Annotated in this window: 53 protein-coding genes, 1 tRNA gene and 1 pseudogene; 28 read left to right on the forward strand and 27 right to left on the reverse strand. The window is 67.5% G+C overall.

Annotated features, from left to right (window positions below):
- On the forward strand, positions 1-911 hold a 911-nt coding region (locus AC1DHX_RS10175; RefSeq protein WP_476900001.1), incomplete at its 5' end, for an SLC13 family permease.
- A 337-nt stretch (positions 912-1,248) separates the two neighbouring features.
- Here the strand turns inward: AC1DHX_RS10175 and AC1DHX_RS10180 are convergent.
- Both AC1DHX_RS10180 and AC1DHX_RS10185 read right to left on the reverse strand, forming a co-directional pair.
- Positions 1,249-1,968 (reverse strand): response regulator, encoded by a 720-nt coding sequence (locus AC1DHX_RS10180; RefSeq protein WP_223916554.1) that lies wholly within the window; start codon positions 1,966-1,968, stop codon positions 1,249-1,251.
- A complete protein-coding gene (locus tag AC1DHX_RS10185) occupies positions 1,965-3,689 on the reverse strand; it encodes a sensor histidine kinase (protein WP_476900002.1) in 1,725 nt (574 codons plus the stop codon). The genes AC1DHX_RS10180 and AC1DHX_RS10185 overlap by 4 nt, the downstream gene beginning before the upstream one ends.
- A 137-nt stretch (positions 3,690-3,826) precedes the next feature.
- On the opposite strand from AC1DHX_RS10185, the gene AC1DHX_RS10190 reads away from it, so the two are divergent.
- Positions 3,827-5,194, forward strand: coding sequence for a cation:dicarboxylate symporter family transporter (locus AC1DHX_RS10190; RefSeq protein WP_476850387.1), 1,368 nt, complete (start codon positions 3,827-3,829; stop codon positions 5,192-5,194).
- A gap of 137 nt (positions 5,195-5,331) precedes the next feature.
- On the opposite strand, the gene AC1DHX_RS10195 is transcribed toward AC1DHX_RS10190, so the two are convergent.
- The 3 genes from AC1DHX_RS10195 to AC1DHX_RS10205 form a co-directional block, all read right to left on the reverse strand.
- A complete protein-coding gene (locus AC1DHX_RS10195) occupies positions 5,332-6,081 on the reverse strand; it encodes an ABC transporter ATP-binding protein (protein ID WP_476859874.1) in 750 nt (249 codons plus the stop codon).
- The gene (locus AC1DHX_RS10200; protein ID WP_476859873.1) at positions 6,074-7,039 is read right to left on the reverse strand and encodes a FecCD family ABC transporter permease; all 966 of its coding nucleotides are present in this window, start codon (positions 7,037-7,039) and stop codon (positions 6,074-6,076) included. The genes AC1DHX_RS10195 and AC1DHX_RS10200 overlap by 8 nt, the downstream gene beginning before the upstream one ends.
- 97 nt (positions 7,040-7,136) lie before the next feature.
- A complete protein-coding gene (locus tag AC1DHX_RS10205) occupies positions 7,137-8,324 on the reverse strand; it encodes an ABC transporter substrate-binding protein (RefSeq protein ID WP_476859872.1) in 1,188 nt (395 codons plus the stop codon).
- A 195-nt stretch (positions 8,325-8,519) separates the two neighbouring features.
- Here AC1DHX_RS10205 and AC1DHX_RS10210 point away from each other — a divergent pair, with 195 nt between their 5' ends.
- Positions 8,520-9,290 (forward strand): DUF6390 family protein, encoded by a 771-nt coding sequence (locus AC1DHX_RS10210; RefSeq protein ID WP_476859871.1) that lies wholly within the window; start codon positions 8,520-8,522, stop codon positions 9,288-9,290.
- A gap of 35 nt (positions 9,291-9,325) precedes the next feature.
- Here AC1DHX_RS10210 and AC1DHX_RS10215 read toward each other — a convergent pair whose 3' ends face one another.
- The 11 genes from AC1DHX_RS10215 to AC1DHX_RS10265 are packed head-to-tail and all read right to left on the reverse strand — an operon-like array spanning position 9,326 to position 18,428.
- Positions 9,326-9,583, reverse strand: a complete 258-nt coding sequence (locus AC1DHX_RS10215) for a HypC/HybG/HupF family hydrogenase formation chaperone (protein ID WP_230008283.1) — start codon at positions 9,581-9,583, stop codon at positions 9,326-9,328.
- 13 nt (positions 9,584-9,596) lie between these two features.
- The gene (locus AC1DHX_RS10220; protein WP_476859870.1) at positions 9,597-10,169 is read right to left on the reverse strand and encodes a hydrogenase maturation protease; all 573 of its coding nucleotides are present in this window, start codon (positions 10,167-10,169) and stop codon (positions 9,597-9,599) included.
- An 8-nt stretch (positions 10,170-10,177) separates the two neighbouring features.
- The gene (locus AC1DHX_RS10225) at positions 10,178-10,297 is read right to left on the reverse strand and encodes a DUF6893 family small protein (protein ID WP_018772298.1); all 120 of its coding nucleotides are present in this window, start codon (positions 10,295-10,297) and stop codon (positions 10,178-10,180) included.
- The gene (locus tag AC1DHX_RS10230) at positions 10,294-11,823 is read right to left on the reverse strand and encodes a hypothetical protein (protein WP_476859869.1); all 1,530 of its coding nucleotides are present in this window, start codon (positions 11,821-11,823) and stop codon (positions 10,294-10,296) included. Before AC1DHX_RS10230 ends, AC1DHX_RS10225 begins: the two co-directional genes overlap by 4 nt.
- The gene (locus AC1DHX_RS10235) at positions 11,820-12,461 is read right to left on the reverse strand and encodes a DUF6084 family protein (RefSeq protein WP_476850394.1); all 642 of its coding nucleotides are present in this window, start codon (positions 12,459-12,461) and stop codon (positions 11,820-11,822) included. Before AC1DHX_RS10235 ends, AC1DHX_RS10230 begins: the two co-directional genes overlap by 4 nt.
- Complete coding sequence (locus AC1DHX_RS10240; protein WP_476859868.1) at positions 12,454-13,206, reverse strand: DUF5947 family protein; 753 nt, start codon at positions 13,204-13,206, stop codon at positions 12,454-12,456. The genes AC1DHX_RS10235 and AC1DHX_RS10240 overlap by 8 nt, the downstream gene beginning before the upstream one ends.
- A 43-nt stretch (positions 13,207-13,249) precedes the next feature.
- Positions 13,250-14,224, reverse strand: coding sequence for a NifU family protein (locus AC1DHX_RS10245; RefSeq protein WP_476859867.1), 975 nt, complete (start codon positions 14,222-14,224; stop codon positions 13,250-13,252).
- Positions 14,225-14,230: 6 nt separating this feature from the next.
- Positions 14,231-16,024 (reverse strand): nickel-dependent hydrogenase large subunit, encoded by a 1,794-nt coding sequence (locus AC1DHX_RS10250; protein ID WP_223916576.1) that lies wholly within the window; start codon positions 16,022-16,024, stop codon positions 14,231-14,233.
- A gap of 25 nt (positions 16,025-16,049) precedes the next feature.
- Positions 16,050-17,108 carry an NADH-quinone oxidoreductase subunit B family protein gene (locus tag AC1DHX_RS10255; RefSeq protein WP_476859866.1) on the reverse strand — a complete coding sequence of 353 codons (1,059 nt, stop codon included), beginning with the start codon at positions 17,106-17,108 and terminating at the stop codon, positions 16,050-16,052.
- 55 nt (positions 17,109-17,163) lie between these two features.
- A complete protein-coding gene (gene hypB, locus AC1DHX_RS10260) occupies positions 17,164-18,096 on the reverse strand; it encodes a hydrogenase nickel incorporation protein HypB (protein WP_476859865.1) in 933 nt (310 codons plus the stop codon).
- 2 nt (positions 18,097-18,098) lie between these two features.
- Complete coding sequence (locus AC1DHX_RS10265; protein WP_476900003.1) at positions 18,099-18,428, reverse strand: hydrogenase maturation nickel metallochaperone HypA/HybF; 330 nt, start codon at positions 18,426-18,428, stop codon at positions 18,099-18,101.
- A gap of 356 nt (positions 18,429-18,784) precedes the next feature.
- Here AC1DHX_RS10265 and AC1DHX_RS10270 point away from each other — a divergent pair, with 356 nt between their 5' ends.
- From AC1DHX_RS10270 to AC1DHX_RS10310, 9 genes are all read left to right on the forward strand, one after another.
- Positions 18,785-19,684, forward strand: a complete 900-nt coding sequence (locus AC1DHX_RS10270) for a ParA family protein (RefSeq protein ID WP_018772307.1) — start codon at positions 18,785-18,787, stop codon at positions 19,682-19,684.
- A 44-nt stretch (positions 19,685-19,728) separates the two neighbouring features.
- Positions 19,729-20,607 carry a segregation and condensation protein A gene (locus tag AC1DHX_RS10275; protein WP_476859864.1) on the forward strand — a complete coding sequence of 293 codons (879 nt, stop codon included), beginning with the start codon at positions 19,729-19,731 and terminating at the stop codon, positions 20,605-20,607.
- An 8-nt stretch (positions 20,608-20,615) separates the two neighbouring features.
- A complete protein-coding gene (scpB, locus tag AC1DHX_RS10280) occupies positions 20,616-21,278 on the forward strand; it encodes an SMC-Scp complex subunit ScpB (RefSeq protein ID WP_476900008.1) in 663 nt (220 codons plus the stop codon).
- Between the two features lie 110 nt (positions 21,279-21,388).
- The gene (locus AC1DHX_RS10285; protein WP_476859863.1) at positions 21,389-22,672 is read left to right on the forward strand and encodes a pseudouridine synthase; all 1,284 of its coding nucleotides are present in this window, start codon (positions 21,389-21,391) and stop codon (positions 22,670-22,672) included.
- A 2-nt stretch (positions 22,673-22,674) separates the two neighbouring features.
- On the forward strand, positions 22,675-23,784 hold the full coding sequence (locus AC1DHX_RS10290) for a prephenate dehydrogenase (RefSeq protein ID WP_476859862.1): 1,110 nt from the start codon (positions 22,675-22,677) through the stop codon (positions 23,782-23,784).
- Positions 23,784-24,527 carry a (d)CMP kinase gene (gene cmk / locus AC1DHX_RS10295; protein WP_028275911.1) on the forward strand — a complete coding sequence of 248 codons (744 nt, stop codon included), beginning with the start codon at positions 23,784-23,786 and terminating at the stop codon, positions 24,525-24,527. Before AC1DHX_RS10290 ends, cmk begins: the two co-directional genes overlap by 1 nt.
- Before the next feature lie 73 nt (positions 24,528-24,600).
- Positions 24,601-25,281: a lysophospholipid acyltransferase family protein gene (locus AC1DHX_RS10300; RefSeq protein WP_476859884.1), complete on the forward strand. Its 681-nt coding sequence runs from the start codon at positions 24,601-24,603 to the stop codon at positions 25,279-25,281.
- Positions 25,278-26,828 carry a ribosome biogenesis GTPase Der gene (gene der / locus AC1DHX_RS10305; protein ID WP_028275909.1) on the forward strand — a complete coding sequence of 517 codons (1,551 nt, stop codon included), beginning with the start codon at positions 25,278-25,280 and terminating at the stop codon, positions 26,826-26,828. The genes AC1DHX_RS10300 and der overlap by 4 nt, the downstream gene beginning before the upstream one ends.
- 148 nt (positions 26,829-26,976) lie before the next feature.
- Positions 26,977-27,053: transfer RNA gene (locus tag AC1DHX_RS10310), tRNA-Pro, on the forward strand.
- A gap of 101 nt (positions 27,054-27,154) precedes the next feature.
- Here the strand turns inward: AC1DHX_RS10310 and AC1DHX_RS10315 are convergent.
- Complete coding sequence (locus AC1DHX_RS10315) at positions 27,155-28,024, reverse strand: Fpg/Nei family DNA glycosylase (protein WP_476859861.1); 870 nt, start codon at positions 28,022-28,024, stop codon at positions 27,155-27,157.
- Positions 28,025-28,219: 195 nt separating this feature from the next.
- Between AC1DHX_RS10315 and gcvH the strand changes: the two genes are divergently transcribed.
- From gcvH to AC1DHX_RS10340, 5 genes are all read left to right on the forward strand, one after another.
- Positions 28,220-28,606 (forward strand): glycine cleavage system protein GcvH, encoded by a 387-nt coding sequence (gcvH, locus tag AC1DHX_RS10320; RefSeq protein WP_079553886.1) that lies wholly within the window; start codon positions 28,220-28,222, stop codon positions 28,604-28,606.
- 160 nt (positions 28,607-28,766) lie between these two features.
- Positions 28,767-29,243, forward strand: a complete 477-nt coding sequence (locus AC1DHX_RS10325; RefSeq protein ID WP_028275906.1) for an FHA domain-containing protein — start codon at positions 28,767-28,769, stop codon at positions 29,241-29,243.
- Positions 29,244-29,260: 17 nt separating this feature from the next.
- Positions 29,261-29,983, forward strand: coding sequence for a transcriptional regulator FtsR (ftsR, locus tag AC1DHX_RS10330; protein ID WP_026266235.1), 723 nt, complete (start codon positions 29,261-29,263; stop codon positions 29,981-29,983).
- Positions 29,983-30,486, forward strand: a complete 504-nt coding sequence (locus tag AC1DHX_RS10335; RefSeq protein ID WP_230009361.1) for a bifunctional nuclease family protein — start codon at positions 29,983-29,985, stop codon at positions 30,484-30,486. The genes ftsR and AC1DHX_RS10335 overlap by 1 nt, the downstream gene beginning before the upstream one ends.
- A gap of 351 nt (positions 30,487-30,837) precedes the next feature.
- Positions 30,838-31,434: a MerR family transcriptional regulator gene (locus AC1DHX_RS10340; protein ID WP_028275903.1), complete on the forward strand. Its 597-nt coding sequence runs from the start codon at positions 30,838-30,840 to the stop codon at positions 31,432-31,434.
- Between the two features lie 130 nt (positions 31,435-31,564).
- Here the strand turns inward: AC1DHX_RS10340 and AC1DHX_RS10345 are convergent, their stop codons facing one another.
- Positions 31,565-32,446: a ParA family protein gene (locus AC1DHX_RS10345; RefSeq protein ID WP_476857893.1), complete on the reverse strand. Its 882-nt coding sequence runs from the start codon at positions 32,444-32,446 to the stop codon at positions 31,565-31,567.
- Positions 32,447-32,763: 317 nt separating this feature from the next.
- Here AC1DHX_RS10345 and AC1DHX_RS10350 point away from each other — a divergent pair, with 317 nt between their 5' ends.
- Positions 32,764-36,159, forward strand: a complete 3,396-nt coding sequence (locus tag AC1DHX_RS10350; RefSeq protein ID WP_476900004.1) for a pyruvate carboxylase — start codon at positions 32,764-32,766, stop codon at positions 36,157-36,159.
- A gap of 208 nt (positions 36,160-36,367) precedes the next feature.
- Here the strand turns inward: AC1DHX_RS10350 and AC1DHX_RS10355 are convergent, their stop codons facing one another.
- Positions 36,368-38,188, reverse strand: a complete 1,821-nt coding sequence (locus AC1DHX_RS10355; protein WP_476859860.1) for an AMP-dependent synthetase/ligase — start codon at positions 38,186-38,188, stop codon at positions 36,368-36,370.
- Between the two features lie 223 nt (positions 38,189-38,411).
- Between AC1DHX_RS10355 and AC1DHX_RS10360 the strand changes: the two genes are divergently transcribed.
- Positions 38,412-39,506, forward strand: coding sequence for an ROK family glucokinase (locus tag AC1DHX_RS10360; protein ID WP_223916600.1), 1,095 nt, complete (start codon positions 38,412-38,414; stop codon positions 39,504-39,506).
- A gap of 54 nt (positions 39,507-39,560) precedes the next feature.
- On the opposite strand, the gene AC1DHX_RS10365 is transcribed toward AC1DHX_RS10360, so the two are convergent.
- The 4 genes from AC1DHX_RS10365 to AC1DHX_RS10380 form a co-directional block, all read right to left on the reverse strand.
- Positions 39,561-40,553, reverse strand: a complete 993-nt coding sequence (locus AC1DHX_RS10365) for an IS481 family transposase (RefSeq protein ID WP_476859859.1) — start codon at positions 40,551-40,553, stop codon at positions 39,561-39,563.
- 128 nt (positions 40,554-40,681) lie between these two features.
- On the reverse strand, positions 40,682-41,401 hold the full coding sequence (locus AC1DHX_RS10370; protein WP_476859858.1) for a hypothetical protein: 720 nt from the start codon (positions 41,399-41,401) through the stop codon (positions 40,682-40,684).
- Entirely contained in the window at positions 41,394-42,197 is an 804-nt protein-coding gene (locus tag AC1DHX_RS10375; protein ID WP_476900005.1) for an alpha/beta hydrolase, read from the reverse strand. The genes AC1DHX_RS10370 and AC1DHX_RS10375 overlap by 8 nt, the downstream gene beginning before the upstream one ends.
- Entirely contained in the window at positions 42,194-42,994 is an 801-nt protein-coding gene (locus AC1DHX_RS10380; protein WP_476857720.1) for an alpha/beta hydrolase, read from the reverse strand. The genes AC1DHX_RS10375 and AC1DHX_RS10380 overlap by 4 nt, the downstream gene beginning before the upstream one ends.
- A 112-nt stretch (positions 42,995-43,106) precedes the next feature.
- Here AC1DHX_RS10380 and AC1DHX_RS10385 point away from each other — a divergent pair, with 112 nt between their 5' ends.
- Together AC1DHX_RS10385 and AC1DHX_RS10390 are read left to right on the forward strand one after the other, a co-directional pair.
- The gene (locus tag AC1DHX_RS10385) at positions 43,107-43,949 is read left to right on the forward strand and encodes a lysophospholipid acyltransferase family protein (RefSeq protein ID WP_223916608.1); all 843 of its coding nucleotides are present in this window, start codon (positions 43,107-43,109) and stop codon (positions 43,947-43,949) included.
- Between the two features lie 84 nt (positions 43,950-44,033).
- A complete protein-coding gene (locus tag AC1DHX_RS10390) occupies positions 44,034-45,428 on the forward strand; it encodes a class II 3-deoxy-7-phosphoheptulonate synthase (RefSeq protein ID WP_476900009.1) in 1,395 nt (464 codons plus the stop codon).
- A 145-nt stretch (positions 45,429-45,573) separates the two neighbouring features.
- On the opposite strand, the gene AC1DHX_RS10395 is transcribed toward AC1DHX_RS10390, so the two are convergent.
- The gene (locus AC1DHX_RS10395; protein WP_476900006.1) at positions 45,574-47,730 is read right to left on the reverse strand and encodes a Stk1 family PASTA domain-containing Ser/Thr kinase; all 2,157 of its coding nucleotides are present in this window, start codon (positions 47,728-47,730) and stop codon (positions 45,574-45,576) included.
- Positions 47,731-47,851: 121 nt separating this feature from the next.
- On the reverse strand, positions 47,852-49,246 hold the full coding sequence (locus AC1DHX_RS10400) for a LysM peptidoglycan-binding domain-containing protein (RefSeq protein ID WP_476857722.1): 1,395 nt from the start codon (positions 49,244-49,246) through the stop codon (positions 47,852-47,854).
- 308 nt (positions 49,247-49,554) lie between these two features.
- Here AC1DHX_RS10400 and AC1DHX_RS10405 point away from each other — a divergent pair, with 308 nt between their 5' ends.
- The gene (locus tag AC1DHX_RS10405; protein WP_026266238.1) at positions 49,555-49,908 is read left to right on the forward strand and encodes an Rv2175c family DNA-binding protein; all 354 of its coding nucleotides are present in this window, start codon (positions 49,555-49,557) and stop codon (positions 49,906-49,908) included.
- Positions 49,909-50,044: 136 nt separating this feature from the next.
- Here AC1DHX_RS10405 and AC1DHX_RS10410 read toward each other — a convergent pair whose 3' ends face one another.
- On the reverse strand, positions 50,045-51,139 hold the full coding sequence (locus AC1DHX_RS10410; protein WP_476857723.1) for a polyprenyl synthetase family protein: 1,095 nt from the start codon (positions 51,137-51,139) through the stop codon (positions 50,045-50,047).
- Positions 51,136-51,663 (reverse strand): RodZ family helix-turn-helix domain-containing protein, encoded by a 528-nt coding sequence (locus AC1DHX_RS10415; RefSeq protein ID WP_028275890.1) that lies wholly within the window; start codon positions 51,661-51,663, stop codon positions 51,136-51,138. Before AC1DHX_RS10415 ends, AC1DHX_RS10410 begins: the two co-directional genes overlap by 4 nt.
- 115 nt (positions 51,664-51,778) lie before the next feature.
- Here AC1DHX_RS10415 and dinB point away from each other — a divergent pair, with 115 nt between their 5' ends.
- The 6 genes and pseudogenes from dinB to AC1DHX_RS10445 all read left to right on the forward strand — a co-directional run.
- A complete protein-coding gene (gene dinB, locus AC1DHX_RS10420) occupies positions 51,779-53,035 on the forward strand; it encodes a DNA polymerase IV (RefSeq protein WP_476900007.1) in 1,257 nt (418 codons plus the stop codon).
- Positions 53,036-53,329: 294 nt separating this feature from the next.
- Positions 53,330-53,701 carry a DUF3040 domain-containing protein gene (locus tag AC1DHX_RS10425; protein ID WP_028275888.1) on the forward strand — a complete coding sequence of 124 codons (372 nt, stop codon included), beginning with the start codon at positions 53,330-53,332 and terminating at the stop codon, positions 53,699-53,701.
- Between the two features lie 435 nt (positions 53,702-54,136).
- The gene (gene mraZ / locus AC1DHX_RS10430) at positions 54,137-54,565 is read left to right on the forward strand and encodes a division/cell wall cluster transcriptional repressor MraZ (RefSeq protein ID WP_028275887.1); all 429 of its coding nucleotides are present in this window, start codon (positions 54,137-54,139) and stop codon (positions 54,563-54,565) included.
- Positions 54,566-54,783: 218 nt separating this feature from the next.
- Complete coding sequence (rsmH, locus tag AC1DHX_RS10435; protein WP_476857725.1) at positions 54,784-55,782, forward strand: 16S rRNA (cytosine(1402)-N(4))-methyltransferase RsmH; 999 nt, start codon at positions 54,784-54,786, stop codon at positions 55,780-55,782.
- Complete coding sequence (gene ftsL, locus AC1DHX_RS10440; protein WP_476850414.1) at positions 55,779-56,465, forward strand: cell division protein FtsL; 687 nt, start codon at positions 55,779-55,781, stop codon at positions 56,463-56,465. Before rsmH ends, ftsL begins: the two co-directional genes overlap by 4 nt.
- 41 nt (positions 56,466-56,506) lie before the next feature.
- Positions 56,507-57,119, forward strand: a pseudogene (locus AC1DHX_RS10445) (peptidoglycan D,D-transpeptidase FtsI family protein); the annotation flags it as partial.

Here is a 57,119-nt window from a genome sequence, read left to right on the forward strand (position 1 = left end):
CCGTCGCGCTGCTGGCGCCGGCGGCCATCGGCTTCGCCTACGAGTCCCGGATCCATCCCGTCTTGATGGGCGCATTCATCATCAACGGAGCCCACGCCGGCGGCTTTTCCCCGCTGTCCGTCGCCGGCGTGCTGGTGCACGATATCGCCCTGAAGAACGGATTTCCCATTTCCCAGGGCGCACTCTTCATCGCCAGCTTCGCTCTTAACCTCATTCTCTCCGTGCTCACCATCGTCCTGTTCGCCCTCCTGGGCAGGCTGCGGGACGGCGAAGGCGGCCAGCATGCCGACGTCGACACCGCCCGCACCAGCCGCCCTCGCGGGCAGCAGATCCTCACGCTGGCACTGATCGCGGTGATGCTCGTGTGCACCCTGGGCTTCCACCTGCCGATCGGCTTTGTCGCACTCTCCGCCGGGCTCCTGCTGGCGCTGGTCAATATCAAAGAACACCAGACGTTCATCGGCGGTGTCTCCTGGTCCACCGTCCTGCTGGTTGCCGGCATGATCACCTATGTCTCCCTGCTCCAGCACGTTGGCGTCATCGACACCCTCGCCGAGCAGGCTCTGGCACTGGGCGCACCGCTGCTGGTGGCGCTGGTCCTCTGCTATGTCATTGGCGTCGGCTCAGCCTTCGCCTCCTCCACGGCGTTGCTGACCGCGTTCATTCCCCTGGCCGGTCCGCTCCTGGCTACCAGCTCGCTGAGCGCATCAGGAACGGTCGCGGCGCTGGCTATAGCTGCCACGGTGGTGGATGTCTCGCCCTTCTCCACCGACGGTGCGCTGGTGGTCGCCAACGCCCGCGACAATGACAGGCAGCGAGTGTACCGGCAGCTGATGGCGTATGCCGGGGGAGTGGTGCTCGTAGCCCCGGCCCTCGCCTGGGTCCTGCTGGTTCCCACCGGCATCATGTAACCGCGCGGCCACCGGCGGTGCGGCTACCGATAGCCGGGCCGACCCCGCCGCATTGAATGAAGTCTTCGTTTGCGGCAAGTAACCACGCAGAAGGCCCGGACACACAGTGTCCGCCGGCACCAGACCGCAGTGGGGCGGCGAATGATGATCACCCGGATCATCGCCTATTCGCAACGCGCGCCGCCCCGCTGCCCTGACACGTCAACAGCGGCCGCATGGCACTAAGCATTCGCGATCATCCCGCCACAAGGAAACCGCCGGGACGGCATTTCGCGGCAGTGTTTCCCGGGATTGCCGGCAAGTGCCCTCCCGGTGACGGTAACGGGGAGCGTCAGGCCTACGTCCGCGGCCGGTTCCAGCGGTATTCGTTCTCCGGCCGCCCGGGGGCGCCGTAGCGGGCGGCGCGGGAGACCGTTCCGGCGTCGGCGAGGTATTCGAGGTAGCGCCGGGCGGTGACCCGGGACATCCCGAGCGCCTCCATGACCTCGCTGGCCGACACCGCCTCGGCCTGCTGCTTGATGTAGTCCTGGACGGATTCCAGCGTGGATACGGCCAGGCCCTTGGGCAGCGACAGCTCGGACGGGGCACGGAGGCTGGCGAAGGCCTGGTCCACATCGCTTTGGGACGCCCGGGCTCCGGCTTCCCCGGCCAGGGGTGCGGCCAGCTGCTCGCGGAACAGCCGGTAGCTGGCGAGCTTGTCCGCAAAGGTCGCGTAGGTGAACGGTTTGATCAGGTACTGGACCACGCCGGTGGCCACCGCGCTGCGGACAATGTTCAGTTCCCGCACCGCGGTGATGGCGATGATGTCCGCGAACAGTCCGGCCGCCCGCATCCGGCGTGCGATGTCCAGCCCGTGGAGGTCCGGGAGGTTCATGTCCAGCAGGACCAGCTCCACCGGATTGCCTGCCGCGGAGAATTCGGTGAGCAGGCGCAGGGCGGACTGGCCGTCGGGCGCGGAGCCCGCCAGGGTGAAACCGTCCAGCCTTTCTATGTAGGCGGCGTGCGCTGCGGCAGCGATGGGCTCGTCCTCGACGACGAGTACCCGGATCTCGCTCATGGTTGTCCCTCGGTAGTGACCGGCAGCGGAGTGACCGGCGGTGTTGTGACGGGCAGAGTGACGCGGAACAGCGCCCCGGCCGGGCTGGTGATTGTCATGGTACCGCCCAGCCGCTGTACCGCCTGGCGCACCAGGGCCAGTCCAAGGCCGCGTCCGAACGGTCCCGGGGCCTTGGTGCTGAAACCATGCCGGAAGACGTCCTCCACGGCCGCGGGATCGATCCCGGGGCCGCTGTCCTCCACGGTAATCTCCAGGGCGGAGCCGGTGGTCTCGACGGTCAGCTCCACGAGCCGGGGTGCCGGCGCCTCGGCCGCGGCGTCGATGGCATTGTCCAGCAGGTTCCCCAGGATGGCCACGAGGTCCTGCACGGCCAGTCCGGTCACGGCCGTGGAACCGCTGGTATTGAGGGTCAGTTCGACGCCGCGTTCGTGTGCTTCGGCTGCCTTGCCCATGATCAGGGCGCCGAGCACGGGTTCCTCGATGGAGCTCACAATGTCATCCGTGAGCCGCTGGCTCAGTTCCAGGTCTTTGGTGGCGAAGTCCAGCGCCTCGGGGCCCCGGCCCAGTTCCATGAGCGAGACGATGGTGTGGAGCCGGTTGGCGTGTTCATGGGTCTGGGCGCGGAGCGCGTCCGAGAGCGTGCGCATGGTCTCGAGTTCACTGCCCAGGGATTCGATCTCGGTACGGTCCCGGATGGTGGCGACCGTTCCATAAACAGGAGTGCCAGCGCCGGCAGCGCCGGACTTCGCTCCGCGCGGGCGGTCGCTGGCAGATTCGGGTCCCACCGCGGGGCCCTGGTTGACCACCAGGATCCGCGAGCCGGTCAGGTGGATCTCATCCAGGGCGGTCCGCCCCGATTCGAAGAGCTCTTTGAGGCTGGGGGCCAGCGGCAACTCCGCGAGGGAGGGCGCCGCCTGGCGGCCGCCCCCCGCAACCCCGCGGTCAGCGCCGGAGGTGGGACCGCCGTCGGCGGACTGCTTCCTCAACCCGAGCAGTTCGGCGGCCTGGTCGTTGTACATCACCACTTTGCCCTTGGGGTCGATGAGGATCACGCYCTCGCGCACCGAATGCAGCACCGATTCGTAGTACGCGAAGAGCTGGCCCAGCTCTTCGGGGCCCCAGCCGCGGGTCACCCGGCGCAGGTACCGTCCCAGGAGCCAGGCCGCCGCCGACCCGCCGGCCAGCAGCGCCAGGCTGATGGCCAGCAGCGCCGGCAGCCGGCCGGAGAGTGCGACGTCCACCGTCCGGACCGTCACGCCCGCGGCCACGAGCGCCCGGACCTTGCCGTCGGCATCCTTGACCGGGGCGATGGTGCGCACCGACGGGCCGAGGGTGCCGGCCACGACTTCCGTGAACACCTGGCCATGGAGGGCCGCGTCAATGGAGCCGATATACGGTTTGCCCAGTTCCTCATCCCGCGGGTGGGTCCAGCGCGTGCGGTCCGGGGCCATGATCGTGATGAAATCCGCGTCGGCGTCGTTCATGGTCTTCAGGGCATACGGCTGCAGCAGGGCCGTGGGATCGGCCGAGTCCGCCGCCGCCAGGACGAAGGGGGCGTCGGCGACGGCGGTGGCGATGCCGGCCATCCGGCGTCCGGCCTCGTCGTAGGCGTGATCGCGCGCGTCCACGAACACGGCCGTGCCAACGATGGCCGTCAGGGCCACCACGAACAGCAGGTTGGCCGCAAACAGCCTGCGGGCGATGCTCCAGCGCCGGATCATCAACACCTTCCATGACCAATATGAACGCAAGGGTGATGCGCGTCACCTTCTCATCAATGATGGGGTTACACGCAAGAAGGACAAGAGCGGACCACAGCCAGGACCGCACCAAGTCCAGCCTATCCAAGGAGAACACCATGGCCTCTCAACGAGGAGAGTCAGCAGCACCGGCCGCCGCTCCGGCCAAGAAGCGCAAGGGACTGGACAAGTCCCACTACCTCTACATCGCAGTCATCGTAGCCGTGATTGCAGGTGCCGTTATCGGCCTGCTGTTCCCCGAGGTCGGCAAATCCCTCAAACCACTCGGCGACGGCTTCATCAAACTCATCAAGATGATGATCGCGCCCGTGATCTTCTGCACCATCGTGCTGGGCATCGGCTCCATCGCCAAGGCCGCCACGGTCGGCAAGGTCGGCGGCCTGGCGCTCGCCTACTTTGTGGTCATGTCCACGTTCGCCCTGGGGATCGGCCTGGTGGTCGGCAACCTGATCCACCCGGGCGAGGGCCTCAAGCTCGCCCCCTATGATCCGAACAAGAAGGCGGCAGTCGACAGCACCGTTGACTTCCTTCTGGGCATCATCCCGGGCGACATTCCCGTGTTGCCGACCCTCCTCGCCGCGATCCTGGTCGGCTTCGCGCTGCAGAAGATGGGCCCGCAGGGAGCCCCGATCCTCAAGGCCGTCGGTTACGGCCAGGCCCTCGTGTTCCGCATCCTCATCATGATCATGTGGCTGGCCCCGGTCGGAGCCTTCGGCGCGATCGCCGCAGTGGTCGGTGCCACCGGCTTCCAGGCCATCATCAGCATGGCGACCCTGATGGGCGCCTTCTACATCACCTGCGCCCTGTTCATCGTCGTGATCCTCGGCGGCCTGCTCAAGGCGGTCGCAGGCGTCAGCATCTTCAAGCTCATGAAGTACCTCGGCCGCGAATACCTGCTGATCTTCTCCACGTCCTCCTCCGAAGCCGCGCTGCCCCGCCTGATCGCGAAGATGGAACACCTCGGCGTGTCCAAGCCCGTCGTGGGTGTCACGGTCCCCACCGGGTACTCGTTCAACCTCGACGGGACCGCCATCTACTTGACCATGGCCGCACTGTTCGTCGCCAACGCCATGGGCACGCCGCTGGACCTTGGCGCCCAGGTTTCCCTGCTGGTCTTCATGATCATCGCCTCCAAGGGTGCCGCCGGCGTCACCGGTGCCGGCCTGGCCACGCTGGCCGCCGGACTCCAGGCGCACGCACCCCAACTGCTGGGCGGCGTGGGCATGATCGTCGGCATCGACCGGTTCATGTCCGAGGCGCGCGCCCTGACCAACTTCACCGGCAACGCCGTCGCCACGGTGCTGATCGGCACCTGGGTCAAGGAGATCGACGGCGGACGCGTGGACCGTGTCCTGGCCGGTGCCGAGCCGTTCGACGAAGAGACGATGCTGGCCGGCCACTCCGGCGCACAGGATGCCGCCGAACAGCCCGCACAGCCGGCACAACCGGTCCTGGCACACGCCTGAACCCGCGCCTGAACCGTCCCGAACCACGCCGGAACCGGCCAGGGCCGCACCCCGGCCCTAAACTGACAGGACGCACTACCGCTCGATGACGCCCCAAGCGCCCGGCAGCCCAGCTGCCGGGCGCTTGGGCGTTCGGTTCAGCCCTCCTCGGCGCCGAAGGGGGTGACCACCGTGCGGCGGGGCGTCCCGGCGTCGTCGTAGTTCAGGGTGCTGACACGGACGCCGTACAGCGCGGAAAGCTGCGCATCGGCGAGGAGCGGCCCGGCAGGCCCGGTCACCACACCCGCGGCGCCCATGAGGACCACCGAGTCCGCGAGGAACAGGGCGTGGTCCGGGTGATGGGTGCTCACGAGCAGCGACATCCCGGTCCGCACGAGTTCCCTCAGCAGCTGGAGGACCCGGACCTGGTTCTTCAGGTCCAGCCCGGTGGACGGCTCATCCAGGACGAGGAGCCGCGAACCGCCCGCGATAGCCCGTGCAATGAGGACCAGCTGCTGCTCGCCCCCGCTCAGCGTCGGAAACAGCCGGTCGGCCAGGGCGGCGATCCCCACCCGGTCCATGGCGCGGAGCGCGGCGGCCCTGTCCCGGCTGCCGGGGGAGCGGAAAACGCCGATGTGGCGGGCACGGCCCATGACCACCATGTCCAGGGCCGGGTAGCCGAACGTGCTGCCGCGCGCCTGGGGAACATAGCCCGCCGTCTCGGACCTGCGCACCGCACCCTCCTGTACGGCCAGCATGCCGGCCGCGCAGCGCACCAGGGTCGTCTTGCCGCTGCCGTTGGGCCCCAGGACCGCGGTCACGGTGCCCGGCGGCACCGAGAAGCTGAGATCCTTGAACACCCAGTTCTGCGGCGAATAGCCAAACCCGGCCCCGCGCAGCTCAAGCACCGTCCCAGATCCTCTCCCGGTTCCGGCGCAACAGCACGAAGAACACCGGTGCGCCGATCAGGGCGGTCAGGACGCCCAACGGGATTTCCCCGGCCGTGGCGGTGCGCGCGATGGTGTCGATGGCGATCAGGTAGGCCCCGCCCAGCAGGAAGGAGACCGGCAGCAGCACCCGGTGGTCCGGTCCCACCCACATGCGTGCGAGGTGCGGGATGACCAGCCCCACCCAGCTGATGACGCCGCTGACGGCGACGGCCCCGGCGACCATGAGAGCCACGGCGGCGAGGACCGCCCAGCGCAGGGGGCGGGGCCGGAGCCCCAGGGCGGTGGCGTCGTCGTCGCCGAGCGAGAGCACATTGATCCGCCACCGGAGGGCCAGCAGGACGACGCCGCCGGCAGCGATGGGAATGAGGGCCACCAGCACTTTCGCCCAGGTGGCGGTGGAGACACTGCCAAGCAGCCAGAATACGATGGCGGGCAAGGTGGTGAACGGGTCCGCCAGATACGTCACCAGGGCCACCAGGGCGGAGAAGAAGGAGGCCGTGACGATTCCTCCGAGGACCACCATGAGGATGTGGGCGCCGCCCCGCCCGGACGTGATGAGGAAGACGATTCCCAGTGCCAGCAGCCCGAAGCCGAACGATCCGCCCACGAGGGCGACGGGGCCCAGGCCCAGCAGCAGGGCCAGGGCACCGCCGAAGGAGGCGCCCGAGGAGACGCCGATGACCTCCGGGCTGACCAGGGGGTTGCGGAACACGGCCTGCAGGGCCGCGCCACCGATTGCGAGGGCGCCACCGACCAGCAGGGCCAGCAGGACCCTGGGCAACCTGATCAGCAGCACCACGTTTTCCTCGGCCGCGGGAAGGCCCGGGCCGAAGGGAACTATTCGGGAGGCCAGGATCTGCACGACATGGTCCAGGGACACGCTGTAGCGGCCGCTGGCGAGTGCAACCGCCGACACGGCCGCCAGRACTGCTCCTGAGAGCAGGCATGGACCGATGACCTGGCGCAGCCCCGGTCCCCGGCCGCCGGGGGGTCCCGTGGTCAGAGGCTGGGCCTCACGAAGCATCGAACTGCCGGTAGTTGGCCGAGGTGCCGTTGGCTTCGGTCCAGAGGATCTTGTCCAGCTCCGGCGCCGATGGCCGGTAGCGGTACAGGAAGTCGAAGTAGTCGTTTGTCTCGTCCCTCAGCGTGGAGCGGTTGCCGGAGGGGAAACTGACATCTGTGAGCCAGCGCCACATCAGTGGCGATTCCTGGCCGGGGGGATCCCAGCGGTAGCCGCCCAGCGGGACCTTGTAGACGCGGCGGGAGCGCACCGCGGAGACGCTTTGCCACACCGGGTTGGCGTAGACGTCGGCGGGCATCGCGGCGTCGAAGTTCCCGAGCAGGATGATTTCCGGATCCCAGGCGAGGACCTGTTCGACGTCCACGCCCACCATGCCCTTGCCCTGAAGGCCCTGCGGGCCGGTGGCGGGGTTGTGTGCCCCGATGAGCTTGATGTAGAAGTCGTTGTAGCTGCCGTTTCCGGCCACCTTGAGGCCGCCGCTGAACCTGTTGAAGTAGATGATGCCCGGGCCGCCGGTGCCGCGGGCGGCGGCCTCGGCCTGGATGGCCTTCTGTTGCCCGTCGCTGCGCGCCTTCATCTGCACGGCCCGGTCCGGCCGGCCCAGCATCGTTGCGAAAAGCGCGGTCCACGTGTCCACGTCCTGCTGCGTGCCGGTGTTCGTGATGCCCAGGACCTTCATCCCGGCCTGTTCCAGGGGTGCCGTCAGTTGCGCATCGCTCCACTGGACCACGACGTCGGGGTTCAGTGCCCGGATGCTTTCGACATTGGGCGTGAAGTCGGTCGTGGCGATGTCGTGCGGGATGTTCAGGGTCTCCGGGTACATGGTGCCCATGGCGCCGTCGCGCATGGCGACCCATGAGGCGTTGTGCATCCCGGCCAGATGGCCGGCGCCCTGGTCGACGGCGGCCAGCAGGGAGGCGGCGGGCATGGGAATGGTCACCACCCGGGTGACCGGGCGGTCGAAACTCAGGACCGTCCCGCGCTGGTCCGTCACCTGGATCCCGGCGGGGCCGGAGGCGGAACCCGGGGGCGCAGTACCGGCAGCCCCTGCCGGCGGCGTTGACTGCGGCGACGACTGTGGCGCCGTGCCGGCCGCGGCGCAGGAAGCGAGGAACAGCGCCCCTCCGCCGTAGAGGGCCGCTGCCAGTACAGATCGTCGGTTGGCTTCGGGGATGCTCATCGGCCTACCTCCCGGGAAGGACCGCGCGCAACGGCCATTCGCTCCGCGCCGGCCACAGCAATGGTCCCGGTGCGGCATTTCCTCACAGCATCCGCCGAATGCGCAGGGGTGTCAATGCCGGTCACGACGGGCATTGTTCGCCGATGGGCGCCGGTGCTAGCCTCGCTGATATCCCCTGTGAAACGAGGCCACGGGATGGAAGTCAACGGCGCCCAACTGTTTGTCCGCTACGCGTATCCGCCGAATTCGCGGGGCAGCTGCGGGCCGCCTGACAGCGACGCGCTGCTGCACTATGGCCAGTCCGGGGTGACCGACGCGGGCCTGCGCGAACTTGCGAAGGGGTTCGCCGGCGCCTGGCCGTACCTGGAGCTCATCGCAGGTGCCACCGGCAACCCGGACCCGCTGGATTACGCGGTGGTGGAGGCCTACTGGGTGGGAAACACGCTGCTGGACTCCGTGGGTGTGCGCAGCATCGGCAATTCCATGGAGGACCGGTTCCGTGCACGGACCGGGCATCAGTTCCCGCATCTGATGGAAGGGGTCCTGGCCGGCGGCGTCCCGCATCACAGCTTCCACGTCCTGGAAATCTATCCGTGGACGGGACTCTTGCGCGATGACAGGCGCTCATCCACGGCCCTGAATGTCCTTGACCAATGCCGCATCCGGTGGGGCGAGGTGGTGGCCGTCGAAGCGGACAGCGCCCTCGTGCGCTCGCGGCCCCTGGCGTGGGACGGGATGGCGCTGTCGCTGGGGGAACCGGTGATCGAGGCGGCCAAGTACGCCGTGGCCGGGTCCGGCTTCATCGCTGACCTCATGCCCGGGGACATGGTGTCCCTCCACTGGGACTGGGTGTGCGACCGGCTCTCGGCCGCCCAGCTCCACCGGCTCCAGCACTACTTTGCGCGCCACCTCAAGATCGCGAATTCCGGCGTGGAGCACCGCGGCGCAGCGATCGCCCTCGAATAGCGGCGCCTTCAGATCCTTCAGTGGGGGAGTGAAGGCTACGGGACCGTGTCGGTGGGGTCCGGGCCCCGTCCCATGAGCTCAAGTCCCGTCATCGCACGGTCGGCGCCTTCCTGGTCCACGCGTTCCAGGGCGAAGCCCATGTGGATCAGGACCCACGTGCCGCTCTCCACGGGGCCGTCATCGAGGAGGCCAATGTTGATTTTGCGCTCCACCCCGGCCACATCCACGAGGGCGAGTTGCCCGTTGTAGCCGTCGATCACTTCGATGATCCGGCCCGGTATTCCCAGACACATCCGTGGTTCCTCCTCAGCCTGTTTCATCCGGAGCCGCGCTCGCGGGCGCTGCGTCTGCGTTCGTGATGCGGGCTGTGACCAGGGTGCGGACTGCTTCCACGGCTGCCGGAACGGCGCGGGACACGTTCTCGGACAGTCCCATGCCCTCGTCCGTTCGCCCCGCGATGCAGCCGACCAGGTAGGTCTCCGGCAGCGATCCGCCCAAAACACGCAGACGGCGGAGGACAGCCAGCGGGTCCATGCCATGAGGATCGAAGGCCGGATTGGCCCGCAGGCCGGCCGGCGTCAGCGGACCGCCGCTTTCCAGGTCCTCCACCCGGATCTTCAGGATCCGGAGCGTTCCCGCGCTTGTGCTCCCGTCCGCCGGGGCCGGAAGCACATCCACGAGCACCAGCGCATCCACGCCGTCCAGGAGATCGTAGGCGAGGTGCAGCCCGCGGATCCCGTAGTCCCGCACCTGGACCTCCTCCGGCGCCCAGCCGGGCAGGCCGGACACCTCCTCGGCCAGCCGGCGGGCGACGGCCGGCCCAAATCCGTCGTCGCGAAGGAACACGTTCCCCACGCCCGCCACGAGGACCCCGCTCACACCGGACCTCACATGCTCCGCATTCGCACGTAGCGCTTGATGTCCGGAATTGAACGCAGGCCGACGACGGCTGCTGCCAGGCCCGCGGCCAGCAAGAGCACGACTGTCATGATGCCCAGAGCTTTCATGGTGATGGTTCCTTTCCGTTGTCCGGGGCCGGCGCCGCGGTGAGCGGCACGAGTTCCTCGGGGGCGAAATACAGATACCGTCCGTACCACTCCTGCAGTTCGGCGGCGGGGTCGGCCTCGAGGACCACCGCGACGTGCGTTCCGCCGTCGACGTCGAAGTGGACTCCGGTGACGCGACCCGACTTGCCGGCGAAGAAGAGGTCCTGGGCGTCGGCGCGGCGCAGCGGGACAACCCGCACCCTGCTGCCGCGTGAGATCGGGACGCCGTCGATGAAGACGGTGTCCGATCCCGGATCCACGGCGGCGTCCCGGGCCGGATCCCACCACGGCGTGCCGGCGCCGGTGTCCGCGTCGGAGGCGCGCGGAACCGAGAATTCCGGAACTGAGAACTCCGGAACTGAGAACTCAGGATAGGCCGGGACCGCGGGGCCGGGGAAGCCGTCGCCTCCGATGCTCCCGGGTCCGCGGGGCGCACCGGCGTGCGGGTTCCGCAGGATGCCGTGCAACTGCTGGAGCTCCTCTGCCGTCATGTTTTCGCAGCGTTCGATGATCGCCGCGGCCCGGGCATCGGTTGACCGGGCCTCCGCCTTTTCCGCATCGGTCAGGGTGAGCACCCGCAAGGTCAGGATTTCATCGATCTCCGTCGCGTCGAACAGTTCCACGGTGCTTTCCGGTGCCACCGCCGGATGGTCATAGAGGATGATCGGGGACAGGAGCAGGACATCGCGCTGCCCCTCGGGGCCGGCGAGCACGGGCCAGCAGCGGTGCTGGCTGCACGAAGCCGCCGCCGCCGCTGCCCATCCCGGCGGATCGATCACCGACAGGAAATCGGCATCGTGGACGGCGAGCAGGACATGGGCTCCGATGAACGAGTACTCGATGGCGGAACGCGTGTCGGTGGCCGCTGCCGCCGCGTTCTCCACCGTGACCCTGAGCCGCCACAGCGGCCCGTGGGCCGGCCCCGCCGCGGCATCTGCTCCGGCGGCCTGCCCCGGCGTCGCCACTTGCGCCGCCAGCAGGCGCACCTCGCCACGAAGCTCCCGCCGCCGGCGCACAAGCCGGCCCGCAATGGCGCCGGCGGAATCCAGCACGGGCTCGATGTCCTCGTTCGCCGGCACGTTCACCGGCGCGGACACGCCCGCGGCAAGCTGGCCGAGGCTGTACGGCCCGAGGGTGATCTCCTGATCCGTTGCCTCGTCCCAGCTAAGCCACCGGGAGGCGCCGACGGTGAGTTCGTCGACGGGCGTGAATCCGCCGTCATCCGCGCGTTCGGCGGACCGTCTCTGGAGGTGCAGGAAGCGCAGGTGCACGTCGACCCGCGCCGCGGGTCCCGGCTCGAGGAGGCAATCCGCTGCCATGTCCGGCGCTTCGCCGGCACCGGATTCAGCCGCGCCCGGCGGCCCGAGCACGCCGAACTGCCAGCGGGCCCGGTTCTTGGCGGACGAGGCGCGGTAGGGGTACAGGAGGTATCCCTCGTAGAGGACGGCGTCGGCGACGGCGCGGGCCAGGCTGAGTCCGGTGTTCACGGCACCGGGTCACCCGCCCCGGCCAGCAGCCCCTCGATGGCGGCCTCCCAGGAAATCAAGCCGTGGACCGCCTTGTACTTGGCCAGGGCCGCGAGGACGTCGCGGTCCAGGCGGATCCATCCCTGGTTCGGGAAGAATGCGTCCATCAGCGAGCGCCAGGCCGCCACGGGCAGGGCGTACCGCGTTTCCCGGTCCCAGGGAATCTGCTCGACGCCGAAGCCCGCCGCGCCGCGCGTGAAGACCGTCCCGGAGAAGAGGAACTCGAGCGGGACCGTCCCGTCCCGCAGGGAGTTCAGGTATTTTGCCGCTGCGACGTCGAAGTCGAACGTGCAGGGCAGCGGCAGGTCAACGTCGGCACTGTCCGCAAATCCCTGGACCAGGATGCCGCTGTGCATCCAGATGAAGGGCTTGAGTGTGGTGGGCCACCGTCCGCGGGTGCCGAAGAGTTCCAGCAGCCCGGCTTCCTCGTCGGCGTCGTAGCCGCGACGCTGGGCCAGGATCCGCACCTGGCACCGCAGGGCCATGGCATGGACGGCGGCGCCACTCTTCTCCTGGATCCGCAGGCGCGCGGTCAGCTGGGGTGCGGCCGCGTAGGGCTCCGGGGCGATGTCCAGCACACTGAATTCGAGCTCAACCATGGCGTCCCTCCAAGTCTGCCGCGGGGGCGCCCGGCCTGCTGCGGCGGCTGATCCGGTCGAAGAATCCCGCGAGCTCCTGGCGGGACTCCTGACCGCCGTCGAAGCCCTTCCATACCCGCCGCAGGCGGCCCACCAGCTCGTAGCACGCATCGATGGGGACCAAGTGGCAGTCCGCCCGGTCCCGGTCCGGGCCGGGGGCGCGGATCAGCAGGGCTTCCGTGTCGGGGGCGAGCACGGTGATGGCCGGGTTGGCCGCCTCGACCGACGCCCAGGCAGCCAGGGGAAGTTCGGACTCCGTGGCGCCCGCGGGGCTCGGGTAGAAAGCGGCCGTCCGGCCAAGAGCCGAGTTGAAGAAGAAGAATGCCAGCCCCACCGGGATTTCCAGCTCGTCCCACTGGGCCTGGCCGAGCTCGAAGGGCTCGAATGAGAGGTAGCGGTCAGGGACGGAGCGGTAACGCAGATGGGCCGACGAGTCCGTGAACAGCAGATAGCAGGGCCGGCACGTGCACAGCAGGGAGCGGCTCTCCAGATCCACCACGTGCTGGTGGGCGTCCGGGATGGGCTCCGCGCACATCTCGCAGCGCTCGCCGGCAGGCTGGGCCGGGCGGGTGGACGTTATCCGGCGGAGCACGGCCAGCGCCGACGCGCTGTTTCCGGCCCTGTTGTTTCCGGCGCTGTTGTTTCCGGCCCCGTTGATTCCGGCGCTGCCGGGCGGCTGACTCCCGCTTCCCGGCGTCGCCGTCATGCCCTGCTCCGTTCCCGTGCCGCGGAATTCATGTGCCGGCATCTCACAGCGGGTCCGCGGTGGTGGGGACGGCCACGGAGGGAACCCCGTCGCGGAGCAGCAGCGGGAGGGGATCAAGATGCAGCACCTTGTCCTCGAGGCAGGCCCCGGCCTTCCGGACGTCGAAGTGGCTGCGGCAGTGCGGGCAGCGCAACAGCCCCCCGCCCACCGGGGCAGCCAGCGCCCGCTGCAGCGAGGCGCCCGGCATGGTGTGGGTGCACCGCGGGCAGCGGTCCACAAACGCGTAGATGTCCGGGCCGATCCGGCACGTGAGCACCTCCACGCCCGCCACCAGGAAGCCGGCCACGGCTCCGGACTCCAGCTCAGCGAGGGCCGGGACCGCCTGCCACGTGCCTGGGGCCGGTGTGCCGGAGTCGGGGACCGCCCAGTCCGGCGCGGCACTGCGAATGCCGCCGTCGGGCGGGCCGCCCAGCCCGTCCAGCCGCGAGCGCAGGGCGCCGACGGGGATGAGGGCGGGAACGGCGGCGGGAGCCGCTTCCTCCACTTCGATGCCGGTCACCTCGGGCGCCGCAGATTCGATCGCGTCCTCGACGGCGAGCTTGAGCGTCACCGACGACGACGGACAGCCCTGGCAGCTGCCCAGCAGCCTCAGCCGGACGACGCCTTCTTCGCTGATGCCGAGCAGTTCCACATCGCCGCCGTGCGAGCCGAGGTAGGGCCGGACCGAGTCCAGGGCTCCGGCGACCCTGCCGGGCAGGTCCACGGGGTGCAGCCCGTGGATCAGGAGCAGGCCCGACACCAACGGGTCGGACGTGAGGGCGGACAGCGTTCCGGGCCCGAGCGCACCCTGCGAATCGAGCACGTGCAGGATCCGTTCCAGCCCGGCACCGTACAGTTCCGTCACCTGCCGGACCAGTTCTTCCGCCCGGTCCCGGGCCACCGGACCGCCGGAGCCCAGCGCGTCCAGGAGCGAACTGATCCGTTCACCGGCCGAGCCCAACAGATTCTCCCGGTCCATGGCGGGCTACTCACCGGTGAGCGACTGCGTGGGGGAGTGCAGCAAGTCCAGCGTCTGCCCGTCGCCGAGATACATGTGGACGCCGCACGGCAGGCAGGGGTCAAAGCTGCGGACGGTGCGCATGATGTCAATGCCCTTGAAATGGTCGCGGTCGTTCTCCTCGAAGATGGGCTGGCCCTGCACCGCGTCCTCATACGGGCCCGGTGTTCCCTCGGAGTCGCGCGGGCTGGCGTTCCACGGCGTCGGCGGATAGGGATGGTAGTTGGCGATCTTGCCGTCGCGGATCACCATGTGGTGCGAGAGCACGCCGCGGACGGCTTCGGTGAAGCCGCAGCTGATGGCTTCCTCCGGCACCTCGAAGGACTCCCACGTCTTGGTGCGGCCGGCCCGGATCTCCTCGAGCGCCTTTTCGGCGAAGTGCAGGGCGGCGGCCGCCGCGTAGGCCTGGAAATAGGTCCGGGCGCGGTTCCGCTCCAGCGTGTTGCTCCACTGCGGGATCTTCCATTCCAGCGTCACCGGGCCCTTCAGCGCAGTCTTGGGTAGCTCGATCTGGACGCTGCTGCCCGTTGACTTGAGGTAGCCGGTGTCGACGAAGCCGGCAAGAGCGGTCGACCAGAGCCGGGCCAGCGGGCCGCCGCCGGTATCCAGCGCCAGGTTGCTTTCGCCGTCATTCCACCGCGGTGACATCACCCAGCTGTACTTGTCCTCGAGGTCGCGCTTCTGCGGCCGCGGGTTGGTGTGCTGGTTCCAGGGGTGCCGGCGGTCCACCGGGTTGCCCAGCGGGTCGCGGGTGACGAACATTTCCTGGTCGCCCCAGTCCTCGTAGTAGGACGAGCCCAGCATGATCCGGATCCCCAGGTTGATGCGCACCAGATCCGTGGTCACGAGTTTGCCGTCCACCACGACGCCGGGGGTGACGAACATCTTCCGGCCCCACTCCGTCATGTCCTTGTAGGCGAAATTGCAGAACTCCGGGTCCTGGAAGGACCCCCAGCAGCCCAGCAGGGTGCGCCGCAGCCCCACCTGCTCGTACCCGGGCAGGGCCGCATAGAAGAAGTCGAAGAGGTCATCGTGCATCGGCACGACCTTCTTCATGAACTCCACGTACCGCATGAGCCGGGTGATGTAGTCCGTCATCAGCTGGATCGTCGCCACGGTGCCCACGCCGCCGGGGTAAAGCGTGGAGGGATGGACGTGCCGGCCCTCCATCAGGCAGAACATTTCCCGGGTCATCCGGCTCACTTGCAGTGCCTCGCGGTAGAACTCCCCGGTAAACGGATTCAGCGAGCGCATGATGTCCGCGATGGTGCGGTAGCCGTGCTCAGCGGCCTGCGGGGCCGGCGTGTTCTCGGCTTTGGCCAGCACCGACGGGTTGGTTTCGGAGACCATCTTCTCGCAGTAGTCCACGCCGACCAGGTTCTCCTGGAAGATGTTGTGGTCAAACATGTACTCGGCAGCCTCGCCCAGGTTGACGATCCATTCGCCGAGGTGGGGCGGCTTCACGCCGTAGGCCATGTTCTGCGCGTAACAGGAACAGGTGGCGTGGTTGTCGCCACAGATTCCGCAGATCCGGCTCGTGATGAAGTGTGCGTCCCGGGGGTCCTTGCCGCGCATGAAGATGGAATAGCCGCGGAAAATCGAGGACGTGCTGTGGCATTCCACCACTTGGTTGTTCTTGAAATCGACCTTGGTGTAGATGCCGAGGCTGCCGACGATCCTTGTGATCGGGTCCCAGGCCATCTCTACCAGGTTCTCGCCCGCGGTACCGTCCGCTGAGGGCATCGGAATCGTCGAAGTCATTGCATTGCCTCTCTGCCTAGCGTCCCTACCAGGTCCGCTTGGCGCCGGTCAGCAGATCATTACCGGGTTTGCGCCAGCGGGGTTCCTGGTCCAGCGTGTGCTTCGTGATGTTCCGCAGTGTCCTGATGGTCTTGCCGTACGGCATGATCGAGGCGGTCGACAGCTTGCCGCCGGGAGGTTCGTCCATGAACGGCATGAATTTGTCCGGGAAGCCCGGCATGGTGCAACCGATGCAGATGCCGCCCACGTTGGGGCAGCCGCCGATTCCGTTCATCCAGCCGCGTTTGGGCACGTTGCACTTGACCACCGGCCCCCAGCAGCCGAGCTTGACAATGCACTTCGGGGACCCGTATTCGGTGGCGAAGTCGCCCTGTTCGTAGTACCCCGCGCGGTCGCATCCCTCGTGCACCGTCTGGCCAAACAGCCAGGTCGGCCGGAGCGCCTCATCCAGGGGAATCATGGGGGCCTGTCCGGTGGCCTGATACAGCAGGTACGTCATGGTTTCGGAAAGGTTGTCCGGCTGGATGGGGCAGCCCGGGACGCACACGATCGGGATCCCGGCTTTGGAGCGCCAGTCATACCCGAGATAGTCGGGCACCCCCATGGCGCCGGTGGGGTTTCCGGCCATGGCATGGATGCCGCCGTAGGTCGCACAGGTCCCGGCGGCGATGATCGCCGTCGCCTTGGGCGCCAGCCGGTCCAGCCACTCGCTGGTGGTGATCGGCTGTCCGGTGTCGAGGTTGTTGCCGAAGGCCGCCCAGTAGCCGCCCGCGGCGTGCAGCTTTTCATTCGGGATGGACCCCTCCACCACCAGCACAAACGGCTCCAGCTCGCCGCGGTCCGCCTTGCGGAACCACTCGAGGAAGTCGTCGGCGCCTTGCTGCGGGCCGCATTCGAAGTCGATCAGCGGCCAGTGCATGGCAATCTTGGGTAGTCCGGGAAGCGCCCCAAGGGCTATCTCCTCGACGCTTGGTTGGGTTGCCGCCGTCAGGGCCACGGAGTCACCGTCGCAACTGAGTCCGGCATTGATCCACAGGACGTGGACCAAGGTTTCTTCCGCTTTCAATGCAATAGCTGTAGGCATCGTTGCCTCCTTCGGAGCCCGCCCTGTGGCCGCGGCTCGAATGTTGCGTCAACGGTCAAACGCGTAGTCCGCCAGAGCGCGGCGCACTCCCGGCGGCAGCCGCCGCCGGGTGGGGATTCTTCCGGATCCACTCCAGCCAGCCGTCCATGCCGTCGCCGGTGGTAGCTGACAGGGTCAGGACGTCGACGCCGGGATTCAGCAGGCGCGCCTGGCGCACGCAACGCTCGACGTCGAACTCCACATAGGGGAGCAGGTCTGCTTTGTTGATGATCACCAGGTCGGCAGCCAGGAACATGTGGGGGTATTTCTGCGGTTTGTCATCGCCCTCCGTAACTGAGATCACGACGACCCGGGCCGATTCGCCGAGGTCGAACAATGCGGGGCACACCAGGTTGCCCACGTTTTCGATGAAGAGTGTCGATCCGGGGACCGGATCCAGCGCGCCCAGCGCCCGCTGCAGCATCCCGGCATCCAGGTGGCAGCCTGCCCCGGTGTTGATTTGGATCACCGGCCGCCCGGTGGACCGGATCCGGTCGGCGTCCAGCGAGGTCTCCTGGTCCCCTTCGATCACACCAATGTCCAGTTCACCGGCAAGTTCCCTGATGGTCCGGACCAGGAGCGTGGTCTTGCCGGCCCCTGGGGAACTCATGACATTGAAGGCCTGGATGCCGCGTCCTTCCAGCCAACCCCGGTTCCGTGCGGCCAGGAGGTCGTTCTTKGCGAGCAGGTTCTCCTCCAGGGAGATGAGGGTCCGTCCCTCCGCCGCGGGGCTGTGCCCGGCGTCGGCTGTCCCGGGGGATTGGGGATGCTGATGGCCGTGATCGTGCGGATGCCCGTGCTCGTGATCGTGGGCGTGCTGATGGCCGTGATCGTGCGGATGCGGATGTTCGTGCGGGGCCGCAGCAGCGGGCAAGATGTCGTGAACAGTGCCGTCGAGGTCCGAAACTCTGGTGCCGGCGTCGTCGCCGCATCCGCACGTCGCACACATGTCTACGCAACCTCCACCGAGGTGACCAGGAGCTCCCGGCCACTGACGACTTCGACATCGGCACTGCCACRGGGGCAGAGCAGAAACATGTCCTCAAGGACGAACTCGTCGCGGCAGCTGCGGCATCTGGCCCGGCCCTCGGATTCATCGATCGTCAGGGTTGCCCCGGCCAGCGGCGTGTCAGCTGAAACGACTTCGAAGCAAAAGCGCACGGCGTCCGGGAGGACGCCGCTCAAGGGTCCGATCCGCAGGTTGACGCCCGTCACGGAGCGGCCACCGGTCCGGTCCAGGACCGCCTCTACAAGACTTTGCGTGATCGAAAGTTCRTGCATGAGCCGYTGCCACCTCGTCGTTTCAATGTAGGCCYGCRGGGTACAAACTTCAATATCTCCGGGGCCGCCGGAGCGCGGGCCCGCCTGCCTGTTTCAGCCCCTCGCTGCGCGCCTGCGGGCGTCCCCTCGGCGTCCCCCCGGGCGTGCCTGCCGGCACGCCCGGGCCGCCGTGACAGCCCGGCAGCAACCTTCGACTTCAACCCGAACGTCAAGGCACAGCCTCCGGCGCAGTGTCAAGGTCCGGCGAATACCGTGTCGGGCGCTGTAACCTTGGGAGGAACGCGCTGGGCTCCGGGAGCCCGGAGGCGGCAAAATGAAGCACGACAATCACCGTCATCGAAAGTGTGGATAGATACGTGAGCAGCGAACAGGGTTCAGCAACTCTGGAAGGCACCGAACTCGATCTGGAAGACGCCGTCATGGGCCCCACCGGGCGGCCCCAACGCGACTTTCCGGAGCCCGCGCCGCTGTCCTCCCACGGTCCTGCGCGGGTTATCGCCATGGTGAACCAGAAGGGCGGGGTGGGCAAAACCACGTCCACGATCAACCTCGCCGCCGCCCTGGCCGAATACGGCCGCCGCGTGCTCCTGGTCGACTTCGATCCGCAGGGTGCCCTGTCCGCCGGCCTGGGCACCAATCCTCACGAGCTCGACCTCACGGTGTACAACGTGCTGATGGACCGCAAGGTGGACATCCGCGACGCCATCCAGAAGACCGGCGTGGAGAACGTGGATCTGCTCCCGGCCAACATCGACCTCTCCGCCGCCGAGGTGCAGCTGGTCAATGAAGTGGCCCGCGAACAGGTGCTGGACCGGGCCTTGAAAAAGGTCGAGGACGACTACGACGTCGTCCTGATCGATTGCCAGCCCTCGCTCGGCCTGCTCACCGTCAACGCGCTGACCGCCGCCCATGGCGTCATCATCCCGCTGATCTGTGAATTCTTTGCCCTGCGCGCCGTGGCGTTGCTCGTGGAAACCATCGACAAGGTCCAGGACCGCCTCAACCCGCGCCTGCAGGTCGACGGCGTGCTCGCCACGATGTACGACGCCCGGACCCTGCACGGCCGCGAGGTGATCGCCCGCCTGGTGGAGGCCTTTGGCGACAAGGTCTTCGAAACCGTCATCAAGCGCTCGATCAAATTTGCCGACGCCACGGTCGCGGCCGAGCCCATCACAACCTACGCGGGCAACCACGTCGGTGCCGACGCCTACCGCCGCCTGGCCAAAGAGCTGATCTCGCGCGGCGGCGCGCCCTAGCCAGGGTCGTGGCAGGCGCCTTTTCTCCGCCAGCGAATCTCGACATGCCTGCGGAGCTCGACACACGCGCGGAATCCGCGCGGGCCGCGGGGCCGGAGGACCCAGCAGAACAGGGCGTCAAAAAGCCCGGATTCGAAGTGCGGCTGGCCAACTTCACCGGCCCGTTCGACCTCCTGCTCGGCCTGATCTCCAAGCACCAGCTGGACATCACCGAGGTGGCGCTGTCCACGGTCACTGACGAATTCATCAAGTACATCAGGGGCCTGCAGCAGCTGGGGGAGGAGTGGGCCCTGGATGAGGCCAGCGAATTCCTGGTGATTGCGGCCACCCTCCTGGACCTCAAAGCGGCCCGGCTGCTGCCCGCGGGCGAGGTTGAGGACGATGAGGACATTGCCCTGCTGGAGGCCCGGGACCTCCTGTTCGCCCGGCTGCTGCAGTACAAGGCGTTCAAGCAGGTGGCCGGCATGATCGGCTCCACACTCGAGCTTGAGGCCCGGCGCTATCCCCGGCAGGTTGCCCTTGAGGGACACTTCGCTGCCCTGCTTCCGGAACTGCTGTGGCGGCACACCCCTGCCCAGTTCGCCTCCCTGGCCGAGGCGGCCCTCAAACCCAAGGAGGCAGCCCCCACCGAAGTAGGCCTCGAGCACCTGCACGGCGCGCCCGTCAGCGTCAAGGAACAGGCCGAGCTGCTGGGGAACCGGCTGCGGCCGGGCACGCCGCTGAGCTTCCGGGCCCTGATCGCTGACGCCGAATCCACGCTGGTGGTGGTGGCGCGGTTCCTGGCGCTGCTGGAGCTGTTCCGCGACCGGGCGGTGGGCTTTGACCAGCTGCTGCCGCTGGGGGAACTGACGGTGCACTGGACGGCCGATAGCCAGGGGTGGAGCAGCGAAAACCTGAGTGAAGAATACGAGGACCAACCGTGAACGAACGCTTGCCTGAGGCTGCGCGCGAGGCCGGGCCGGACGCCGGGCCGGACGTCGCGAGCCTGCCTGGGGGCGCCCGCGCGGCCCTCGAAGCGGTCCTGATGGTGATCGACGAACCGGCCACGGCCCAGGCCCTGGCAGCCGGGCTGAACCTGACGGTCGACGTCGTCGAGACCCTGCTGGCTGAACTGCAGCGGGAGTATAACGGTTATACTGTTAATGCCCCGGATGTGGACGATGCCAGTTTGAACGGCTTCAGCGCCACCGCCCGGGGTTTTGAATTGCGGAATATCGCCGGAGGCTGGCGGATCTATTCCCGCGCTGAATTCGCCGAGATCGTTGGCGAATTCGTGCTGGAAGGACAGACGGCCAGGCTGACGCAGGCGGCGCTCGAAACGCTCGCCGTCATCGCTTACCGCCAGCCCGTATCTAGGGCGCGGGTGTCCGCAATTCGAGGAGTCAACGTTGACTCTGTCGTGCGGACGCTGACGCAGCGGGGGCTGATCGAGGATTCGGGAACCGATCCTGAATCCGGAGCAATCCTGTATCGCACGACGTCGTATTTCCTGGAGCGAATGGGAATCGGCTCGGTGGYGGAATTGCCACAGCTTTCACCCCACCTTCCGGGGCTTGAAGGCATCGAAGAGTTTTACGACGCTGGAAGAATGTAGGCAGGAACAACTGCCTGCGCACGAGTATCCACTAGGGCAGAATCATTTTGCCCAGTCGGCGGGTGTTGTCGGGAGACAGCGGCCGTCGGCCAACAAACGAAGGACGGGTCATGACACAGGCGGGACGCCAGGGTTCACCACGTAACAGTTCGGGACGTAACAGTGCCGGACAAAACTCAGCGCAAGGCTCAGGCCGCGGCGCACAGGGCGGTGCGGGCCGCAGCGGCGGAGCCGACTACAAGGGCGGCGCAGGCCGCAGCTCCCAGGGCGGCGCAGGCCGCAGCGGCGGAGCCGGCTACAAGGGCGGCGGAGACCGCCCCTTCAAGCACCCCAAGCCTCGCGAAGAGGCCTTCATCGATCCGGACCTGCAGGGTCCGGACGGCGCGCCGTCGGCCGCCCGCCCGGCTTCCGCTGACTGGAAGTCGAAAGCGCCTTCCGGCAAGGAGGCCGCCCGCAAGGCAGCAGCCCGCAAGCCCGGCTTCGGCAAGGCCCCCGGCACTCCCGGCGCCCTCAAACCCAAGCCGCGCGTCGGCGCCGGAGCGGCCAAGGCCACCGGTTCCCGCGTCTTCGGCAGTGAACGCTTCGGCCAGAACCTCGGGCCCGTGCGCAAGCCGGCCCGCAAGCGCGGACCCCGAGCCGAGGTGCCGCAGTCTGAGCTGCACGACGCCGACGGCACCCGCCTCCAGAAGGTCATGGCTTCCGCCGGCGTCGCCTCACGGCGGGTCTGCGAGGAAATGATCGCCGAGGGCCGCGTCGAGGTCGACGGCCAGGTGGTCACCGAACTCGGCGTGCGCGTCGACCCGAAGACGGCAGTGATCCACGTCGACGGACTGCGCATCCAGCTGGACGAGAACATGGTCTACATGGTCTTCAACAAGCCCAAGGGCGTTGTCTCCACCATGGAGGACCCGGACGGCCGCCCGTGCATCAGCGACTTTGTCCGCAACCACCACGGCGAACGCCTCTTCCACGTGGGCCGGCTTGACGTCGCCACCGAAGGGCTGCTGCTGCTGACGAACGACGGCGAGCTCGCCAACCGCCTGACGCACCCGTCCTATGAAGTGCCCAAAACCTACCTCGTGCAGGTCCGCGGGCCCTTCCCGCAGGGCGTGGGCGCCGAACTCAAGGGCGGCGTCGAACTCGAGGACGGCATCGCCTCGGTGGACTCCTTCAAGCTCGTCGACTCGACCCCGGGCCACGTGCTGATCGAGGTCGTGCTGCACTCGGGCAAGAACCGGATCGTCCGGCGCTTGTTCGACGCCGTCGGCTTCCCCGTGCTGCGCCTGGTGCGCGTCAAGGTCGGCCCCATCGGGCTCGGCGACCAGCGCCAGGGCAGCATCCGCAACCTCGGCAAGCAGGAAGTCGGCCACCTGCTGGCCTCCGTGGGGCTGTAAGCATGTCCGCCTTCCGCACGCACGGCCGCGGCCACCTGAACGGCCCGGTGCTCGTCCTGGGCTCCGGGCTTCTGGGCACCAGCATCGGGCTGGGGCTGCGGGGGCGGGGCGTTCCCGTGTTCCTCTCGGATCCCTCGCCGACCAACCAGGCCGTCGCCGTCGACATCGGCGCCGGCCTGCCGCTGGCGCGCCTCGAGGGGGAGGCGCCGGAGCTCGTCGTCGTGGCCGCGCCGCCGGATGTCACGGCGGACGTCGTGGCCAAGGCGCTCCAGGACTACCCGCACGCCGTCGTGGTGGACATCGCGAGCGTGAAGGCGCAGATCCTGGCCGATCTGCGCAGCCGAGGCGCGGACCTGGGCCGCTACGTGGGGACCCACCCCATGGCCGGGCGCGAGAAATCGGGCCCGGTCGCGGCCCGGGGCGAGCTGTTCACCTCCATGCCGTGGGTCGTGTGCCCGGCGGAGGAGACACTGCCGGAGTCCCTGCGGGTGGCGCGTGCGCTGGCCGGCGATCTCGGCGCCGTCGTGTCCGAATTCGCTGCCGACGAGCACGATGCAGCCGTGGCGCTCGTCTCACACCTGCCGCAGGTGATGTCCTCGCTCGTGGCCAGCCGCCTGCAGGGCACGCCCCTGCACGCCCTGTCCCTGGCCGGCAACGGGCTGCGGGATGTCACCCGGATCGCCGCGAGCGATCCCACGCTCTGGGTCCAGATCCTTGGCGCGAACGCGGAAAAGGTGGTGGAGATCCTGCACGGAGTCCGCGAGGACCTCAACCGGCTGATCGGCACCCTGGAGTCACCGGCCGCTCCCGGCGCCAGGCTGGACCTTGCCCAGCTGATCAGCGAAGGCAATGCCGGCCAGTCCCGGATCCCGGGCAAGCACGGCGGACCCCCGCAGGCATACTCGTGGCTGACGGTGCTGGTGGATGACACACCCGGACAGATCGCCAAGCTGCTGACCGAGATTGGCGAGATCGGCGTCAATGTCGAAGACCTCCGCCTCGACCACTCTTCGGGGCAGAATGTGGGCATGGTGGAAATTTCCGTCCTGCCCAACAAGCACGACCTTTTGATAGCAGCCCTCAACGACCGTGGATGGCGGGTACTCCAGTAATGACCCAGGAACTCATCGAGACAGTGGACGTAGTCCGCCCCGGAAAAAGCCTTGTGGTTGCCATCGACGGCCCCTCCGGCTCCGGCAAATCCAGCGTGAGCAAAGAGGTGGCCCGCCGGCTGAAACTGGCCTACCTCGACACCGGCGCGATGTACCGCGCCCTGACGTGGTTCTGCCTGCAGAGCGGCACGGACCTGGACGACGGGGCCGCCGTCGAGACCGCCGCCGAGACCCTGCCGCTGGAAATCAGCACCAGCCCGCAGGAAGAGTACGTCCGCGTCGGCGGGCACGATGTCACTCTCGCCATCCGGGAACCCGCCATTTCCGCGGCAGTCAGCGCCGTCGCCACCACCCTGGGCGCGCGGACTGAACTGATCCGCCGGCAGCGCGAGCTGATCGAAAAGCACCACCGCCGCATGGTGGTCGAGGGCCGGGACATCACCACCGTCGTCGCGCCCCATGCCGAGGTGCGGATGTTGCTGACCGCCAGCGAGGAAGCCCGGCTGCGCCGCCGCGGCATCCAGTTGGGCGGCAGCCAGAATGCCGAGCAGTTGGCAGCCCAGGTCACGCACCGCGATGCCAAGGACTCCACCGTAGTGAACTTCACCACGGCCGCCGACGGCGTCGTGACCCTGGACTCCTCCGACCTGGACTTTGACGAGACGGTCCAGGCCGCCCTCGACATCGTGGACACCGTGGTCAACCACTCTCCCGTTCCGCTCCGGGCCGTCCACGGTGACTGAGGGGCGCGCCGGACTGCCGGGGACAGCGCCGGCCTCCCTGCCCGGTCAGTGGACGACGGCGTGGAGCCGGCCCGTGGGCTGGCTCCTGGACCACCTCGTCTACCGCACGTCGGTCAGCGGACGCTCCAACGTCCCGGCGGCCGGTCCCGTGATCTTCGCGGGAAACCACATCAGCTTCCCGGACGGGCCCGTCATGTTCGGCGCCTCGCCCCGGCCCATGCACATCCTCGTCAAGCAGGAGATGTTCACCGGGTTCCTCGGCCGCGTCCTGGCGGCGTCGGGCCAGTTGCCCGTCGACCGCCGCGGTGGCCGTGCGGCGCTGGCCACGGCCCGGAGCCTGCTCGACGCCGGACGGTGCGTCGGGATTCTTCCCGAAGGCACGCGGGGGAGCGGTGAGGCCGCCGCGATCAACAACGGCGTCGCCTGGCTGGCGCTTAACTCGCGCGCCACTGTGGTCCCCGTGGCCATCCTGGGCACAAGAATCGACGGCGAACACCTGGACACCGTGCCCGCACCGCGCCGGCGCCTGCATGTCAGCTTCGGCGGGGCCATCAACGTCAGCCGCAGGCCCGGCGAGACCGGGCGTGTTTCAATGGACAGGGCGGGAACCGAAATCCGGGCCGCATTAGCGCGCCATGTCCAGGACTCAGTACTAAGAACCGGGCAGCCCCTGCCCCACGCGGAATCACCGCATGAACGTCATGAAGAAGTAGCCGGGACGCCGGCAGATCACCACCTAAGGAAAGTGCAATGAGCGATACGACTCAAACCTCCGGCAATTTTGGCGCCGGCGAAGACGAATACACGCCCACCGGCACCGACCAGGTGGCTGAAAACCTTGCCGCCCTGGACGATGACGAAGCGGAACTGCGCGCGGCCTCGCTGCGTGCCGGGCTGGACGACTACGAGCTCGACGAAGACGACGCCGCGCTGCTGAGCGGCCACTTCGACGACGAGGACTTTGACGGCCCGGTCAAGCTGGACCCGGTCCTCGCCATCATCGGACGGCCCAACGTGGGAAAATCCACCCTGGTCAACAGGATCCTGGGCCGCCGCGAGGCCGTGGTCGAGGACACCCCCGGCGTCACCCGCGACCGTGTCATGTACTCGGCAAACTGGAACGGCCGCAACTTCACCGTGGTGGACACCGGCGGGTGGGAGCACGATGCCCGCGGCATCCACGCCCGTGTGGCGGAGCAGGCCGAGATGGCCGTGGAACTTGCCGACGCCGTCCTGTTCGTCGTCGACTCCGCCGTGGGCGCGACCGCGACCGACGAAGGCGTCATGAAGATGCTGCGCAAGTCGAAGAAGCCGGTCATCATGGTGGCCAACAAGGTGGACGACTTCGCCCAGGAAGCCGACTCGGCCACCCTCTGGGGCCTGGGCTTCGGCGAACCGTACCCCGTCTCGGCCTTGCACGGCCGCGGCGTGGCGGACCTCCTGGACCACGTCATGGACACCCTCCCGGAGTACTCACTGATTGAGGGCCTCGAGCGCTCCGGCGGACCCCGCCGCATCGCCCTGATCGGCCGCCCGAACGTCGGCAAGTCCTCGCTGCTGAACAAGCTCGCCGGTTCCGAGCGTGTGGTGGTGGACAACACCGCCGGCACCACCCGCGACCCGGTCGATGAATTCATCGAACTCGGCGGACGCACGTGGCGCTTCGTGGACACCGCCGGCATCCGGCGCCGCCAGCACATGGCCCAGGGCGCGGACTTCTACGCTTCCCTGCGCACGCAGAGCGCCCTCGAAAAGGCCGAGGTCGCCGTCGTGCTCCTGGCCGTGGACGAGGTGCTCAGCGAGCAGGACGTCCGCATCCTGCAGCTTGCCGTTGAATCCGGCCGCGCCCTGGTGCTGGCCTTCAACAAATGGGACCTCCTCGACGACGAGCGCCGCCGCTACCTGGAACGCGAAATCGAGCAGGACCTGGCACACGTGGCCTGGGCGCCGCGCGTGAACATCTCGGCCAAGACCGGCTGGCACAAGGACCGGCTCGTCCCGGCCCTGGACACCGCCCTGGAAAGCTGGGACAAGCGCATCCCCACCGGACGCCTCAACGCGTTCCTGGGCGAACTTGTCGCAGCGCACCCGCACCCGGTCCGCGGCGGCAAGCAGCCCCGCATCCTGTTCGGCACCCAGGCCTCGAGCCGGCCGCCGAAGTTCGTGCTCTTCACTACCGGATTCCTGGATCCGGGATACCGCCGCTTCATCACCCGACGCCTCCGGGAGACCTTCGGCTTCGAGGGCACGCCGATTGAGGTCAACATGCGCGTGCGCGAAAAGCGTGGCAAGAAACGTTAATTCCGACACACCTTGCCGTGACAGCCTGAAATTGTCACAGGCACCCTCCCGGATCGTGTAAGCTTTTGGAGGTGGTTCGGCCGGACTGCTTGGAAGAAAACCTGGAGCGAATCCGGGAAGACTTCCGGGCGGAGAACGGTGGAACCAGCGGGCTGTAGCGCAGCTTGGTAGCGCACTTGACTGGGGGTCAAGGGGTCGCAGGTTCAAATCCTGTCAGCCCGACCAACAGCTGAAACCCCGCCATTCCTGATGAAGGAATGGCGGGGTTTTCTGTTTCCCGGACACATCCGCTCCGTGGTGTTCCCAGGAAGGTCCGCGGTGATCCGCTATTTCAGGAAGCGGGACGTCCGGCGGTCGGCCAGGATCTTTCCTTTGGTCTGGCACGTCGGGCAGTACTGCAGGGCGGAATCGGCAAAGGAAACCTCCCGGACCGTGTCCCCGCACACCGGACACGGTTCGCCGGTCCGGCCGTGGACCCGCATGTGGCTCCGCTTGGTGTCCTTGAGCTCGTTGGGCGGCTTGCCCTTGGCCTCCGCCACCGCCGTTCCCAGAATGGTGTGGATGGCGTCGTAGAGGTGCTGCACGTGCGTCCGGTCCAGCGACCTGGCGATCGCGAACGGCGAAGTCCTGGCGGCGTGCAGGATCTCGTCACTGTACGCGTTCCCAATCCCGGCGATGATGCCCTGGCTCCTCAGGACGCCCTTGATCTGCTGGGAACTGGAGCCGAGAATCCCGGCCAGGGCATCGACGTCGAAGTCCGGACTGAACGGATCCGGTCCGAGCGCCGCGATGCCGGGCACGTCGTGCGGATCACGGACCACATAGACCGCCAGGCTCTTCTTCGTGCCCGCCTCGGTCAGGTCCATGCCCACCGGGCCGGAATCGGCGGAGAACGTCAGCCGCAGGGCGATGTGGCCCTTCCCCATTTTCAGCTGGGCGTCGGTGGGGGAGTCCGTGAAGCGGACCCAGCCGGCCCGGGCGAGGTGGAAGACAAAATGCAGCCCGTCCGCTTCCAGGCTGACAAACTTGCCGAACCTTTGCACGCCGCTGACGGCCTTGCCCTGGAGGTCGGAGTAGGGAGGGTCTGCCGTCTTGAGCACGGCGAAGGAGACCGGCTGGATTTTCCGCACCATTGCTCCGCGCAGGTGCTCGTCCAGAAAGTCCGTCAGGGCCGCAACTTCAGGAAGCTCAGGCACGGCCTAGCCCTCACRTGTCCGGACGGTCCCGGCGCCCCGGTTGTTCACATTCCCGCCCTTCAGCGGAGCATGTTCTGCCATRGCACCATCTTCGCAGATGCCTCCCCGGCCCCTGCCCGATGTGCCTATACTTTCAGCGGCGGCTAGAACAAACGACTGCCGCCGCCAGGTGATTGACCCGATGAAAGGCCCGTCATGAGCATCATTCCCGAAGACCTGTCCTACACCGCAGAACACGAATGGGTTTCGGCCCCCAACGCCGACGGGGTTGTGCGCGTGGGCATCACTGATTTTGCCCAGGACGCCCTCGGGGATGTCGTCTACGCCCAGATGCCCGAGGTCGGGACCACCATCAAGGCCAACGACGTCGTCGGCGAGGTCGAATCCACCAAGAGCGTCAGCGACATTTACGCCCCGGTGACGGGCGAGGTGGTCGCCAGGAACGAGTCGCTGGACACCGATTCCGCCCTTATCAACTCCGATCCGTACGGTGAAGGCTGGCTGATCGAAATCAAGCTCGCGGAAGCCGACGCGGTCGAGTCCTTGCTCAGTGCATCCGAGTATGAACAGCAGGTAGGCTAAAGACAGAGGTCATTCGGGCCGGGGCCGCCGGCGAGTGTTGWTGGGATAACAAAACAAGGCCGCGCCCCGCCGAAGGGCCTCATTACCGGGACTGCAAGGCTTTTCCGGACGGCATGCGTTGTTTGCAGGGGGGACACCTGCAACGAATGAGGAGGACTCAATGTTTGGGCACGAACGGAACGACACCGGTGACGGTTACGGCACGGGTGGAGTGAAGGCTTCGGAGACCACGTCGATCAACCTCACTCCGGTGCGCGACGAACCCAATTTCACGCCGAAGCTTTCGACTGAGGAACGGGCAGCAGTTGAGGCCCTTCCCTTCGGATCGGCCCTGCTCGTCGCGCACAGCGGCCCCAACGCCGGTGCGCGGTTCCTGCTGGACTCCGACGTCACCACGGCGGGCCGCCACCCGGACGCCGACATCTTCCTCGACGACGTCACTGTCTCGCGCAGGCACGTCGAATTCCGCCGTACTGCGCGCAGCTTTGAGGTTGTGGACACCGGGAGCCTGAACGGCACCTACGTCAACCACGACCGCGTGGACTCGGTGGAACTGAAGTCCGGCAACGAGGTCCAGATCGGCAAATTCCGCCTCACCTTCTACCTCAGCCCTGCCCGCGCAGCAGGCAACGTCTGATTCCGGGGTAGTTGCCTGTGGCCACGGCACATGCGGATCGGCGCGGACCCCAGGTTCTGAACATCGGGGAAGTCCTGGCTCAACTGAGCGACGACTTCCCCAGCATGACTGCGTCAAAAATCCGGTTCCTTGAAGAAAAGGGACTCATCAACCCGCAGCGGACACCTGCCGGCTACCGTCAGTACTCCGAGAACGACGTCGAACGGCTGCGCTTCGTCCTCTCACTCCAGCGTGACCAGTACCTGCCGCTGAAGGTCATCAAGGACTACCTGGATGCGATCGACCGGGGCGAACGGCCGGAGAACCTGCCGGCAGGCGTCACGTTGTCCCCGCGGATTGTCTCCGAGGAGCTCGCTTCCGAGCTGCAGAGCCGGGCACGCAGGCTCAGCGAGGAGCAGCTGCGCGCCGAATCCGGGGCGAGCGTCCCGCTGCTGGAATCGCTCCTGAGCTACGGCCTGATCGGGCACGTCAACGGCAAATTCGACGAACACGCGCTGCAGGTCGCGCGGGCCTGCGTCCAGCTGGAGAGCCATGGCCTGGAACCCCGCCACCTGCGGCCCTTCCAGGCGGCTGCCGACCGCGAATTCGGGCTCGTGGAGCGTGCTGTGGCCACCCTGACCTCCCGCAAGGACGCAGCCTCCCACGCCCGCGCCGCCGAGGCGGCCCGGGAAATCAGCGACCTCTGCCTGTCCTTGCACCAGGCGCTGGTCCACGACCGCATCTCAAGGATGGACATCTGATGATTGAGGTGGAGATTGTCGGCGTGCGGATCGAGTTGCCGTCCAACCAGCCGCTTGTCCTGCTCAAGGAAATCCATGGTGAGCGCCACGTGCCCATCTGGATCGGGACCCCGGAGGCCAGCGCCATCGCCCTGGCCCAGCAGGGGGTCATCCCGCCCCGGCCGATGACCCACGACCTCCTGGTGGACGTTGTCGAGGCCCTGGGCCACACGATCGTCAGCGTCAACATCGTGGCGGTGGAGGACAACATCTTCTACGGGCAGCTGCAGTTCGAGAACGGCACCACCGTGAGCTCCCGGGCCTCCGATGGGTTGGCCGTTGCCCTGCGCGCCAAGTGCCGGATCTGGTGCGCCGACGCCGTCATGGACGAGGCCGGCGTCCGGATCACCGAACACGACGAGGGCGAGGACACGCACCCCGGACCCGCCGTGGACGAGGAAGTCGAACTGCGGCGCTTCCGCGAGTTCCTCGACGACGTCGAACCCGAAGACTTCGGCGGCTGAGCCGGCCCAGGCAACCGGCGCCAGGGAACCTGCCGCGATTGCGGGCGTGCCTGTGACTGCTGGTGTTTCTGATACGTGCGTGACAGCTGTGGCGGCACCAAACGTTAAAGTCGAGGATGAAACTTTCGACACGCCCTTGGAATAGCCCCAACGTCTTTGACCTTGGGCCCCGGCAGGCCTAACGTCGAAGGTACAAGTTCCCATTGCATACGGTAGCCGCGCAAGTCACACTGGAAGGTGCAGTCCGGCTGAATTACACGGATGAAATATTCATCCGGTGTCATGCAGCTGTTCACATCTATTGCTGCCGATGCAACAAACCCAGGGGAACCCACGACAAGGAGGGTCCACGTGAGTCCGAAAGGCGAAGCAGGCGAGCTGAAGCAGGCCTCAACGGCCGGCGTTGCTGTGCCCGCCAGCGGTGCCCAAGGCCTGCTGTTCACCGAGGATCTCCCCGTTCTGGACGAGGACGCGGGCTACCGCGGACCCACCGCCTGCAAGGCGGCCGGCATTACCTACCGCCAACTCGATTATTGGGCGCGCACCGGACTCGTTGAGCCCGCCGTCCGCGGTGCGGCCGGCTCCGGCTCGCAGCGGCTCTACGGCTTCCGCGACATTCTGGTTCTCAAGGTGGTCAAACGGCTCCTGGACACGGGCGTCTCCCTGCAACAGATCCGCACCGCCGTGGAACACCTGCGGGAGCGCGGCGTCGAGGACCTCGCCCAAATCACGCTCATGAGCGACGGCGCCAGCGTCTACGAGTGCACATCGGCAGATGAAGTCATCGATCTCGTCCAGGGCGGCCAGGGGGTGTTCGGCATCGCCGTCGGCCGCGTATGGCGCGAAGTTGAAGGAAGCCTCGCAGCTCTTCCCAGCGAACACGCCGCGGACCAGTCCTTTCCCGACGACGAGCTGAGCAAACGCCGGGCGGCCCGCAAGATCGGCTAGCGCCCGCAGCTGCAGACGTGACTGAGCACAGCAACGACTGAGCACAGAAACTGAGTACAACAAGATGAGGCCGCCTCCCGGACAGGGAAGGCGGCCTCATTTCTGTTGGGCTGTGTACGGCAGTCCGGGGCTACCGAAGGCTGCGGTCTCGGACAGCGCCGGCCGGGGCCACGCCGCCCTGGTTCAGCAGGTTCTGCAGCAGGGCATCGAAGAGCCCGGCCGCATTCTTGGCCGAGTCGCCGGGCCAGTGGTGGATGGAGTGGGCGGCGCCTTGGATCTGCTGCCAGTTGGCCTGCTCCGGGATATGCGGGCTCAACAGCAGTTGGCCGAACATGGATTCCATCTCCGAGAGCCGGAACGTGTGCTCGGCCGAACTGCTGCGCACCCGGTTGGCCACGATGCCGGCAGGGGACAGCTTGGGGGCGAATTCCTGCCGGAAGAGCTGGATGGCGCGCATGGTGCGTTCCGTGCCGGCCACCGAGAAAAGCCCGGGCTCGGCTACCAGGGTCACCTTGTCGCTTGCGGACCACGCCATCCGGGTCAGGCCGTTCAGTGACGGGGGGCAATCGACCAGGACGAGTTCGTAGTTCGTGGCGCCCGCCAGGACCGTGGAAAGCCGGCGAAGGTCGCGGCGGCCCAGGTCGGGGCGGTCGTAGATGCCGGTATAGGCAGAGCCGACGGCCACGTCCAGGACGGAGGTTGCCGCGCCGGACTGAATCCTGCCGTTGGCACTGCCGTTGGCGTTGCTGCGGCCGTTGATCCGGGCGTGTTCCACCCAGCCGCTGGGGACCACGTTGTCCGCCAGATGTGCCCGCCGCGGCGACCTCAGCATCCTGCCGATATCGAGCTGATCGTCCGGACTCACGCCCARGGCCGTGCTGGCGTCAGCATGCGGATCAAGGTCGACGACGAGGGTGGGGATGCCGGCGGCCAATGCCGCCGACGCCAGTCCGGTGGTCACGGATGTCTTGCCGACACCGCCTTTGAGGCTGCTGATGCTCACTACTTGCACTTGAAAAACCAATACCTAACGCCGGTTGCCGAGACGGGGTCGTGCCGGCTCCTGCGTTCTTCGGAGCCGGGGCGTGCGTGCGCCACCCACCCACTCATCATATGTTGATGCTCCGGCGAAACCCGTTTCATCCGGCGTGGGGCGCCAGAACCTCGCCAATCGGACGGACGGGGAAAGCTCCAAGGCCAAGGCCCTGCCCATCGCGGCGTCCGTGACGGATAATGCTGTGACAGTCGCCACAATGATTTGTGTTTGCCCGCACAGGTCCTAGACACTGTGAGCACTTACCGATACGCCCGCGATGAWGCAGGAGAAGTATGTTTTCTAAGATTCTGGTGGCCAACCGCGGCGAAATCGCGATTCGCGCCTTCCGCGCGAGCTACGAGCTGGGTGCCAAGACTGTCGCTGTGTTTCCCCATGAGGACCGCAACTCCATTCACCGCCAGAAGGCCGATGAGGCGTATCTGATCGGCGAGGAGGGACATCCGGTCCGGGCCTACCTGGACGTTGATGAGGTGGTGCGCGTCGCCAAGGAGTCCGGGGCGGACGCCATTTACCCCGGTTACGGTTTCCTCTCCGAGAACCCGCGCCTGGCGCGGGCCGCGAAGGAGGCCGGCATCACCTTCGTCGGCCCGCCGGCCGAGGTTCTGGAACTCGCCGGTAATAAGGTTGCCGCCCTCGAGGCCGCGCGCAAGGCCGGCGTCCCGGTCCTCAAGTCCAGCCAGCCGTCGAAGGACCTGGACGAACTGATCGCCGCCGCGGATGAAATCGGCTTCCCCATTTTTGCCAAGGCCGTCGCCGGCGGCGGCGGGCGCGGCATGCGCCGCGTGGACACCCGCGAGGCGCTCCCGGAGGCCCTGCAGGCCGCCATGCGCGAAGCCGACGCCGCGTTCGGCGACCCCACCATGTTCCTGGAGCAGGCCGTCCTGCGCCCGCGCCACATCGAGGTCCAGATCCTGGCCGACGCGGAGGGCAACGTGATGCACCTCTTCGAGCGTGACTGTTCCATCCAACGCCGCCACCAGAAGGTCATCGAGATCGCCCCGGCGCCGAACCTGGACGAAGGCATCCGGCAGGCGCTGTACCGCGACGCCGTGAAGTTCGCGAAAGCGCTGAACTACGTCAACGCCGGTACCGTCGAATTCCTTGTCGACACGGTGGGTGAGCGGGCCGGCCAGCACGTATTCATCGAAATGAACCCCCGGATCCAGGTCGAGCACACGGTGACCGAGGAAGTCACCGACGTCGATCTCGTCCAGGCGCAGCTGCGCATCGCCGCCGGTGAGAGCCTCGCGGACCTGGGCCTGTCCCAGGAGAGCGTCCAGCTCAAGGGTGCCGCCCTGCAGTGCCGCATCACCACGGAGGACCCGGCCAACGGCTTCCGGCCCGACGTCGGCAAGATCACCGGCTACCGCTCGGCCGGCGGCGCAGGCGTCCGGCTTGACGGCGGCACCGTCTACTCGGGCGCGGAGATCAGCCCGCACTTCGACTCCATGCTGGTCAAGCTGACCTGCCGCGGCCGCAACTACCCGGCCGCCGTCGCCCGGGCCCGCCGCGCCCTCGCCGAGTTCCGCATCCGCGGCGTGTCCACCAACATCTCCTTCCTGCAGGCTGTCCTGGACGATCCCGACTTCGTCGCCGGGGATGTGGCCACCTCGTTCATTGACGAACGGCCCCAGCTGCTGAAGGCACGGGTCTCGGCCGACCGCGGCACCAAGCTGCTGACCTGGCTTGCCGACGTCACTGTCAACAAGCCCAACGGCGAACTCAAGGTCCACACGGACCCGGCGGACAAGCTTCCGGCCCTGGATGACGCAGCGGCCCGGCCAGGGTCCCGCCAGCGTCTCCAGGAACTCGGCCCGGAAGGGTTTGCCCGTGCCCTGCGCGCGCAGGACGCCGTGGCCGTCACGGACACCACGTTCCGCGACGCGCACCAGTCCCTGCTCGCCACCCGGGTGCGCACCCGGGACCTCGTGGCGGCTGGTCCCGCAGAATCCAAGCTGCTCCCCGAGCTGCTCTCGGTCGAGGCCTGGGGCGGGGCCACCTACGACGTCGCCCTGCGCTTCCTCGGCGAAGACCCCTGGGACCGGCTTGCCGCCCTGCGCAGGGCCATGCCGAACCTGTGCCTGCAGATGCTGCTCCGCGGCCGCAACACCGTCGGCTACACGCCCTACCCGGAAGAGGTCACGGTGGCGTTCGTCAACGAGGCCGCCGCCACGGGCATCGACATTTTCCGGATCTTCGACGCCCTCAACGACGTCAACCAGATGGCCCCGGCCATCCGGGCCGTCCGTGAGACCGGTACCGCCGTCGCCGAGGTTGCCCTCTGCTACACCGCGGACATGCTGGACCCGGAGGAAACGCTCTACACCCTGGATTACTACCTGGAGCTGGCGCAGAAAATCGTCGACGCCGGGGCGCACATCCTGGCGATCAAGGACATGGCTGGACTGCTGCGTCCGGCTGCCGCGGCACGCCTGGTCTCGGCGCTCCGGGAGCGGTTCGACCTCCCCGTCCACCTGCACACCCACGACACCGCCGGCGGCCAGCTGGCCACGCTCCTCGCGGCCGTGGATGCCGGCGTGGACGCTGTGGACGTGGCCTCGGCCTCCCTGGCCGGAACCACCAGCCAGCCCTCGGCATCGGCCCTCGTCGCCGCGCTGGCCCACACGCCGCGCGACACCGGCCTCAGCCTGGCGAACGTCTGCGCCCTCGAGCCTTACTGGGAGGCCGTCCGCCGGGTCTACGCGCCGTTCGAGTCCGGACTGCCGGGGCCCACGGGCCGGGTCTACCAGCACGAAATTCCGGGCGGCCAGCTCTCCAACCTGCGCCAGCAGGCGATGGCGCTTGGCCTGGGCGAGCGTTTCGAGGCGATCGAGGACATGTACACCGCGGCGGACCGGATCCTCGGCCGGCTGGTCAAGGTGACCCCGTCGTCCAAGGTGGTGGGCGACCTCGCCCTGCACCTGGTGGGCCTCAACGCCGACCCGGAAGACTTCAACGAGAACCCGCAAAAGTACGACGTCCCGGATTCTGTGATCGGCTTCCTTTCCGGCGAGCTCGGTGACCCGCCCGGCGGCTGGCCCGAGCCCTTCCGGACGAAGGCGCTGCAGGGCCGCACCGTCAAGGTCCGCGACGTCGAGATCAGCGCCGAGGACAGCGCCGCGCTCAACGGCGATTCCAAGACCCGGCGGGGCACGCTCAACCGCCTGCTCTTCGCCGGTCCCACGAAGGATTACCAGAAGAGCGTGGAGGCCTACGGCAACCTTTCGGTGCTGGACACGCGGGACTACCTTTTCGGGCTGCAGCGCGGCGCGGAGCACGAGATCGAGCTCGAGAAGGGCGTCCGGCTGATCGCCTCGCTCGAGGYCGTCTCCGAGCCGGACGAGAAGGGCATGCGCACAGTCATGTGCACGCTCAACGGCCAGTCCCGGCCCGTGGTGGTCCGCGACCGTTCAGTGGTGAGCAACGTCAAGGCCGCCGAACGCGCCGACACCTCCCAGCCGGGCCAGGTCGCCTCGCCGTTCGCCGGTGCCGTCACGCTGACCGTCAAGGCCGGGGACACCGTCAAGGCCGGCGACACCGTGGCCACGATCGAGGCCATGAAGATGGAGGCGTCCATCACGACGCCGGTGGCCGGCACCGTCGCGCGGCTCGCCGTCGCCGGGATCGAACAGGTCCAGGGCGGGGATCTGCTGCTCGTCGTCGAATAGCGGCAGCGCGGCAACACCGTAGTCCATCAACACAGAAGGGTCCTTCCGGCTTCCGCCGGAAGGACCCTTGTGTTTCTACCGAACATTGCCTCCCGAACGAAAGCAACGCGGGGTCAGATACGGCCCATCAGGGGGCGCCGGATGGGCCGTATCTGACCCCGCGTTGCTCTGGTGCGGGGTTTCGGTGCGGGGCGGTTGCGGTTGCAGCCTAGGCGAGGGTGGGACGCTTGGCGCTGTACATTTCCTCGATCACGTTCTCGAAGTCCTTGAGCACCTGGGCCCGCTTGACCTTCATGGAGGGGGTCAGATGTCCGGAGGCCTCGGTGAAGTCGGCCGGCACGATCCGGAAGGACTTGATCGCCTCGGCCTGGGACACGGACTGGTTGGCGTGGTTGATGAGCTCCTGGACCGCGGCCATGACGGCGGGGTTGACGGCAGCCTCGGCGAGCGAGGTCGAGGCCGGGAGCCCGTGGCGGCCCAGCCAGCCGGGCAGCGCTTCTTCGTCCAGGGTCACCAGGGCACCAATGAACGGGCGGTTGTCACCGACCACGAGCACCTGCGAGACGAGCGCGTCCGCGCGGATCTGGTCCTCCAGCAGGGCCGGGACGACGTTCTTGCCGCCGGCCGTGACGATGATTTCCTTCTTGCGCCCGGTGATGGTCAGGAACCCCGCCTCGTCCAGCTGGCCGATGTCGCCGGTGCGGAACCAGCCGTCCTCGAAGGTTGCAGCGGACAGGTCATCGCGCTTGTAGTAGCCGCGCATGACGCACACGCCCTTGGCGAGGATCTCGCCGTCGTCCGCGATCCTGACGGAGTTGCCCGGAATCGGGGCGCCGACGGTGCCGATCTTGATCAGGTCGGGGGTGTTGACGGTGATCGGCGCCGTGGTTTCAGTCAGCCCGTACCCTTCCAGGATCTGCATGCCGATGCCCTGGAAGAAGTGGCCCAGCCGTTCACCGAGCGGGCCGCCGCCGGAAACGGCATGGGAGACGTTCCCGCCCATGGCGGCCCGGAGCTTGCTGTACACGAGCTTGTCGAACACGGCGTGCTTGAGCTTCAGCACGAGCCCGACCTTGCCGGCCTGCCGGGCCCGGGAGAATTCGATGGCGGTGTCCGCGGCGCGGTGGAAGATGGCGCCCTTGCCGCCGTCCTCGGCCTTGGTCAGGGCCGAGTTGTAGACCTTCTCGAAAACGCGCGGGACGGCGAGGATAAAGGTCGGTTTGTAGCTCTGCAGATCCGGCAGCAGGTTCTTGATATCCGGGGTGTGCGCCACCGTGACGCCGGCCGCAACTGCCAGCACAGAGATGAAGCGTGCGAAGACGTGGGCCATGGGCAGGAACATGATGGTCCGCGCCTGCTCGTGGACGATCGTGCCCAGCGACGTGACCAGCGCGTTCTCGGACAGTTCCACGAAGTTGCCGTGCGTCAGCTCGCAGCCCTTGGGCCGGCCGGTGGTGCCCGAGGTGTAGATGATCGTGGCGACATCGTTCAGGGACGCCTGGCTGCGGCGTGCTTCGAGCTCGGCATCGCTGATGCTGGCTCCGGCCGCACGGACCTCGTCCAGGCTGTCGCCCTCGAGCTGCCAGACATGCCCCAGGGCGGTGAGGCCCTCGGAGGTGGCCGCCTGCCGGATGATGTCCTCGTGGTGCGCCGATTCGCCGAACGCGGCCACGGCGCCGGAGTCGCCAAGGTTCCAGGCCACCTGGGAGGGGGAGGAGGTTTCATAGATCGGGACCGAGACGGCGCCGGCGAACCAGATGGCGAAGTCGATCAGGGCCCATTCATACCGGGTGCGGGACATGATGCCCACCCGGTCGCCGGCGGCCACACCGCTGGCCATGAGCCCCTTGGCGAGGGCCGAGACGTCGGCCAGGAATTCCGTGGCGCGGACGTCCTGCCACTGGCCGGCTGGGTCGAGCCGCGAGAACAGCGCAGGGTTGGAGGCCTTGGCCGCCTGGCGCACCACGAGATCGGTGACATTGGTGTCCGGATCGACATTCACCAGGGGCGGGACAATGATTTCTCGCACGACAGCTCCTTTGGTATCCATAGGCCCGCAAGGGGTACCGCTAAGCCTAGTATGCGGCCCCCCGAAGGTGTGTTCTGCGACACCTACTGGCGAGTAACTTTACGGTCGGGGCCGCCGTTCCGCCAGTCGGGGATGCTGCGGGCACGTGCGCGGCGCTCTGCTGCCGCGTCATTCGGCCGGGCTTTCGCTGCCGTTGCGGCCCCGGCGAATAGAATGGGGCACCATGCAGACACCAACACCCGGCCGGCAGCCCGGCCTGCGCCGCCGGACCGCCGCCTGGCGAAGCAGGACCCTGGCCGGAGCCGCGGCCGCCACGGCCGGGCACGACCTCCGCTCACACCTGCGGCTGGGCCGCAAGGGCCTGGCGATCGGCGTCGACATCGGGGGAACCAAGGTTGCTGCCGGCGTGGTGGACGCCGAGGGCAGGATCCTCAGCCAGGCCAAACGCTCCACCCCGGGCAACGACCCGCGCGCCGTGGAGCAGGTCATTGTCGAACTCGTCGGAGAGCTGGGCGCCGGACACCGGATCTGGTCGGTCGGAATCGGCGCTGCCGGCTGGATGGACCTCGACGGCGGCACTGTCCTCTTCAGCCCGCACCTGGCCTGGCGCAATGAACCGCTGCGCGAGAACCTGCAGCGGCTGTTGCGCCGCCCCGTCCTGCTGACCAACGACGCCGACGCCGCCGCCTGGGCGGAATGGCGCTTCGGCGCCGGACAGGGACAGGACCGTCTGGTCTGCATCACCCTGGGCACCGGAATCGGCGGGGCCATGGTCATGGACGGACGGCTCGAACGCGGCCGCTTCGGTGTGGCGGGGGAGTTTGGCCACCAGATCATCATGCCGGGCGGGCACCGCTGCGAGTGCGGCAACCGCGGCTGCTGGGAACAATACGCCTCGGGCAATGCGCTCGGCCGCGAGGCCAGGGAACTGGCCGCCGCGAATTCCCCGGTTGCCCAGGAACTGCTCAAGGCCGTGGACGGCGACGTGGCACGCATTACGGGCGTGATCGTGACGGAGCTGGCCAAGGCCGGGGACCAGACCTCCCGCGAACTCCTCGAGGACGTCGGGGAGTGGCTGGGCCTTGGCCTGGCGAACCTCGCAGCGGCACTGGACCCAGGCAAGTTCGTGATCGGCGGCGGACTGTGCGACGCCGGCGAGCTGCTCGTCGCGCCGGCCCGAAAGGCCTTCGCGCGGAACCTCACTGGCCGCGGCTTCCGCCCCGCGGCGGAGATCGAACTTGCGGCCCTGGGACCCAACGCCGGGCTGATCGGCGCCGCCGACCTCTCCCGGGTCAGCAGCCGCATGCACACCCAGTAGCGTGCCTGGGCCCTGAACCAGCCAGCGCGGTGCCTGGCGCCCTGACCGGGTGGGCTAGATGTACTGCCCAGGGAGGTTGGTTAAGCGGCTGATGGGCGGCTGGCCTCCGATTGCGGTGTGGGGCCTATGGTGATTGTAGTGGTGCAGCCATGCCGGGAGGGCGTTTCTGCGGGCTGATTCCGTGGCGTAGAAGCGTTGGAAGGCCCATCCGTCGGCGAGGGTGCGGTGGAACCGTTCGATCTTGCCGTTGGTCTGCGGGCGGTAGGGCCGGGTCTTCTTTACCTTGATGTCCAGTTCCTGGCAGGTGTCGCGCCAGAGGTGGGATTTGTAGGCTGAGCCGTTGTCGGAGAGGACCCGCTCGACGGTGACTCCGCGGGCGGCGAACCAGGACACTGCACGGCGCAGCACCCCGACTGCGGTGGCCGCGGTTTCATCGCCGTGGATTTCGGCGTAGGCGACCCGGGAGTGGTCGTCGATGACGGTGTGGACATAGGCGGTGCCGATCAGCGGTTGGCGGTACCTGTTGCGTGCCGTGTCCGGGGTTCCTGCCCGGTTCCGGTCTCCTTGCTGCCGGCCGACGTAGCGCCAGCCGCCGCCGTCGGGGATGTTCCCTAGCTTCTTCACGTCGACATGGATCATCGCCCCCGGCGTCTCGTGCTCGTAGCGGCGGATGACTTCCCCGGTGCGCTTGTCCACGTGGTGCAGGCGGTTCAGCCGGCACCGGACCAGGACCGCGTGCACGGTCGAGGCCGGCATGGCCAGCTTCGCCCCGATTGCCACCGGCCCCAGCCGTTGCTTCCAGCGCAGGTGCACGACCCGGCGCACCAGTTGCTGCGGGGTCCGGTTCGCCACCCGGTGCGGGCGCGAGGACCTGTCGGCCATGCCGTCCTGACCCATCGCGGCGTAGCGTTCGGCCCAGCGCTTGGCGGTGGGCCAGGAGCAGTCGAACTGTTCGGCGGCCCGGGACACCGGCCAGCCGTGATCAACGACGAGACGCGCGAGACGTAAACGTTGGCGTGGAGTCAAAGCGGCATTAGCGTGAGACATTGAGGACCTCCTGGTCGCTGCAGCGGTTGTCTAAGCAACTCCACTGTGCAACCGGAGGTCCTCACCTTTAGGTCAACGACTCCAGCGAGTCATTACATTCACCGAACCAACGTCCCTGGGCAGTACAACTAGATGCGCGCCCCGTCGTCGTGCTCGTCCTTCTCGCCCGGCAGCTTCATGATCAGGAACACCACGGAGGCCGCGAACGCGGCCACCATGCCCACGATCGCCAGCGTCGGGGCTGACCGCCAGAACATCGCCGAGAACACGAGCGCAATCGGGCCGCCCACCGCTCCAATCCAGGCAAGGACGGTCATCGGATCTGCACCGGCCAGGCTGGGCGGCTCCTCCGGGACGAACACGCCATCGTCGTCGTCGGCCTCGTAGTCCCGGGGGCCGGATGCGGTGTCCGGTGCCTCACTGCTGCCCGCGGCCGGGTTCCCCGGGGCGGAGGCGAGCCGCTCCGTGGCGGAAAGTTCGATCGGCGCGACGCCGGCGAGGCCCAGCGGGTCGAAATCGCTGAACAACCTGTTCGCGCCGGTGCCAGCACCGGAGCCAGCGCCGGAGCCAGTGCCGGTGCCGCCGGCGCTGTTGGTTTCGCCGGCCGGGCCGTCAGTTCCCCCAACTGCCTCGTCCCCGCCTGCCCCGACCCCTTCCAGCCTGGCGACGAGATCCAGCCACACGGCGTCGTCATCGGCAAGCGGTTCGTCCGCGGCGGCCGGGTCCTGCGCCTCAGGGGGCGGGGTGGTGCCCGGACGCTGGAGGCCGGATGCGTCAGCGCCAGGCGACCGGGCGTCGTCGGGGTCAGGGGTCTCGGGGTCAGGGACGTCGGGGTCCGGTTTAGTCATTGGCCGTGTCCTTCCGGCTGGCGCGGGCGGCGCCCGGACCGGCTGCGGCTGCAACGGACCGGACAAATTCGGCCGTGCCACGGAAGATCTCGGGCGCGTCGTTGTCCATGGTAGCGACGTGGTAGCTGTTTTCCAGCCGGACCACCTCAAGCGGGGCGTTGGTCAACCCGCGGCGCAGGGCCTCCATGCTGGATTCGGACACCACGTGGTCCACTGTGGAACGGTAGACCCGGACCGGAGCCGTGACGCGGGGCAGCAGCCGCACGGTGTCCTTGAACATCTTGTTGAGCTCGTGCGCGGCGGCCACCGGGGTGCGCGGGTRGGCGCACTCATCCATGCCCGGTTTGAGGATGTCATTGGCGATCGCCGGGGTGCTCTTGAGGACAAACTTCAAGACGCCCGCCAGCGGGGCGCGGGGATCATCGATGACCAGGCCGGGGTTGACCACCACCACCCCCGCTACGGGGCGGGTGGCCGCGATCCGCAACGCGAGGGCGCCGCCCATGGACAGCCCCGCCACGACCACGACGTCGCATTCTTCCGCAAGCTCCAGGTAGGCCGCGTCCAAGGCAGCATGCCAGTCCTGCCACCGGGTCTTGGCCAGCTCCTGCCAGCTCGTTCCGTGCCCCGGCAGCRGGGGCAGCCGGACGGCGAACCCGGCACCGGCCAGGGACAACGCCCAGTCCCGCACACCGTGCGGGCTGCCGGTGAAGCCGTGCGAGACCACGACCCCGGTCCGGGGGATGGTTCCGGTGAACGGGCTGCTGAACGGCGAATGGTCCGGGAGGATGCTCATGGGGACTCCGAGGGGGCGCGGGGCGGCGAAATGGCGTGGGCGTGCTGCAGGAAGAAACGCACTGATTCTTCAAAGAGTAGCGGCGCATCGGCGTCCAGGGTGGCAACGTGCCCGCTCTTCGGGAGGGGAACCACCGTTAGCTCCCGGGACCCGAGCCGCCTGCGCAGCAGCGCCAGGGACGACGGCGGGACCACCGCGTCGGTGTCCGACTTGAACACCAGGGCCGGGGCGGAGACGGACGGCAGGTCCCGGAGGGTCGCGGCGAACAGCCGGCGCAACTGGTGGACGGCGGCCAGCGGCGTCAGGGAGTAGTCACCGTCGTCGGTGGTGGCCGCCGTGGAATTCTCCTCCTGGACGGGCGTGGTGGTGTGCTGGAAGTACTTGAGCAGTCCCACGATCCGGACCCTGCGGTCATAGAAGCTCAGGCCGGGGTTGACGGCGGCCACGCCGGCCACGCTGTGGCGGGCCGCGGTACGCAGGGCGATCGTGCCGCCCATGGACAGTCCCGCGACATAGCAGTCATCAGTCCGGGCGGCCAGGTCCAGGTAGGCCGTTTCAAAGCTCCTGTACCAGTCCTGCCAGCCCTGCCGGGCGAGATCCCGCCAGTGGGTGCCGTGCCCGGGCAGTAGCGGTACCGAGACGGCGAAGCCCTGGGCGGCGAGGTGGCGGGCCCACGGCAGGACGCTGAGCGGGCTGCCTGTGAAGCCGTGGCAGATGGCCACACCGGTCCGGGCGTTGGGGCCGTGGCCCGGGTAGCTGAAAGCGGCGGGCGCAGGGGGAGTGCTGCTTTCAGTCATGAGCCCATCGTGTCACCCCTAGCGCCAAAACTCACTAGAGTAAGGTGTCCATTGAAGCCTGGCCGGACCCGGTTCGGGCCGCAGGCCAGACGCCTTCCGGAGAGGTCACCGAGTGTTTTATTGGTTCATGAAGACGTTTGTCCTGGGGCCGGTGCTCAGGCTGCTGTTCCGGCCCTGGGTCAAGGGCCTTGACAACGTCCCTGCCGAGGGCGCCGCGATCCTTGCCTCGAACCACCTCTCCTTCTCGGATTCCATCTTCATGCCGGTCATGGTGCCGCGGCCGGTCGCGTTCCTGGCGAAATCCGAATACTTCACCGGCACCGGGATCAAGGGCAGGCTGACCGCAGCGTTCTTCCGGCTCACCAACCAGCTCCCCATGGACCGGTCCGGGGGCGCCGCGTCCGCGCAGTCGCTGAACGCCGGGATGGACGTGCTCAAGAAGGGTTCCCTGCTGGGCATCTACCCCGAGGGGACCCGCAGCCCCGACGGGCGCCTCTACCGCGGCAAGGTGGGGGTTGCGCGCCTTGCGCTGCAGGCCCGCGTCCCGGTCATCCCGGTGGCAATGATCGGAACGGACAAGGTCCAGCCGATCGGCAAGCGCGTGCCCAACATCCGCCGCATCGGCATGATCTTTGGCGAACCGCTCGACTTCAGCCGCTACTACGGGATGGAGGATGACCGGCTGATCCAGCGTTCAGTGACTGACGAGATCATGTACGAACTCATGCGCCTCTCCGGCCAGGAATACGTGGATGAGTACGCCGCCGTCGTGAAGCTCCGCCTGGCGGGCAAAGCGCAGGACGCGGCCCCGGACAAAACCCCTGCGGGCCCTGACGCGGTGCAGGATGCGGCCGCCGGCAATACCCCGAACGAAGCCCCAAACACGGCCCCACCGGAAACCCCGAATGAAGCCGCTGCCGGGGATGCGGGGCCGGAGGTTCCCGGCCCCTCATGAGCGGGCCGCGGGTGCCATATGACGGCAGCCGGGCTGTCAATGACAGGCAGGGCCCCCGAACCTTGATGGGGCAACTATCCTTAGATAGTGACCGAGCTATCTGAGAAACCAGTTTCCCCGCTGACCAGCACCGCCCAGAGCGGAGCCGCCAACTATCCCGGACTGGACAACTGGCGGGAGCTCCCGGCCTCGCAGCAGCCCACCTGGTCGGACCCGGCTGTGTTCGAGGCGTCTGTCAAGGAACTTTCCGTCCTCCCGCCCCTCGTGTTCGCCGGCGAAGTGGACATTCTTCGCGAACGGCTCGCCGCCGCCGCGCAGGGCAAGGCGTTCCTGCTCCAGGGCGGCGACTGCGCCGAGACCTTCGAAGCCGCGACGGCGGACAAGATCAGCGCCCGCGTCCGGACCATCCTGCAGATGGCCGTTGTCCTGACCTACGGCGCGGCCATGCCCGTCATCAAGATGGGCCGCATGGCTGGCCAGTTCGCCAAGCCCCGCTCCTCCAACGATGAAACGCGCGAGGGCGTCACCCTGCCGGCCTACCGGGGCGACATCGTCAACGGCTACGATTTCACGCCCGAGTCCCGCGCCCACGACGCCGGCCGGATGCTCAAGGCCTACCACACCTCCGCTTCGACGCTGAACCTGATCCGCGCCTTCACCCAGGGCGGTTTCGCGGACCTGCGCCTGGTGCACCAGTGGAACAAGGGCTTCACCGAGAACCCGGCCCACGCCCGCTACGAGTCCCTGGCCCGGGACATCGACCGCGCCATCAAGTTCATGGCCTCCTGCGGTGCCGACTTCGAGGCCCTGAAGCGGGTGGAATTCTACGCGAGCCACGAGGCCCTGCTGCTGGACTACGAGCGCGCCCTGACCCGCATCGACTCGCGCACGGGGCTGCCCTACGACACCTCCGCGCACTTCCTCTGGATCGGGGAGCGGACCCGCGAGCTGGACCACGCACACGTTGACTTCCTCTCCCGCGTCCGCAACCCGATCGGCGTCAAGCTCGGCCCGTCGACCAGCGGCGACGACGCCCTGCGCCTGATCGACAAGCTGGATCCGAACCGGGAGCCCGGCCGGCTCACCTTCATCACCCGCATGGGTGCGGGCAACATCCGCGAGAAGCTGCCGGCGATCGTCGAGCGCGTCACCGCCTCCGGGGCCCAGGTCCTTTGGGTCACCGACCCCATGCACGGGAACACGGTCACCTCGCCCAACGGCTACAAGACCCGCAATTTCGACGACGTCATTGACGAAGTGCGCGGATTCTTCGAAGTCCACCACGCGCTCGGCACCGTTCCCGGCGGCCTGCACGTGGAGATGACGGGGGACGACGTCGCCGAGTGCCTCGGCGGAGCCGACCCGATCGACCAGGAAGCCTTCCTGGACCRCTACGAGTCGGTCTGCGATCCGCGCCTGAACCACATGCAGTCGCTCGAGATGGCGTTCCTGGTGGCCGGAGCGCTCTCCAAGCGCTGACGCACCGATCGGCAGAATGCGTCTGGCAGAACGCATTCCGGCAGAACGTTTCCCACAGAACGCATTCTGAGAAAAAGCTCCGCCCGGCTACAGCAGCCGGGCGGAGCTTTCTTGTGTAATGGCAGAGGCCGGAGCGGGGTGCCGGTCAGACGACGGTGAGCGTGACGGTCGAGCCTTCCGGGGCCTTCGTGTCCACCGGATTCTGGTCCCGGACCGTGCCGAAGAAACCGCCGAGGATGTTATCGACCTGGACTTTGAAGCCGAGTTTCTCAAGGGCTTCCTGGGCCTCCGAGGCCTGCTTGCCGATGAAGCTGGGGACCTCGACGAGCTTCGGGCCCTTCGAGATGGTCAAGGTGACGGTGCCGCCCTTGGTCAGGTTGCCGGAGGCCGGGTCCTGCGCCAGCACCGCGCCCTCGGGGACATTCCTGTCGTTGACTGCTTCCGGGGCCACCACGGCCTTCAGGCCGGCGGCTTCCAGGGCCTTAACAGCGGCGTCCTGCGCCTGCCCGCGGACATCCGGGACCGGGATGGGCTGCGGGCCCTTCGAGACAGTCAGGCCCACGGGCGTCCCGTGCCTGACCGGGTTGCCGCTGCGCGGAGCCTGGGCAAGGACGGTTCCGGCAGGCGCCTTCTCGTCGAAGGTCTCGGTAATCGGGCCCAAAGCCATCTGGGCGCCGTTGAGCGTGGTCTTGGCCTCGTCCAGGCTCTTGCCGGCCAGTTCCGGCAGCGGGAACAGCTCCGGGCCCTTGGACACGGCCAGCGACACGGGCTGGAACTTGCGGATGACCTCCCCGGCGGTCGGCTCCGAGCCGACCACGAGCCCGGGCGAGACGTCGTCGTCGAAGACATCCTTCACGGTGGATTGGAAGCCGGCGGTGCGGAGCAGGTCCTGGGCCTCGGCAACTGTCTTGTTCGCCACCGGGGGAATCGTTCCCGGCGACCCCGGACCCATGCCGAAGAACCAGCCGGCGACGGCGGCGAGCAGCGCCGCGACGACGAGCAGGACGATCCACAGCAAGCCGCGGCGCCGGGGGTTGCCCTCGTGCAGGGTCCTGGTGGGCGTGGCGGCGGCTCGCTGGCGCGCCTTCTCCTCGTCCCGGTCCAGTTTGCGCTGGGCGCGTTTGCTGGGGGCAACCGCGCCCTCCGCCGGGCCGTCATACCCGGCGCCGTCGTAGGCCGCCTCGTCCGGGGTGGACAACGGTCCGTAGGCCGGACGTCGCGGGGCACCGGACATCACGGTGGTCGGGTTGCCGCTGGTGCGGGAAATCATCTCGGTGGGCCGGGCGAGGCTGCCGTATACCTCAGTCTGCAATTCCGTGGGCATTCCGGTGGGCGGAAGCACGTGGGCCGTTTCCTGCGCGTCCGACGCCGGACCGGTACCGCCTGGCGGCCGGGTTGGCGGTRCTGCCACGGCCGGCAGGGTGCTGCGAGCCGCCGGCGGCTGGAGGTCGAGTTCGGCGTCGCTGAGGTTGGTCCTGATGTGCCGGAGCTCGGACAACAGGGCGCTGCCGTCGACGGGGCGCTTGTCCGGGTCCCGGTCCGTGCACCACTGGACGAGTTCGTCGATCTCCGCGGCCAGCCCGGGCACCTCCAGCGAGGGCGCTGCGACGGTGGAATTGACGTGCTGGTAGGCGACCTGGATGGGCACGTCGCCTTCGAACGGCTGCCGGCCCGTGATCATTTCGTAGAGCATGATCCCGACGGAATAGATGTCGCTGCGGGCATCTGCCTGTTTGCCCAGGACAAGTTCGGGGGAGATGTAGGCGACGGTCCCGATCAGGGCGCCCGTGCTGGTGGACGTCGAGATAGCGCGTGCCAGGCCGAAGTCGCCGAGCTTGATCCGCCCGTCGTCGGCGATCAGGACGTTTTCGGGCTTGATGTCCCGGTGGATCATTCCGGCGGCGTGCGCGGCGCCGAGGCCTTCGACGACCGGATCGATCAGCGCCAGGGCCAGCCGCGGCGACAGGGCGCCCTTGTCATTGAGGACATCCCGCAGCGTGTGGCCCTTGATGAATTCCATGACCAGATAGGCGAGCCGGCCGTCCTCGCCCTGGTCCAGGACGCCCACGACGTGTGGGTGGGAGAGCCGGGCGGCAGCCTTGGCTTCGCGGCCCAGCCGATCGAGGAACTGCGGGTCGTCGGCCAGGTGGGGATGGAGCACCTTCAGCGCGACATCACGCTCAAGGCGCTGGTCCGTGGCGAGGTACACGGTGGACATCCCGCCGCGGGCAAGCCTGGATTGAACCTGGTAGCGGTTGTCCACCAGGTTCCCTACGAGAGCATCCGACACGTATTCCTGCACCTTACAATCGTAGTCGCTGGACAGAAACGGGCCCGAATCAACATGCGATCCGGGCCCGTAGCGTCACGCTCCGCCGAAAGGGAGCCTGTGCTGGAGTCTGTAGTTGGCCGAGCGGCCGGGTTTAGCCGAACAGCTGCCGGTTGGCCTTGATGGCGGCGACGTAGCCCTTGGTGTCCTCGAACATGCCGTTCTGGCTCACCGAGTACTGGCCCTGGTAGTAGCCGGCGATTGCGGTGTCCACATCCGGGCTCGTGCGGACCAACTGGCGGATGATCGCGATGCCTGCCGTGGCGTTGTCGTAGGGATCGAGCAGGTTCAGCTGGCGGCCCACCAGATCGGAGGCCCATTCGCCGGAGGATGGGATGACCTGCATGGTGCCGATCGCATTGGCCGGTGACACCGCACGCTGGTCGAAGCCGGATTCCTGGAAGGCAAAAGCCAGTGCAAGGCTGGCGTCCACGCCCATGCGCCGGGCCGTGTCCGCCACGATCGACTTCATCTGCTGGCGGGTGGGCACCGGAGAGGCATTGAGCAGCGCCTTGTTCTGGTTGGCCGAGCTGACCACCGCGGCCGGGTAGCTGAACCCGAGGAACGTGCTGGGCACGAGGGGCGTGGTGGTGGCAGGCGTGCTCGATGCCGGTGCGATGGTCGACGCGCCGGGGATGACGAGCTTCTGGCCGGGGTAGATGATGCTCGACATTGTCAGCCGGTTGGCCGACAGGACGTCCGAGAGCCTGACACCGTTGCGGGCCGCGATGCCGGAGAGGGTGTCGCCGGCCTTGATGGTGTAGGAGCCGGAACTGGCGGGCGCGGGCGCCGACGGCTTGGGTGCGGCGGCCGTCACGGGTGCGGAGGGGGCCGGCGTGCTGGAACCGCCGCCGACCTTGACCTTCTGGCCGGGATAGATCACGGAGCTCATGCCGAGCCCGTTCCACTTGAAGATCTCGGAAAGGCCAACGCCGTGGCGGGTGGCGATGGCGCTCAGGGTGTCGCCGGACTTGACGACGTACACGCTGCCGCCGCCCGAGGCGGGCGTTGTCGGCGCCGATTTCGCCGGTGCGGACGGTTTGGGCGCTGCCGGCGCCGGCGTCGAGCCCGTGAGCTTGATCTTCTGCCCCGGGTAGATGATGGTGTTCGCCTGCAGGTTGTTCAGCTTGAGCACGGCAAACGTGTCCAGGCCGTAGCGGCCGGCAATGGCACTGATGGTGTCGCCGCGGGCGATCGTGTAGACGGCCGGAGCGGCCGTCTGCGCGGGCCGCAAGGCGCTCGGCAGCGTCACCGGGACGGAGGCGGCCGGGATCACTGCCGCCTTCAGGGATGTCGCCGCGTCAGCCTTCGCCTGGGCACGCATGGCGGCCGCGAGCGTTGCCGGGACCGAGCGCACCCGCGATTCGGCTGCGGCAGGCTGGGCGATCGCCAGGGAGGAAAGCACGACGGCGGGAAGCGCCGCCGTCGTCGCCGCGATGAGCGGCAGGCTGCGCCCCGGACGGAGCTGTGGCGAACGTGAGGTTGTCATTGGAAAGATCCTCTTCTCAGCGGCAACGCTGCGGTCAGGCCGGTAGAACTGGTGTTACCAGTGTGACAAAAGTTATTTCTGTTACAAATGTGATCTATGTGAATCTCTCATGAATTGGCAATTAGCACAAGAACCGTTTGACATTCCGCAAACCCGTTTCCGGTGGAGTGTCGCCCGAAAGTCGTTCCAGGGGAGTCCCCCGGTGAAGCCGGGCGGCATTCCGGCGCGGCGGGACCGGCCATGGCCGCAGCGTGAATTCTGCGGATGCCGACTAGGCGGCGGGGCACCGGCCGTGGCAATCTTTATGCGTGAGTAATGTAGAAAGCCTCGTGGGCGAATGGCTGCCCCTGCCCGATGTCGCACAGCTTCTGAACGTATCTATCACCAAGGTCCATGCATTGCTGGACGAGCGTGCGCTGGCGGCCGTGAGAATCGGCGACCGGCGCATCCGGTCCGTGCCTGCGGCTTTCATCCAGGAYGGGCATGCGGTGGAGAGCCTGAAAGGCACCATTGTTGTTCTCTCAGACGCCGGATACTCGGATGAGGAACTGATCAACTGGCTCTTTACGCCGGACGATTCCCTCCGCGGCCGGCCCATTGACGCCCTGCGGGAAGGGCGCAAGACCGAAATTCGCCGCAGGGCGCAATCACTGGCCTGGTAAAAGCAGACCGGCAGCAACTGCGCCGGCAGCATCCCCCGGACGTGCCATGACGGGCCGTGCACAGCGCAAGCGCCGTGCACGGCCCGCCGCGTTTCCAGGCACCGTTTAAAAAGGCATTGCTGCCGTGAGGGCCGGGTTAAGCGGCGCGGCTCACCGTGGCTTCTGCCAGCCTGCGGAGCGCGGTTTTGGGCAGCTCCTGAAGCGGCAGCAGGTCCAGGGCGGCGAAGGCGGCCTTGCCGAACTCCTCGATGAGCACTTCCGTGGCCTGGAGTGCGCCGCAGTCCACGATGATCCGCCGGATCTCCTCGATGTCCGCATCGCCGAGATCGGGGCTGCCCAGCTTGGCGTCGATGAACTCTGATTCGGCCGCGGAGGCCTGGTCCAGGGCGAAGGCCACCAGGACCGTGCGCTTGCCCTCACGGAGATCGTCCCCGGCAGGTTTGCCGGTGGTGACGGGGTCACCGAAGACGCCAAGGACATCGTCCCGCAGTTGGAACGCCTCACCGAGCGGCAGCGCGAACGCGGAATAGCCGCGCAGCAGCTCGTCGCCGGCGCCGGCCAGGGCGCCGCCGAGGGCGAGCGGGTGTTCGGTGGAGTATTTGGCCGACTTGAACCGGATGATGGACTGGGCCCGGCTGACGGCCCCGGCGCGGTCCCGCCGGGGCCCGGCGACCTCTTCCAGGATGTCGAGGTACTGCCCGGCCATGACTTCTGCACGCATGAGGTTGAAGATCAGCCGTGCCGGGCTGCCGGAGGCGGCACGGTGTCCGATCTCCGTGAACGATTCCTCGCTGAAGGACAGGCAGAGATCCCCGGTCAGGATCGCTGCCGCGTGGCCGAACCGCTCGCTGTCCAGCGCCCAGCCCTGGGCCTCGTGCAGTTCAATGAACCTGCGGTGGACGCTGGGTCCGCCCCGGCGGGTGTCCGAGCGGTCAATGATGTCATCGTGGATCAGGGCCGCGGCCTGGAACAGCTCCAGGGCCGAGCCGGCGGTGACCACCTCGGCGGCGCCGGCTTCTCCGCCGGCGCCGCGCCACCCCCAGTAGCACATGAGCGCCCGCAGGCGCTTTCCGCCCGTGACCAGGTTTGAGATCGAGCCCATGAGCGGATCGATGTCCTGGGAGATCGAGGCCATGATGGCCTGTCGGCTGGTCAGGAACTCGGTGAGCTTGCCGGTGACGGCGGCCACGTAATCCGCCTGCTCGAGCCGCAGCTGTTCGGCGAGACTCACTTGACGGACTCGGCAGCGACGTTCGCACCGATCGTGAACGTGGACACCCCTGTTGTCTGCATGACGGAGATGTTCACGGTTTCGTTGTCCCCGCGCAGGAAGTCCTTGGAAGGCAGGGCACCGACGGTTTCCCCGGGTACGGGCTTGAATCCCTGCGCCTGCAGCCCCTTGGCGTAGAAAGCCAGGACATCGGCGGCCGGGGCGGTGATGCTGCCGACCAGTGCCGCGGTTGCCGGCACCGTGGTTTTGTCGAAGCTGCTGGAGACGACCTGGGCTCCTGGCATCAGCGGCAGGAGTTTCTGCGGGAAGCCGGGTACGAGGGCGCCGACCGTGGCTGACGTGCCGGGCTCCGCGGAAGGGCTGGGGGGAGCCGTGGTGGAGGACTGCGCAGAGGCGTCCGGGGTCGACGCCGGCGACGCCGCCGGGCTCCCGGTGCCGGCAGGCGTGCATGCGGCCAAGGCCAATAGCGCGCCAGCCGCCGCGATGGCGGCTGCGGCACGTTTGCGCTGTCCAAATACCTTCACAGGGACTTTCCTCCTGGGGTTGAAGCGGAATCAGCCTCCAGTTTAGTCAGTCCCCGGGCATAGGATTGAAGACGTGGGGCCGGACGCAGAGAATCAGCAGGGAGCGCAGAGGAATATGCACCCCAACGGGCCCTCGAATGCGCAGCCCCAGATCCAGCCTGCCGGCAGCCTGGGCGGGGACTCACTGCTGGAACTGCGGCGCAGCAGCATCATGCACGTGGACATGGACGCCTTCTTTGTCTCCGTGGAGTTGCGCAGCCGGCCCGAGCTGAAGGGAAAGCCCGTGATTGTGGGCTACCCGGCGGACCGCTCCGTGGTGCTCTCCGCGTCCTATGAGGCCCGCGCCTTCGGCGTCAGATCGGCGATGCCCATGGTGGTGGCGGCGCGCATGTGCCCCTCGGCTGTCATCATCGAGCCCCGCCACAAGCTGTACTACGAAGTGTCCGGCCAGATCATGGCAATCTTTGGTTCCATCACCGACCTCGTCGAGCCGCTCAGCGTGGATGAGGCGTTCCTGGACGTCGGGGGAGCCATCCGGAGGCTCGGGCCGCCACGGGAGATTGGCGAACTCATCCGGGCCCGTGTGTTCCGGGAGCTGGGCATTACGGCATCAGTGGGCATCGCCGCCAGCAAGTTTGTGGCCAAGATCGCGTCCACCCGCTGCAAACCGGACGGGCTGCTGCTGATCCGGCCGGAGGAAACCGTCCCCTACCTGCACAGCCTTCCCGTCAGTGCGCTCTGGGGAGTCGGCGGCAAGACCGTGGAGGTGCTGGCCCGACGGGGCATCAGGACGGTGGCGGACGTCGCAGCGTCGCCGCTGCCCTCGCTGCGCAAGCTGCTGGGCGCATCGGGGGAGCATGTCTACCGGCTCGCCTGGGGCATCGATCCGCGGCCCGTGACGCCGGTCCGCCTGGAAAAGAGCATTGGTGCCGAGGAGACGTTCGCCACTGACACCGCGGATGACGCGCTGCTTCACAGGGAGCTGCTGCGCCTTTCGCACCGGRCGGCGGAGCGCCTCCGCAGTGCCGGCATGCACGCCCGCACCGTGGCGCTCAAGCTRCGCTACGCCGACTTTTCCACTATTACCCGCAGCCGCACCGTGAGCACACCGATCGACAGCGCCCAACTCCTGTACGCGGTGGCAGTGCAGCTCCTGGAATCTGTGGGTCAGCGGCCCATGACGGTCCGGCTGGTCGGCATCCGCGCCGAGCAGCTGGAAGAGGCCGCCGATGCCCCGCTTCAGCTCAGTCTTGACCGCCGGGACGACAACTGGCGGGCCGCCGAACAAGCCCTCGATGCTGTCACCCGGAAGTTCGGCAACAAGTCCGTCCTTCCGGCCCGGCTCCTGGATTCCGGGGGCGCCCTTGAGTGAACCCGGCCGGAACCCCGTCGGGCCGCCCGTTCCCAAGGGTTCCGGCGGCGAAAGGGCCTTAAGACTGTCTTTCAGAACAGGCCGCAACAATCTATCCTTATTAATACCTAGGTTTAGGACTACTGGATCGACCGTTAGGGCGACCTGGCCAGCTAAGACCGGCGCGGGAGAGCTGATTTGACCCCCTTTTCACCAATGGCGGTGACGGGGGAACCACTTCGGAATCCCGGGCGTTAGGGAATTAGGGCAATGGCCACGTCATGCCCGGACGTTGGCAGACTTGAGGAGGTCGTGATGCCGCTCTCGGAACACGAACAGAAGTTGCTGGAGCAACTTGAGAAGCAGCTGCATGAGGACGACCCAAAGTTTGCAAGCTCAATGGGATCGGTCCCCGGACGCTCATGGTCCACCCGCCACCTTGTCATCGGCGTGCTCGCGACTCTCGCGGGCGTGCTGCTGTTATTGGTCGGGGTGTCGATGCAGAACATCTTTGTCGGGGTCCTCGGCTTTGTTGTGATGGGCGCCGGCGTCTATTTCGCCACGATGCGCAGTTCTGCGGTCGGCAAGGCCAGGGCAGCCGGCGGACGCAAGCAGGGCAAGCCCAGGAGTTCGTTCATGAGCAACCTCGAGCAGCGCTGGGACGAACGGCACGGGGGCGAGTCCTAAACCGCTCAGTGACGGCCCCGTAAAGTCCTCCACTTCCCGCCACCGGTCCGCCGGGGAGCGGCGCGAGACCCGCTTCGGCGGGTCTTTCGCCATTTAACGCGGTTATTTCCGGCGCCCTTGCTGCAGCGTTGCCGGAATTTGGCTTCGATGGCGCCGCAAAAGGGACAACCGCACCGAATTATTCGCTCCCGCGCCGGTACGCCCCGTCAATCGGTGCGGGGCGGGAGGGAAGCAGGCAAAAATCGCTCCACTTTCCCCCACCAGTCCCGATTGCCTGCAAATGCTGGGAAGAAGGGGGATAAACATCCGCAGAATTGTCTAAACATCCCGGGCGTGTCGTTGACTGTGGAGCGATGTGGAGTAATGTGGAGGACGTAAGAGGGTAGTGGCAGCACAGGGGACGTTGGACTTCCTAAAACAGACAGGCGGTGGGCCGTGTTTCTCGGCACACATTCGCCGCGTCTGGATGAAAAAGGTCGAATTATCCTCCCCGCGAAGTTCCGAGAGGAACTTGCCAGCGGGCTGGTTCTCACAAGGGGCCAGGAGCGTTGCATCTACGTCTTCAGTGAGGCGGAATTCGGCCGGGTTCACGAGCAGATGCGGGAGGCTCCAATTTCCTCCAAGCAGGCACGTGACTACATCCGTGTTTTCCTCTCTGGAGCCTCGGACGAGGTACCTGACAAGCAGGGGCGCGTGACGATTCCGCCGGCGCTCCGGGAGTATGCAGGTCTTGGCCGGGAACTCGCCGTCATTGGCGCAGGATCCCGGGCAGAGATCTGGGACGCCCAAGCCTGGAATGAGTACCTGGCCGAAAAGGAAACCGCCTTCTCGGAAACAGACGACGCCATCCCGGGGATTCTCTGAACCCCCACTGATCCACCAGCAAACAACGTTCCTTGATCGAGATCTCCAGCCGCCCATCCGGTTGTTGTCCTGGCTCACTTCCCCGGAGCCAGGCCGGCGCAGGATAGGCGCGGATGGGGATCTGGACCAAGGAACGTTGCGTAAGAGCAGTACCAAGCAACTAGCAAAGCGCAACTAGCAAAGCTCAAAACAAACAAGGCCAACGAAAGGACGAAGGCATGACGGATCCCGACCAGGCGAAGCCGACGTCCGAACGCCATGTACCGGTCCTCAAGGACCGGTGCATCAATTTGTTGGCCCCCGGCATCGAGGCCGCACGGAGCCGCGGCGAGACCCCCGTGGTGATCGACGCCACGCTCGGCATGGGCGGACACTCGGAGGCCCTCCTGCAGCGCTTCCCGGACCTTCACCTGATCGGCATCGACCGCGACGAGGAAGCCCTGGCACTGGCGGGGTCCAGGCTGGCGCCCTTCGAGAACCGGACCGACCTCGTTCACGCCGTCTACGACGAAATCCCGGACGTCCTCGAAGACCTGGGCTTCACCGAAGTCCACGGAGTGCTCATGGACCTCGGCGTATCGTCCCTCCAGCTGGACGAGCGGGAACGCGGCTTCGCCTACTCCTTCGATGCGCCCCTGGACATGCGGATGGACACCAGCCGGGGCCAGACGGCCGCCGACGTCGTCAATAACTACAGCGAAGAAGAACTCGTCCGGATCATCCGGAAGTGGGGCGAAGAGAAGTTCGCCGGCCGCATCGCGAACAGGATCGTGGCCGCGCGCGCCGAAAAGCCCTTCACCACCACCGGCGAACTGGTCGACCAGATCCGGGCCGTGGTGCCCGCCGGTGCCGCCAAATCCGGCGGCCACCCCGCGAAGCGCACTTTCCAGGCGCTCCGGATCGAGGTCAACGAGGAACTGGACGTCCTCGAGCGCGCCATCCCGGCAGCGATCGAGGCCATCGCCCTCGGCGGCCGTGTGGTGGTCATGTCCTACCACTCCCTGGAAGACAAGATCGTCAAGGGCTTCTTCCAGGCCGGATCGAAGTCCTCGGCGCCGCTCGGCTTCCCGGTCGAGCTCGAAGAGCACAAAGCCGAACTCAAAACCCTGACAAAGGGCACCGAGGTACCCACCGCCGCTGAAATCGCCGAAAACCCCCGCGCAGCTTCCGCCCGGCTGCGCGCCGTCGAACGCATCAAAGCCAGGAGAGCCGCATGAGCACCGCCGCCGTCAACAGCTACCCCGTTGCCCAGGGCGCCACTGCCCGTGCCCTGCCCGGCCTCCGCCCCGGCCTTGACCAGCCCCGCAAGGCACGCACCCCGCTGTCGGTGGTCCGCTCCGTGCCGCGCAAGCGCCGCGCACCGTTCGTGGTGCTCTGCTTCGGGCTCCTGGCGATTGCCCTTATGGCCGTGCTGGTCCTGAACATCTCCGTCTCCTCCGCCCAGTACCAGCTGGTCCAGCTCCGCAGTGAACAGACCACACTGACCAAGCAGAACCAGGACCTCACCCAGCAGGTGCAGAACTTCGACGCCCCGCAGAACCTGGCGGCCAAGGCCACGGAGCTGGGCATGGTGGCTTCGGTCGCCAAGGGCCAGATCGACCTCTCCACCCTCAATGTCACCGGCAAGGCCAAGCCGGCCGTCAAGGGTGATGCCCCGGGCGCCGTCATCGCCGCACCGGCCGTCGCCGGGCAGCTCACGGTTGTCCCGCCGGCCACGGAGAACGAGCCTCTCGCCCAGCGCAAGGCGGCGGACACCAGGCCGGCCGACACCAAACCGGCTGACACAGACAAGGCGCCGGCAGCTGTGAAGCCCGCACCCGCACCGAAACCCGCCGCCCCCGCCGTGGAACTCCACGGCGGCTCGGTTCCCGCCCCCGCACAGAAGACGCCGGGGCAGTAACGTTCACTGACCACCAGCAAGGCAAGCAGCAAGGACTCACCGTGGCGAAGAACTCCGGCAGGGCAAGCAAGGCGAAAGCCCCAAACCCCACCCGGCGGCTCCGCGTGGGGCTTGGCATCATGCTGGCGCTCCTGCTGGTGGTCGGCGGCAAGCTGTTCATGGTCCAGGGCCTGGACATCGGGGGACTGGCTGAGGCCGCCCTCAACAACAGGCTCACGCCCACCGTGCTGCCCGCGGAGCGCGGCAGCATCCTCGATTCCTCCGGCGCGGTCCTGGCCAGCAGCGTCATCCGCTACAACGTCGTTGTGGACCAGACAGTCAACACCAAGACCGAAACCTTCCGCCGGTTCGAGACCATCAACGGCAAGGACGAGCTCGTCAAGGTCACCCGGGACCAGGGCATCTCCGAACTCGCCGCCGTGCTCGGCATGGACCGCGGCACCCTCCGCGATGCCCTGACCGGAACCCAGCGCTACTACATCGTGGCTAAGGACCTGAAACCGGACGTCGAGGACAAGGTCTCCAAGCTGCAGATTCCCGGCATCGTCACCGAAGGCACCAGCAAGCGGGTCTACCCCAACGGCTCCGTGGCCGGCGGAATTGTGGGTTTCCTCAAGGACGGCAGCACCGGACAGGCGGGCCTCGAGCAGACCC

Source organism: Arthrobacter sp. 05N33_2, assembly GCF_056397425.1.

Coding starts and splice junctions, on each gene's coding strand:
- AC1DHX_RS10180 (WP_223916554.1), bottom strand. CDS start 1,968: ATGAGCGAGATCCGGGTACTCGTCGTCGAGGACGAGCCCATCGCTGCC.
- AC1DHX_RS10190 (WP_476850387.1), top strand. CDS start 3,827: ATGGCCTCTCAACGAGGAGAGTCAGCAGCACCGGCCGCCGCTCCGGCC.
- AC1DHX_RS10205 (WP_476859872.1), bottom strand. CDS start 8,324: ATGAGCATCCCCGAAGCCAACCGACGATCTGTACTGGCAGCGGCCCTC.
- AC1DHX_RS10210 (WP_476859871.1), top strand. CDS start 8,520: ATGGAAGTCAACGGCGCCCAACTGTTTGTCCGCTACGCGTATCCGCCG.
- AC1DHX_RS10215 (WP_230008283.1), bottom strand. CDS start 9,583: ATGTGTCTGGGAATACCGGGCCGGATCATCGAAGTGATCGACGGCTAC.
- AC1DHX_RS10225 (WP_018772298.1), bottom strand. CDS start 10,297: ATGAAAGCTCTGGGCATCATGACAGTCGTGCTCTTGCTGGCCGCGGGC.
- AC1DHX_RS10235 (WP_476850394.1), bottom strand. CDS start 12,461: ATGGTTGAGCTCGAATTCAGTGTGCTGGACATCGCCCCGGAGCCCTAC.
- AC1DHX_RS10240 (WP_476859868.1), bottom strand. CDS start 13,206: ATGACGGCGACGCCGGGAAGCGGGAGTCAGCCGCCCGGCAGCGCCGGA.
- AC1DHX_RS10245 (WP_476859867.1), bottom strand. CDS start 14,224: ATGGACCGGGAGAATCTGTTGGGCTCGGCCGGTGAACGGATCAGTTCG.
- AC1DHX_RS10250 (WP_223916576.1), bottom strand. CDS start 16,024: ATGACTTCGACGATTCCGATGCCCTCAGCGGACGGTACCGCGGGCGAG.
- AC1DHX_RS10255 (WP_476859866.1), bottom strand. CDS start 17,108: ATGCCTACAGCTATTGCATTGAAAGCGGAAGAAACCTTGGTCCACGTC.
- AC1DHX_RS10275 (WP_476859864.1), top strand. CDS start 19,729: ATGCCTGCGGAGCTCGACACACGCGCGGAATCCGCGCGGGCCGCGGGG.
- AC1DHX_RS10285 (WP_476859863.1), top strand. CDS start 21,389: ATGACACAGGCGGGACGCCAGGGTTCACCACGTAACAGTTCGGGACGT.
- AC1DHX_RS10290 (WP_476859862.1), top strand. CDS start 22,675: ATGTCCGCCTTCCGCACGCACGGCCGCGGCCACCTGAACGGCCCGGTG.
- cmk (WP_028275911.1), top strand. CDS start 23,784: ATGACCCAGGAACTCATCGAGACAGTGGACGTAGTCCGCCCCGGAAAA.
- der (WP_028275909.1), top strand. CDS start 25,278: ATGAGCGATACGACTCAAACCTCCGGCAATTTTGGCGCCGGCGAAGAC.
- gcvH (WP_079553886.1), top strand. CDS start 28,220: ATGAGCATCATTCCCGAAGACCTGTCCTACACCGCAGAACACGAATGG.
- AC1DHX_RS10325 (WP_028275906.1), top strand. CDS start 28,767: ATGTTTGGGCACGAACGGAACGACACCGGTGACGGTTACGGCACGGGT.
- AC1DHX_RS10335 (WP_230009361.1), top strand. CDS start 29,983: ATGATTGAGGTGGAGATTGTCGGCGTGCGGATCGAGTTGCCGTCCAAC.
- AC1DHX_RS10360 (WP_223916600.1), top strand. CDS start 38,412: ATGCAGACACCAACACCCGGCCGGCAGCCCGGCCTGCGCCGCCGGACC.
- AC1DHX_RS10365 (WP_476859859.1), bottom strand. CDS start 40,553: ATGTCTCACGCTAATGCCGCTTTGACTCCACGCCAACGTTTACGTCTC.
- AC1DHX_RS10370 (WP_476859858.1), bottom strand. CDS start 41,401: ATGACTAAACCGGACCCCGACGTCCCTGACCCCGAGACCCCTGACCCC.
- AC1DHX_RS10380 (WP_476857720.1), bottom strand. CDS start 42,994: ATGACTGAAAGCAGCACTCCCCCTGCGCCCGCCGCTTTCAGCTACCCG.
- AC1DHX_RS10400 (WP_476857722.1), bottom strand. CDS start 49,246: ATGACAACCTCACGTTCGCCACAGCTCCGTCCGGGGCGCAGCCTGCCG.
- AC1DHX_RS10425 (WP_028275888.1), top strand. CDS start 53,330: ATGCCGCTCTCGGAACACGAACAGAAGTTGCTGGAGCAACTTGAGAAG.
- rsmH (WP_476857725.1), top strand. CDS start 54,784: ATGACGGATCCCGACCAGGCGAAGCCGACGTCCGAACGCCATGTACCG.
- ftsL (WP_476850414.1), top strand. CDS start 55,779: ATGAGCACCGCCGCCGTCAACAGCTACCCCGTTGCCCAGGGCGCCACT.